At 33.9% G+C, this 41353-nt stretch carries 36 protein-coding genes; 9 read left to right on the top strand and 27 right to left on the bottom strand.

Annotated features, from left to right (window positions below; translation table 11 throughout):
* Window positions 1-105: 105 nt before the first annotated feature.
* From B6A10_RS15165 to clpB, 6 genes are all read right to left on the bottom strand, one after another.
* Window positions 106-378 carry a DUF4242 domain-containing protein gene (locus B6A10_RS15165; RefSeq protein ID WP_188221529.1) on the bottom strand — a complete coding sequence of 91 codons (273 nt, stop codon included), beginning with the start codon at window positions 376-378 and terminating at the stop codon, window positions 106-108.
* 130 nt (window positions 379-508) lie between these two features.
* Entirely contained in the window at window positions 509-1375 is an 867-nt protein-coding gene (locus B6A10_RS15160) for a DUF808 domain-containing protein (protein WP_188221528.1), read from the bottom strand.
* A gap of 80 nt (window positions 1376-1455) precedes the next feature.
* The gene (locus tag B6A10_RS15155) at window positions 1456-2055 is read right to left on the bottom strand and encodes a nitroreductase family protein (protein ID WP_188221527.1); all 600 of its coding nucleotides are present in this window, start codon (window positions 2053-2055) and stop codon (window positions 1456-1458) included.
* Between the two features lie 107 nt (window positions 2056-2162).
* On the bottom strand, window positions 2163-2516 hold the full coding sequence (locus B6A10_RS15150; protein WP_188221526.1) for a bleomycin resistance protein: 354 nt from the start codon (window positions 2514-2516) through the stop codon (window positions 2163-2165).
* 217 nt (window positions 2517-2733) lie between these two features.
* Window positions 2734-4560 (bottom strand): hypothetical protein, encoded by a 1827-nt coding sequence (locus B6A10_RS15145; protein WP_188221525.1) that lies wholly within the window; start codon window positions 4558-4560, stop codon window positions 2734-2736.
* Window positions 4561-5019: 459 nt separating this feature from the next.
* Window positions 5020-7626, bottom strand: a complete 2607-nt coding sequence (gene clpB, locus B6A10_RS15140; RefSeq protein WP_188221524.1) for an ATP-dependent chaperone ClpB — start codon at window positions 7624-7626, stop codon at window positions 5020-5022.
* Window positions 7627-7776: 150 nt separating this feature from the next.
* On the opposite strand from clpB, the gene ytxJ reads away from it, so the two are divergent.
* Window positions 7777-8166, top strand: a complete 390-nt coding sequence (gene ytxJ / locus B6A10_RS15135; protein ID WP_055091206.1) for a bacillithiol system redox-active protein YtxJ — start codon at window positions 7777-7779, stop codon at window positions 8164-8166.
* A gap of 84 nt (window positions 8167-8250) precedes the next feature.
* Here ytxJ and B6A10_RS15130 read toward each other — a convergent pair whose 3' ends face one another.
* The 15 genes from B6A10_RS15130 to B6A10_RS15060 all read right to left on the bottom strand — a co-directional run bounded on the left by B6A10_RS15130 (window position 8251) and on the right by B6A10_RS15060 (window position 25053).
* Complete coding sequence (locus B6A10_RS15130; RefSeq protein ID WP_188221523.1) at window positions 8251-9414, bottom strand: hypothetical protein; 1164 nt, start codon at window positions 9412-9414, stop codon at window positions 8251-8253.
* Window positions 9411-10397 carry a DUF2157 domain-containing protein gene (locus B6A10_RS15125; protein WP_188221522.1) on the bottom strand — a complete coding sequence of 329 codons (987 nt, stop codon included), beginning with the start codon at window positions 10395-10397 and terminating at the stop codon, window positions 9411-9413. The genes B6A10_RS15130 and B6A10_RS15125 overlap by 4 nt, the downstream gene beginning before the upstream one ends.
* A 122-nt stretch (window positions 10398-10519) precedes the next feature.
* Window positions 10520-11800 (bottom strand): argininosuccinate lyase, encoded by a 1281-nt coding sequence (gene argH / locus B6A10_RS15120; RefSeq protein WP_188221521.1) that lies wholly within the window; start codon window positions 11798-11800, stop codon window positions 10520-10522.
* A 142-nt stretch (window positions 11801-11942) separates the two neighbouring features.
* Entirely contained in the window at window positions 11943-13016 is a 1074-nt protein-coding gene (locus B6A10_RS15115; RefSeq protein WP_055091205.1) for a M20 family metallo-hydrolase, read from the bottom strand.
* Window positions 13017-13126: 110 nt separating this feature from the next.
* Entirely contained in the window at window positions 13127-13906 is a 780-nt protein-coding gene (gene argB, locus B6A10_RS15110; protein WP_055090931.1) for an acetylglutamate kinase, read from the bottom strand.
* A 55-nt stretch (window positions 13907-13961) separates the two neighbouring features.
* Window positions 13962-14927 carry an N-acetylornithine carbamoyltransferase gene (locus tag B6A10_RS15105; protein WP_188221520.1) on the bottom strand — a complete coding sequence of 322 codons (966 nt, stop codon included), beginning with the start codon at window positions 14925-14927 and terminating at the stop codon, window positions 13962-13964.
* 71 nt (window positions 14928-14998) lie between these two features.
* Window positions 14999-15760 carry a glutamate 5-kinase gene (gene proB / locus B6A10_RS15100; RefSeq protein ID WP_188221519.1) on the bottom strand — a complete coding sequence of 254 codons (762 nt, stop codon included), beginning with the start codon at window positions 15758-15760 and terminating at the stop codon, window positions 14999-15001.
* Window positions 15761-15938: 178 nt separating this feature from the next.
* Complete coding sequence (locus B6A10_RS15095) at window positions 15939-17135, bottom strand: glutamate-5-semialdehyde dehydrogenase (protein WP_188221518.1); 1197 nt, start codon at window positions 17133-17135, stop codon at window positions 15939-15941.
* A gap of 123 nt (window positions 17136-17258) precedes the next feature.
* Window positions 17259-18395 carry an aspartate aminotransferase family protein gene (locus B6A10_RS15090; RefSeq protein ID WP_188221517.1) on the bottom strand — a complete coding sequence of 379 codons (1137 nt, stop codon included), beginning with the start codon at window positions 18393-18395 and terminating at the stop codon, window positions 17259-17261.
* A gap of 69 nt (window positions 18396-18464) precedes the next feature.
* Window positions 18465-19442 (bottom strand): N-acetyl-gamma-glutamyl-phosphate reductase, encoded by a 978-nt coding sequence (argC, locus tag B6A10_RS15085; protein ID WP_188221516.1) that lies wholly within the window; start codon window positions 19440-19442, stop codon window positions 18465-18467.
* Window positions 19443-19470: 28 nt separating this feature from the next.
* The gene (locus tag B6A10_RS15080) at window positions 19471-19878 is read right to left on the bottom strand and encodes a hypothetical protein (protein ID WP_188221515.1); all 408 of its coding nucleotides are present in this window, start codon (window positions 19876-19878) and stop codon (window positions 19471-19473) included.
* A gap of 77 nt (window positions 19879-19955) precedes the next feature.
* Window positions 19956-21149, bottom strand: coding sequence for an argininosuccinate synthase (locus tag B6A10_RS15075; RefSeq protein ID WP_188221514.1), 1194 nt, complete (start codon window positions 21147-21149; stop codon window positions 19956-19958).
* 84 nt (window positions 21150-21233) lie between these two features.
* On the bottom strand, window positions 21234-21857 hold the full coding sequence (locus B6A10_RS15070; RefSeq protein ID WP_026713799.1) for a GNAT family N-acetyltransferase: 624 nt from the start codon (window positions 21855-21857) through the stop codon (window positions 21234-21236).
* Window positions 21858-22275: 418 nt separating this feature from the next.
* Entirely contained in the window at window positions 22276-23454 is a 1179-nt protein-coding gene (locus B6A10_RS15065) for a hypothetical protein (protein WP_188221513.1), read from the bottom strand.
* A 129-nt stretch (window positions 23455-23583) separates the two neighbouring features.
* Window positions 23584-25053, bottom strand: a complete 1470-nt coding sequence (locus B6A10_RS15060; protein WP_188221512.1) for an MFS transporter — start codon at window positions 25051-25053, stop codon at window positions 23584-23586.
* 292 nt (window positions 25054-25345) lie between these two features.
* Here B6A10_RS15060 and B6A10_RS15055 point away from each other — a divergent pair, with 292 nt between their 5' ends.
* Window positions 25346-27373, top strand: a complete 2028-nt coding sequence (locus tag B6A10_RS15055; protein ID WP_188221511.1) for a beta-N-acetylhexosaminidase — start codon at window positions 25346-25348, stop codon at window positions 27371-27373.
* Between the two features lie 185 nt (window positions 27374-27558).
* Here the strand turns inward: B6A10_RS15055 and B6A10_RS15050 are convergent, their stop codons facing one another.
* Both B6A10_RS15050 and B6A10_RS15045 read right to left on the bottom strand, forming a co-directional pair.
* A complete protein-coding gene (locus B6A10_RS15050) occupies window positions 27559-28029 on the bottom strand; it encodes a hypothetical protein (protein ID WP_188221510.1) in 471 nt (156 codons plus the stop codon).
* Window positions 28030-28216: 187 nt separating this feature from the next.
* Complete coding sequence (locus tag B6A10_RS15045; RefSeq protein WP_188221509.1) at window positions 28217-29803, bottom strand: SIR2 family protein; 1587 nt, start codon at window positions 29801-29803, stop codon at window positions 28217-28219.
* Between the two features lie 243 nt (window positions 29804-30046).
* On the opposite strand from B6A10_RS15045, the gene B6A10_RS15040 reads away from it, so the two are divergent.
* The 7 genes from B6A10_RS15040 (at window position 30047) to B6A10_RS15010 (ending at window position 36072) form a co-directional block, all read left to right on the top strand.
* Complete coding sequence (locus B6A10_RS15040; RefSeq protein ID WP_055090919.1) at window positions 30047-31666, top strand: ABC-F family ATP-binding cassette domain-containing protein; 1620 nt, start codon at window positions 30047-30049, stop codon at window positions 31664-31666.
* Window positions 31667-31795: 129 nt separating this feature from the next.
* Window positions 31796-32335, top strand: coding sequence for a bifunctional pyr operon transcriptional regulator/uracil phosphoribosyltransferase PyrR (gene pyrR, locus B6A10_RS15035; RefSeq protein WP_026713807.1), 540 nt, complete (start codon window positions 31796-31798; stop codon window positions 32333-32335).
* Window positions 32336-32424: 89 nt separating this feature from the next.
* Window positions 32425-33351 (top strand): aspartate carbamoyltransferase catalytic subunit, encoded by a 927-nt coding sequence (locus B6A10_RS15030; RefSeq protein WP_026713808.1) that lies wholly within the window; start codon window positions 32425-32427, stop codon window positions 33349-33351.
* A gap of 51 nt (window positions 33352-33402) precedes the next feature.
* A complete protein-coding gene (locus B6A10_RS15025) occupies window positions 33403-33738 on the top strand; it encodes a hypothetical protein (RefSeq protein WP_055090918.1) in 336 nt (111 codons plus the stop codon).
* A gap of 86 nt (window positions 33739-33824) precedes the next feature.
* Window positions 33825-34730 (top strand): ribonuclease Z, encoded by a 906-nt coding sequence (locus B6A10_RS15020; RefSeq protein WP_188221508.1) that lies wholly within the window; start codon window positions 33825-33827, stop codon window positions 34728-34730.
* Window positions 34731-34761: 31 nt separating this feature from the next.
* Window positions 34762-35406 carry a pyridoxamine 5'-phosphate oxidase gene (pdxH, locus tag B6A10_RS15015; RefSeq protein ID WP_188221507.1) on the top strand — a complete coding sequence of 215 codons (645 nt, stop codon included), beginning with the start codon at window positions 34762-34764 and terminating at the stop codon, window positions 35404-35406.
* Window positions 35407-35565: 159 nt separating this feature from the next.
* Complete coding sequence (locus B6A10_RS15010) at window positions 35566-36072, top strand: CAP domain-containing protein (protein ID WP_026713812.1); 507 nt, start codon at window positions 35566-35568, stop codon at window positions 36070-36072.
* A 240-nt stretch (window positions 36073-36312) separates the two neighbouring features.
* On the opposite strand, the gene B6A10_RS15005 is transcribed toward B6A10_RS15010, so the two are convergent.
* The 4 genes from B6A10_RS15005 to B6A10_RS14990 all read right to left on the bottom strand — a co-directional run.
* Complete coding sequence (locus B6A10_RS15005) at window positions 36313-36693, bottom strand: tetratricopeptide repeat protein (protein ID WP_238929424.1); 381 nt, start codon at window positions 36691-36693, stop codon at window positions 36313-36315.
* Window positions 36694-37002: 309 nt separating this feature from the next.
* Complete coding sequence (locus B6A10_RS15000) at window positions 37003-38943, bottom strand: OmpA family protein (protein WP_188221506.1); 1941 nt, start codon at window positions 38941-38943, stop codon at window positions 37003-37005.
* Window positions 38944-38954: 11 nt separating this feature from the next.
* Window positions 38955-39863 (bottom strand): PorP/SprF family type IX secretion system membrane protein, encoded by a 909-nt coding sequence (locus tag B6A10_RS14995; RefSeq protein ID WP_055090912.1) that lies wholly within the window; start codon window positions 39861-39863, stop codon window positions 38955-38957.
* Window positions 39864-39922: 59 nt separating this feature from the next.
* Window positions 39923-41353: DUF7507 domain-containing protein (locus B6A10_RS14990; protein ID WP_188221505.1), on the bottom strand; the 1431-nt coding region annotated here is incomplete at its 5' end.

The raw sequence follows: 41353 nt of genomic DNA, 5'->3' as shown, positions 1-41353 counted from the left end.
GACAATTTTAGTTTTTTTCAGCAGAAGTAAAAATCAAACCAAATAGACTGAAATGAAAAAACCGCCTCAAATTATGTTTTGAGACGGCTTCTTTTGTTTTTACTTTTATTCTGCGGTGACGGGATCGATGATTGTGGAAACCTTACTGATGGAATTAGCTGGAAATCCGCCTTGTTTGGCGTGTTCAAGAATCATTTCTTCATTTGGTGCGTTGTAAACACAATAGATTTTATTATCTGTTACATAACTGTGAACCCATTGAATTTCAGAACCCATTTTAAGCAATACTTCACAAGAGGTTTGTGAAATTGCTTTGAGCTGTTCAGGAGTTAATTTCCCGGCTTCGGGAATTTCTCTTTCAATAACATACTTTGGCATTGCTTTTAGATTTAGAATTAACGTACTGTTTTTTTTGTGAAAGTACTAAGTTACGAAAAAATAAAAGCTGTTGTGTTGAAACAGGGTGTTAATCTGTTGTTTATTAATGAACTAAAAATGTTTTGTGGAATTATTTTTTTATAATTTTTTTGAAAAAAGTTACAACTCCTAAAGTTATAAAACCAAATAAAAGTCCGATACCAAACTCTTTAATGATAGCCGGTAATTGTGGTGCTAAATGATGTAAATATTCGATGTTGTGAACAAAAATTCCTCCGGCAACCAAAATCAGTGCAATAGTCCCGATGATAGCTAAACTTTTAATAACTTTCGGTAAAGCCTGAACTAGTATTTTTCCAATAGATTTGGTAATGCTGTTTTCTTTGGTACTCATGGCTATTAGTTTGAAACCGGTTTCATCCATACGAACAATCAAAGCCACAATACCATAAACGCCCACCGTAGCCAGTAAAGCAATGATAGAAACCACTACTATTTGTTTCGATAAAGTTTCTTCAATGACCGTTCCTAAAGCAATAATGACAATCTCGACCGATAGAATAAAATCAGTGATAATAGCCGACTTGATTTTGTCTTTTTCAATAGTTAAAATTTCTTCTTCGGTAAAAGTTTTATCAGTGATGGTTATTTTGTCGTGATGATGAGGAAAAAAGAATTCGTATATTTTTTCGGCACCTTCATAAGCCAGATAGAGTCCGCCCAAAACCAAAATGACAATAATTGCCATAGGCGAGAAGGCACTGAGTAAAAAGGCTATGGGAAGTATAATTATTTTGTTAAGCAGTGAGCCTTTAGAAATTGCCCATAAAACGGGTAATTCTCTGGAGGATGCAAATCCGGAGGCTTTTTCGGCATTTACAGCCAAATCGTCGCCTAAAATTCCGGCTGTTTTTTTAGCCGCTACTTTACTCATTACAGCCACATCGTCCAAAAGTGCAGCTATATCATCTAATAATGCAAAAATTCCTGATGCCATTTAATAGTTTGGGGTTTGTTGTTTATTGTTTGTTGAAAATGCTATTTTCATTGTCATTGCTATTGCTATTGCCATTGAAATTAAATGCTGTCAATCACACTTTCTAATGCTCTTCTTGATTTAGGAGTTACTTCGATACGGTTAAAATCATCTTCAGCACCATAACCCACCGCCATAGCAAATAAAGGTTTGTAATCGCTCATTCCTAAGATGTCGCTGTATTTGTCGGATTCGATTCCTTCCATCGCAGTTGAATCTAATCCTAGAGCAATACTTGCAGTCAAACCTACACCCAGCGCAATATAAACTTGTTTGGCGAACCATGTTTTTAAATCGGCTTCCGGAGTACTGGCTTTGATTTTGTTGTACCAGTCTCTGCGGGCTGCCGGTAATTCGGCATCAACAACTTTTTGAAAAGCATCTAAATCATCTGCCACAGAAAAAATTACTAATAAATGCGCCTGATTGATTTTTTCGGTATTGTGCATCGAAACCGAAGCCAGTTTTGCTTTCATTTCCGGATTTTGCACAAAGGTAAATTTCCACGGCTGAATGTTAATGGAAGAAGGTGTAAGGCGCAAAATTTCTTTTAAATCTTCTATCTTATCCTGTGGAATCGCTTTGTCGGATTGGTAATGTTTGGCAGTATATCTTTTTTGAATTAATTCTAAAATGTTCATTGTTCTATTTTTCTAAATTGAGTTCCTGCAAATTTAAGGTATTTATGTGTATTGTAGTAAAAGGTTTTATTGGCACGCAGATTTAGCAGATTATAACAGATGAAATTTTAAGTTATGCTTTCGCCAAAAGTCAATAAATTATTGTCCGAATCGAGTAGAGCAAACTCTTTTTGTCCCCAGGGTTTGTTTTGCAAAGGCGCATTAGGATGAATAAGGACTTTTTTATCCAGTAAAGATTGGTAAAAGTCCTCAATGTCTTGGGTACGAATATAAACCTGCCCGTAATTGTCTTCCGGTTTTAACTCTTTGAATTCAAAAAAATGAATTTCGATGTTGTCTTTTTTAAGCAGTAAATAATCACCAAAATCCCCAATTTCAGTAAAAGCTAATTGGTCAATGTAATAACTTTTGGATGCGGTTTTATCCCGCATGGGTAGTTTAGGAATGATGGATATAAGCATGATTTCGTTTTTACTAAAGGTAATTATTTTAAAAGTTTATTGCTTATCAATTTTAAAAATACAGGCTAAGTAGTAATCAATTGCGTCAATCTTGTCATGCTGACGAAGGAAGCATCTCCGTAAGATTTAGGCTTGTTGCTATTATTTACTCACTGTTGCGGGCACGGAAAGCATTTCCGCGCTATTGGGATCAAAAGGCTTCGCAGAGCTGGGGTATTTATTCTTCAAATTTGTAATAATTGAATAAACCTAATTCCGTTTTTCCCATTGACCAAAGTGTAAAATCCTTTAGGAAATTATATTTTGAAATTATTTTTTCAGCTTCTTTCAATGTTTTTTCATTGCTATTATTTTCTTTAATATTTTGATGTTTCTCTATTTGAAATTGTATTATTTTTAATATATCTTCTTTTCCTTTATTAATTACTTCTGGATTCATACTTAATTTTGCTTGTTCAAAAATGGGCTTAGTTAGTGAAGATGTCATTTTCAAAATTGAATTTGTCATTTTAGTCAAAGGATCATTATCATCGTCATTAATTATTAAATTTTCAAGAGTAGAATTTAAATAATCTAAATATTTATTTGAATTATCAAGAAAGTCAAAAGGATTTAAAAATATTTTAGATTGATTATTTTTAAAAGTTAACATAGTTTCTTTTATGAAAAGACCCTTTTCATTTTCTTCAAAATTATGCTTAAGTCTTTCAATAACATTGTCATCAATCGCAATGATTGGATAAAAAGCTGTTTGTTCAAGTTTGTAAGCTTTTACCAAACCACCTGAAAAAATCATATTATTATCTGCGTAAAAACTACCAATTGAGATACCTCCTCTTACAAAAAATCCTTTTTGCATCATTGAAAGTTGATAAGCTTTTACAATACTTGATAATGAGTGAAATTGAATATGAAAATCATTTCCATATTCAATAAAAGGAAGTGAAATACAGAGGCAGTCGGAAAACATTCTGTATTCTAAAAATTCTTTAACATCGGTTTGTACTTTGGAATCAATCATATTTTCGATTGAAACTTTAATTGCAATTTCTAAAGTATCGTGAAGCTCATTTAAAATATTTGAACTTTCATCGGAATCATATTCTTCTATGATCGAAGTGAATCCAAGTATATCAATAAAAGCTACAATTCTTTGTTCTGTATCTACTAAATTATTTTTGAATAATTTTTTTGGAGTATCAATAATTTTTACTTCCATACGTTGATTTAATGATACTTTAATGAAACACTTCTCAAATATTGAAGCAATTTCATTTTCTATAATTGTAAAATCTAATTCTTTTTGTTTTAATAACAATTTAGTTAGATCTTCAATCTCTGATAAAATTGTATTTATATTATCATTGAAATCATTAGAGTCATCGAATTTTCCACCATCAAATTTGACATCTAAACATCTACGAATTAAAAAATCAATTTCTTTCATAGATTTAATCCAAAAGTTATCTATATTATTATCCTTTTGAAATTCAAAATGGTATTTTTTAATATTTCTTTTAAAAGAATCTATAAAAATTTTAGAGGTATCTTGCTTAAATGTTTCGTCTATGGTAAAACTTTTTTCTAAAGTGTTACAAATTACCTTCGTTGCCCATTGGGAAAAATGAATTTTTATTACTTCTTTAAAAGGTGTTTCAGGTAGATATTGTTGTGGAATGGGATAAATATTTGAAATTAAATCATCTGCATAAATTTCTAATAATTGTTCAATAAAAATTTGAGAAGTATATTTTGACCAAACGTTAATATTTATTGCATCAAAAAAAACTTTTTTCTTTCCATCAATATTTATTGTTTTTGCTATTGATTTAAATTCTCTTCCTATTGTCAAATATTGTGTGTTAAAGCTTTCTTCGCAATAGCGTTTAATTTCACCATGAATATCATCTGTGAAAATTATTCCGTCTATTGTTGAACTTAAAAAAGTTTGCTCTCTTATAATTTCTAAAAGATTTAAAAAATATTCTTGATTATGTTCAATAAAACGTTCTGAATTGAGTGAGTAAAGTTTATATATTATCATACTATAAATGATGATTTGTTGTCTTGAGGGACGATTGTTACTAACTCTTTTATAGGTGCCATAAAAGGTCCAATCTATCCAAAATTGGGCGGTTTTGTGCTATAAATGATGCTGTTGTTTATTTAGCTAATATATTTGTTTTTTTTTACAAATTCATATAAGAGTTTTTTATTTGTAAGATAATTTTTGATACGTTTTTAAGAATAATAAAAGTTCTTTCTAGCCCTGATGGAAGCGGCATCCTCATGTGGTAGCGACAGTGGACAAAATAGATACAGCGTACAGCAGGAGGGAAGTACTTATAGAAAGCTATCGTTATGCTCCTAAATAAAAAAAAACACCAATCGGTTAGGACTGGTGTTTTTAGGAGTTTGTTATTGCGAGCGATAGCGCGGCAATCTCACGATTAAAGGCTAGTAGCTCAAAACTTAGTGAGATTGCTTCGTTCCTCGCAATGACTTACACTTCGGCTTTTTCGCTTTGGTTTCTGAAAACCAATTGGCCGTCAAAAGCGTCTAAAAGTATGATACTGTCGGTTGTGATTTTGCCGGACAGGATTTCCTTAGACAATTGGTTCAAGACTTCTCTTTGAATCACACGTTTTACAGGACGGGCACCAAACTGCGGGTCAAATCCTTTTTCAGAAAGGTACTCGATGGCTTGCGGAGTAGCATCCATAGTAATGCCTTGTTGTGCCAGCATTTTAGTTACCGACTTCAATTGTAAGCCTACAATTTGAGCAATATTCGCATTGGTCAACGGCGTAAACATCACAATTTCATCAATACGGTTGATGAATTCCGGACGAACCGTTTGTTTCAACAAGCCTAGCACTTCTACTTTGGCTGCCTCGGTTGCTGCTTCGATTCCGCTTTTAAGGTTCTCGAATTTCTCCTGAATAATCTGGCTTCCCATATTAGAAGTCATGATGATAATGGAGTTTTTAAAATCGGCCAATCTTCCTTTGTTATCAGTCAAACGTCCTTCATCCAATACCTGTAACAGTATATTAAACGTATCTGGATGGGCTTTTTCAATTTCGTCCAAAAGAATTACCGAATACGGTTTTCTACGAACAGCTTCGGTCAATTGCCCCCCTTCATCATAACCCACATATCCCGGAGGCGCACCTACTAAACGGCTTACGGCATGACGTTCCTGGTATTCACTCATATCGATACGGGTCATGGCATTTTCATCGTCAAATAGATATTCGGCCAGAGCTTTGGCTAATTCGGTTTTACCTACACCGGTTGTACCCAGGAATAAGAAAGTACCAACCGGTTTTTTCATATCCTGCAATCCGGCACGACTACGGCGAACGGCATCACTCACGGCTTCAATAGCTTCTTCCTGACCTACCACACGACGGTGCAATTCTTCTTCCAGATGCAGGAGTTTTTCTCTTTCTCCCTGCAACATTTTCACCACCGGAATTCCGGTCCATTTAGCCACTACTTCAGCAATATCTTCACGATTTACTTCTTCTTTAATCAAGGAATTACCATGTTGGTTTTCCTGTAATTCTTTAAGTAATGCATCCAGTTGTTCCTGCGCTTCTTTGATGCGTCCATAACGGATTTCAGCAACTTTTCCGTAATCACCTTCACGCTCGGCACGTTCGGCTTCGTATTTTAGATTTTCAATTTGGGCTTTCTCTGCCTGAATGTTATCAACGATGTCTTTTTCTGATTTCCATTTGACAAATATTTTATTGCGATCTTCTTTTAAATTGGCCAATTCCAAACCAAGAATTTTGAGTTTGGCTTCGTCTTTTTCGCGTTTGATGGCTTCGATTTCGATTTCCAACTGCATTACTTTTCGATCCAAAACATCTAATTCTTCCGGTTTTGAATTGATTTCCATACGAATTTTGGAAGCTGCCTCGTCCATTAAATCAATGGCTTTATCCGGTAAAAAACGATTGGTAATGTAGCGTTGTGATAATTCAACGGCTGCAATAATTGCCTCATCTTTGATTTGTACCTGATGATGTGTTTCGTATTTTTCTTTGATTCCACGCAAAATCGAAATGGCACTTTCGGTGTCCGGTTCGTCAATCAATACTTTTTGGAAACGTCTTTCTAAGGCTTTGTCTTTTTCAAAGTATTTTTGGTATTCGTCCAAAGTCGTTGCACCGATAGCTCTCAATTCTCCACGTGCCAAAGCCGGTTTTAAAATATTAGCCGCATCCATGGCACCTTCGCCACCTCCGGCACCAACGAGTGTGTGGATTTCGTCAATGAATAAAACAATATCTCCCTCGGCAGAAGTGACTTCTTTTACCACCGATTTCAAACGTTCTTCAAATTCTCCTTTGTATTTGGCTCCGGCAATCAAAGCTCCCATATCGAGTGAGTACACAATTTTTTCCTTTAGATTTTCTGGTACGTCACCATCTACAATACGATGTGCCAAACCTTCGGCAATAGCGGTTTTACCTACACCCGGTTCACCAACCAACATTGGGTTGTTTTTGGTTCGACGAGTCAAAATTTGCAACACACGACGAATTTCTTCATCACGGCCAATAACAGGATCCAGTTTCCCGCTACGCGCCAGTTCGTTTAGGTTTTTAGCGTATTTATTCAGTGAATTATAGGTTTCTTCGGCAGAGGCAGAGGTTACTCTTTCGCCTTTACGCAATTCTTCAATGGCTGCTTTCAATCCTTTTTCAGTAACGCCCTGATCTTTTAAGATTTGAGCAACTTTAGATTTGGAGGCAAAAATAGCCAGAATTAAATGTTCGATGGAAACATATTCATCGTTCATTTTTTGTGCAATAATTTCTGCTTCAGTCAGAGCTTTATTAGCTTCTCTGGAAAGCATTACATCGCCACCGGAAACTTTAGGAAAACTTTGAATCGTGCTGTCTAAGACCTGTAAAAACAACGGTACATTGACGTTGAGTTTTTTCAAAATGAAAGGTGCCACATTTTCATCTACTTCGAAAATAGCTTTGAAAATGTGTTCGTTTTCAATTTGTTGTTGGCCAAAACGTTGTGCCAATTGCTGAGAAAGCTGAATAGCTTCCTGCGATTTGATTGTAAATTTATTAATGTTCATATTTTTTATAGATTTGGATTTAAACTTATTACTTACCTTTGCAAGCGTTGGGACAAATTATATTCCATATCAAATTTAAAGACAAAACGGCGTGAAAACCATGATTTTTATCAGTTTTAAATGTCAAAAAGTCATAAAATAAGTCAAATTATGAGTTTTTTTAAAAATATCTTCGGGAGTGATGAAACTCCAAAACAACAGGAACCTAAAATTAATTGGGAAAAACTAACCGATTTGGATCAGTTAGCTGAAATTATGTTTAATTCGAATGAGAAACCAGCGGTTATTTTTAAACACAGTACCCGATGCAGTATCAGTAGAATGGCTCTGAAGCAATTTGAAAATGAATTTGCTTTACAGGATAAAGTTACACCTTATTTTTTGGATTTATTAAACTATCGCGAAATTTCAAATGAAATTGCCAATCGTTTTCAGGTACAACATCAGTCACCACAAATTTTGGTAATTAAAGACGGAAAATCGGTTTATGATGCTTCACATTCGGATATTGATGCTTCAGTTCTTGAAGAAGTAGTGTAATCCAATTAATAAAAATAAGAAGCCACGAATTCACGAATTATGATATTTTAATTCGTGAATTCGTGGCTTTTCTCTTGACTTAGTTTAAAAATTCCCACTTGAACCACCGCCGCTAAAATCACCGCCTCCAAATTTCATTTTAGATCCATCAACAGCTGTTGGTTTTATACTCATTTGCGTAGCGGTAATTAGTATCTCGGCATTTGCAAGGGTATTTGAATTTAAAAATCGGTCTATTTTAAAAGTAATACCCAATTCCTTTTCTTTAATTCTTTCTATTGTAAAATAACTAAAAAAGAAAACTATAATTCCTCCAATAGTTAGCGCAATTTCTAGGGGGAGCAACGCGTAATAATACCGAATACTATAGATAGAAAATGTTAACGCTAGTACTCCAATCCAAAGCATTATTCGATTTCTTGTTCTAAGTCCGTTCAAAATATAGGCTACAGGTACAAAAAAAGTAAAAATATAAAAGAAAGGAGCAAATGTAATATCTTGACCTTTAGGTGTTTCGGTTCCTAATAATATGATTGATAATTCTCTAACAACTAAGTAATTACCGGCTAAATAAAATAGGATTAGGCAGTAGTTGTTTGCAAGTTTTAAACCTTTATAGTAGTAATTGTTTTTGGTCTTTTCTAGAGTTCCTTTACTTAACCAATACCCAATATTGGCAAATAACATCATAATGAAAGGTAATAAAGATTTTGTAATTTCACCTATTTCAAATGAAGTGTAAGCTATAGTAGCAGTTGCTGCAATGCAAGCAATCAATGCTGACGAAAGATGCAAATAACGTAGGTAAGTAATAATAGCAGCTAAAGTAAGTACCAAAGCAACCAGCAATTCCTCTCCATTAGTAGAACTACCAACGAAAGCACCCAATGAAGTCAGGAAACCAAAAAGAAAAGCATCGTCTAATCCCTGACCAAAATAATTTTCACGACTTAAAAATTCCAATCCAATAATACCAACGAGCGCAATTATTAATAATATTATCGATAAGTGATTTTGAAATAATTGAAATAGAGTTAAAGATAAAGTTCCACATATGGAGGAATACATTAAACAACCTAAAAGAAAAAATCCTAATCTAACTAAGAGGTTTTTGTTGGTTTTTAAGTGACTAAGTTGGCTATGAATATTTTCAAATTGTTCCTTAGAAATGAAGCCAGCATTTTTTAAATCCTTTGCTTCATCAAGTAAAATGGAGTTGTCCAGCAAATTTTTATCGTAGGCTATCATTTGTTATTCTTTTTATTAAAATTCTTAATTTGTTTGGTAAATAATAGGATAGAACCAACAAAGTATACTGGTCCCAACAGGATATAAAACTCAAAATTAATGAAGGAAGAAAGTAAATCTATTATTTTAAATAAAAGGACATTGAATCCTATGTAAGCATAAATATGTAAAAAGAAAAAAAGCGATAATGCCTTACTTTCAATACTTTTGAAATAGAAATAAATGATACTTAAACCTAGAATTAGTTCAAAAACAAACCAATATGTTTCGAATAAATTAGCAATGCAGGCTATCGAAATAAGATGTAAGGCAAATGTTAGAATGATAAAGCTAAAATGTTCTTTTAGCTTCGATTTTTCACTGTATATGGTCCAAAGAATCAACAGAATTCCTAATCCCAAGGCGGAATAAGTCAAATCTGGATTTTCATAAATTTGATTGTCTAAAATCGCTGTTGGATTAATACTTAAACCGATATAAGCGGTTAATCCTGATATAGCAATTGAAAGTGAACTTTTGTTATCAAAATAATAGGCGCAAAAGAAGCTTACCAGCGTAGGGACTAAGGTCGCTAATCCATAATGTGTTCCAAAAGTATTATACTGTAGTTGTAGATATCCAATAAAAATGCAACTGAGTAAATTGGCCGCTAAAACCAAATAATCAAAGACAGGATTAGAAAATGTTGTTTCTGTTTTTTTGAAGCCATCAAAATTTTTGAAGCAAAAATAAAAACTAACGAGAATAAGAATTAATAACAAACTTAAGATAGCGGTATGTCCTATGGTATCAATATTTTGATAAATTAAAATACCCATTCCCGAACTAAACATTACCACAGAAAGATAGAGTAGAATTTTTAACTCGTTGTAAAGTGAAAAAAAGTCCCTATTTCGGTAGTTATTAATTTCTGAAGCTTGCTCTTGTGAGATGAAGTCCTGTTCGACAAGTGTTTGAGTCCTTTTTTGATGCAATTTTTTCATAAAATGTAAATGATTCTATCAAAAATACATTTTAAATTCAAACGATTGTTATAAATAGGTTTTTGTTTACAAGAAAATTATAAAGTATAAAAAAAGGTGCTTATTTAAAGCACCTTTAGCATTTAATATGAAGCATTCATTTTCTCTTTAATCTCATTCAAACAAAGGTTGTTGATACTTCCTTCGTGTGTGTGTTTGGTTGCTTTTGGCGATTGGTAATTTCCGGCTTCAATTTGCAGCGCTACTTCTTTGTAAGCATCTCTAAAAGGAATTCCTGCTGTAACCATTTCGTTCAAAGTATCCACCGTAAAAAGATAATCGTATTTTTTATCCTCTAAAATATTTTCTTTTACCTTGATATCCGGAATAGAAAAAATAGCTATATCCAAACAGGCTTTTAAGTTTTGAATCGCAGGGAAAACTCCTTCTTTTAAAAGTTGTAAATCTCTGTGGTAACCGCTTGGTAAGTTGTTGGTAATTAATGTTAACTCATAAGGTAATGCCTGAATTTTGTTGCATTTTCCACGAATTAATTCAAATACATCCGGATTCTTTTTATGTGGCATGATGCTTGAACCCGTTGTTAAATTGGCAGGTAAACCAATGAAATCAAAATTCTGACTCATGTACAAACAAACATCGTAGGCAAATTTAGCAAGTGTTCCTGCTACACTAGCCATAGCAAAAGCAACTGTTTTCTCTGATTTACCACGACTCATTTGTGCCGCAACCGAATTGTACTTTAACGTACTAAAACCCATTTCCTTTGTGGTAAAAGTTCGGTCAATAGGGAAGGAGCTTCCGTATCCAGCAGCCGAACCCAATGGATTTTGATCGACAACTTTTAAAGCAGCATTCAGCATACTCATATCATCAATTAAACTTTCAGCATAAGCCGAAAACCACATTCCAAAAGAACTTGGCATTGCAATTTGCAAATGCGTATAACCTGGCAATAATACGTTTTGGTACTTTTCAGCAGAAGCCATCAATAAATCAAACAATGATTTTACCTGTTGTTTTAATTGTAAAACTTCTTCTTTTAAGTACAAATTCATATCCACTAAAACCTGATCATTACGGGAACGGGCCGTATGGATTTTTTTTCCGGCATCGCCAACTTTTTGGGTCAATAAATATTCGACTTTTGAATGTACGTCTTCAAATGAATCTTCGATAGTGAAATTTCCAGCTTTAATATCTTCCAGAATTTCTGCTAATGCGCCCAGTAAATCTTCGCATTCCTGAATAGTAATTAAGCCAATTTTGGCAAGCATTTTTGCCTGCGCAATATTTCCGGTTACATCGTGTTTGGCTAAAATTAAATCTAATTCTCTATCGTTTCCAACAGTAAATAAGTCGATTTGTTTATCTGTTGGTATTCCTTTTTCCCAAAGTTTCATAATTCTGTGTTTTTGTTTCGCAAAGATTCTCAGAGTACACCAAGAGATTCGCAAAGTTGTTTTTTAGCCCCGATAGCAGCGAAAATCCTTTTGTTTTTTTCTTTAAAAAATAAAAGATTGAAGCGAATAGCGGGATTAGCTACTAAATATTTTTAAAGAAATCAGAAAGTATTTTGATATACAATTCGATTCCTTCTTCGATTTCGTTTAGATAAATAAATTCGTCAGCCGAGTGCGAACGTAAACTGTCTCCAGGTCCTAATTTTAAGGATTTACAGCTTAAAACGGACTGATCAGAAAGCGTGGGCGAACCATAAGTAGTGCGACCTAATGCAATTCCGGCCTGAACTAATCCGTGCGAAACCGGAATAGAAGAAGCGTTTAAGTGCATCGAACGCGGGTTGACTTCGGCATTTACATTTTCACGAACTGTGGCTAAAATTTCTTTGTTGTTGTAACAATCGTTTACCCGAATATCTACAACCAAATCACATTCAGAAGGCACTACATTGTGCTGTTTTCCGGCATTGATTTGGGTTACGGTCATTTTTACAGGACCTAAAACCTCCGATATTTTTTCGAATTGGTAGTTTTTGAACCATTCGATTGCTGCTAATGTATTATAAATTGGATTATCCGGATTGTTATGTGCTGCGTGGCTGGCAGTTCCTTTTACTTTTACGTCTAAAACCAGCAAACCTTTTTCGGCTACGGCCAATTGCATTAAAGTAGGTTCGCCTACAATAGCGCATTCTAATTCCGGTAAGTGCTTTAAAACGCTGTTTAATCCGTTTTTACCACTGCTTTCTTCTTCGGCCGAAGCTACCATTACGATGTTGTAAGGCAGGTTTTCACTGGCATAAAAATGGGTAAAAGTTGCTAACAGGGAAACTAAACAACCTCCGGCATCATTACTTCCCAAACCGTATAATTTTCCGTCTTCTACAATGGCTTTGAAAGGGTCATTAGTGTAAGCCTGATTAGGTCTTACCGTGTCGTGATGGGAATTTAAAAGTAGGGTTGGTTTGTTTTCGTTAAAATTTTTATTGAATGCCCAAACATTGTTATTCTCTCTCTTGAAAGGTATTCCGTTTTGGTTAAACCAATTTTCTATTAAAAGCGCTGTTTGTTGCTCTTCACTGGAAAAGGAAGGCGTTTCAATTAGGCTTTTTAATAAATTAATTGCTTCTTGAGTAAGTGTTTCGATGTTTTTCATTTTTTGTTTTTTTTCCAATAAGTAGTTGGCTTTTTGGAGTTTTTTTTAGAAGTTTTTCTTCTAATTTTTTTTAAACGGGATCATTTTGATTTGCAATCAAATGATGTGGTTTACAGTTGAATGGTGGTGCAAACGGCGTCTGCATTTTTCAACATTTTATGATGTCCGATTTTAATTTTTTGAACACCTTTTGATAAACTGTTAAAACAGTTATCTAATTTAGGAATCATCCCGGAATGGATAGCACCTTCGTCTTTTAATTTGGCATACAAAGGAGAGTCTATTTGCGCAATTACTGAAGAATCGTCTTCGGCATCGTACAAAACACCCGGTTTTTCGAAGCAATAATTTAGAGTTACTTCAAAAACTTCCGACAAACCGATAGCTAATTCACTGGCAATAGTATCGGCATTGGTGTTTAATAATTGTCCGTTTTTATCGTGTGTGATGGCACAAAATACCGGAGTAATATCCAATTCAATTAGTTTTTGCAATAAAGGCGTATTGATTTTTTTGACATCGCCCACAAATCCATAATCAATAGTAGGGTGATTTCTTTTTTCCGAAAGGATAAGATTTCCATCAGCACCGGTAAAACCTACGGCATTTGTTCCGTTTGCCTGTAATTCGGCCACCACATTTTTATTGATTTGCCCCGCATAAATCATCACTGCAATATCCAGCATAGGTGCATCGGTAATTCTTCTACCGTCAACCATTTTTGGTGTTAAGCCTACGCTTTGTGCCATTTTAGTCGCTGATTTTCCTCCACCGTGAACTAATACTTTGTAGCCCTCTATTTTAGAAAAATCAGAAAGAAACTGAGTCAGTTCTGTTGGATTGTCGATGATGTTTCCACCTATTTTAATTACTGTAAGTTGTTGTTTCATGATATTGGGTTATTGCTTGAAAAAGTATAAAAATAAAGCGTCTTAAAAAAACAATTTATTCCTTTACCTTCTTTTTAGAAATAGATTTCAATATTTTCTTTAATACTAATTGAGCCGAATAGGTTCTGTTATTTGCTTGTTGAATAACAATAGAATTTTCGCTGTCAATAACTTCGTCGGTTACAATTACATTACGTCTTACCGGTAAACAGTGCATGAATTTGGCGTTATTTGTCAACGCCATTTTTTCAGCAGTTACAGTCCAGTTGGTATCCGCATTAGTAATTTGTCCGTATTCGATATAGTTACTCCAGTTTTTGGCATAAATAAAATCGGCGTTTTCAAAAGCTTTATCCTGATCGTATTCAATTTTTGAATCTTTAGTGATTTCAGGATTCAATTCGTAACCTTCCGGATGTGTGATTACAAAATCAGCGTTCTGTTTTTGCATCATTTCTACAAAAGAATTCGCAACCGCCTGTGGTAACGCCTTAGGGTGCGGAGCCCAGGTTAGAACCACTTTTGGTCTATGTGGGGTTTTGAATTCTTCCATGGTGATGGCATCTGCCAAAGACTGTAGTGGGTGTCCCGTACAGCCTTCCATATTTACAACCGGTACTGTGGCATATTTTAAAAAGCCTGCCAAAACCATTTCGGCATTGTCCTTTTCTTTATCAATTAATCCGGCAAAAGCTCTGATAGCAATAATATCACAATATTGAGAGACAACTTCGGCAGCTTCTTTAATGTGTTCCGAAGCGCCCTGACTCATAATCGCACCGTCTTCAAATTCTAATGTCCATCCTTCGCTGGTAAAGTTCATTACCATCACATTCATCCCTAAATTTAAGGCTGCTTTTTGTGTACTCAAACGGGTTCTTAAACTTGGATTGAAAAACAACATCCCTAAGGTTTTGTCTTTTCCTAATTTCTTGTTCTTAAGTGGGTTCTTCTTGATTTTAAGAGCGTCTTGAACCCATTCTGACAAATTATCTATGTCCTGAATTGAAATATAGTTCATTTTTTTTACTGTTTAATCGGTTATTTGTTTATTATGTTTAACCGTATAACCGACTAAACATATAAACTTAATTATACAATTTTTGTAAATGCTATTTTATTTGCCAAAGCATTTAAGATGAAATTGTCATTTAAGCCATTTACGACCCAGGTTTCTATTTGGGCTTCCTTGGCGATGGCTGCTGCTTCAATTTTAGATTGCATACCTCCTGTACCGTGAGAAGATTTTGTATCACCAATTTCTTTTTCTAAATCTTTCAGGTTTTCTACCGATAAAATAGTTTTAGGAACACCATTGCTCATTGATTCTTTGGTGTAAAAACCATCGGTATTTGTGGCAATAATCAGAATATCAACTTTTAATAAAACCGCGGTTAAAGCCGCTAATTTATCGTTGTCACCAAACTTAATTTCATCAGTAGCTACGGTATCATTTTCGTTGATGATAGGAATGTAGTTGTTTTTAACTAATACATTAATCGTATTTACGATATTTTTCTTAGTTTGTTCTTTTTCAAAATCTGAATAAGAAAGCAAACATTGTGAAGTATGTAAACCTAAATCTTTGAAATTTTCATTGTAAATCCGCATCAGATGTGGCTGACCAATAGAAGCCAAAGCCTGTTTTACAAAAACATCTTTGTCGTTATTGTCTAGTTTTACAAATTGTTTGGCCGCAGCAATAGCTCCAGAACTTACAATGATAAATTCATATTCATCGTTCAAAGCAGCGATTTGCATACCAATATCCTCAATCTTTCCTCTCGAAATATGATTGGTTTCCCTGGTTAGAGTATTACTGCCTAATTTTAATAAAATTCTTTTTTTTGCCATTGTTTTAACCGCAAAGGGCTTTTTTTAACCACAAAGTACACAAAGCTAATCGCAAAGTGCACAAAGTTTTTTATTTCTTTTACTTTATAAAACAAGGTTCACAAAGTAGTATTTAATCTTTTTTATTCTCGACTGCGCTCGAACTGACAACTCACAACTGACAACCGAACACTGCAAACTAACGAACTTGTCCTTCTCCGTAAATATACCATTTGTTAGTTACCAAATGCTGTAACCCAATTGGCCCGCGTTGGTGTAATTTATCGGTACTTATGGCTAATTCACCGCCTAAACCAAATTGTCCACCGTCAGTGAATCGGGTAGAGGCATTGTGATAAACCGAAGAAGCATCAATGTTTTCCATAAATTCCTGCGCAATGGTTTTGTCTTCTGTAATAATCGAAGCCGAATGTCCTCCGCAATATTTATTAATCATTTCAATCGCTTCCTGATTCGAATTTACTGTTCCGATGACAATTTTGTAATCTAAAAATTCTTCGTACCAAATCAAATCATTTTCAATGGTCGGAATTTGAGTAGCGTTTGCAATAGCTTCGTCGCCTAAAACCGTAACGTTATAACTTTTTAATTTAGTTACTAATTCATTAGCAAAGCTTTGCCAATTTGGTAAATTTACATCAATCAATACTTTATCTAAAGCATTACAAACTGATATATTTGAGGTTTTTCCGTTGATGATAATATTCATCGCTTTGTCTAAATCAGCGTCGGCATTGATGTATAAAAAGTTATTTCCGCGACCGCTTACAATCACCGGACAACTCGCGTGTTTTTTAGTGAATTCGATGAGTTTCTCACCTCCGCGTGGCACGATTAAATCCACTCTTTGCGTTGGTTTTTCTAAGAAAGCCTGAGTTTGCACTCTGTCATAATTCAAATATTCTACCCAGTCCGTAGAAACTCCGTTTTCTGCCAAAGCCTGATGCCAAAGGCTTACAATCTTTTGGTTAGAAAGCAAGGATTCTTTACCACCTTTCAATAAAATTTTGTTTCCAGACTTAAAAGCAATTCCTCCCGCCTCAACGGTTACGTCCGGGCGGGATTCATAAATAATCAAAATCGTTCCAAAAGCAGCCGTTTTATTGCTGATTCTCATGCCGTTGTCATGAGTGAATTCATAACGAATTTGCCCCACAGGATCTTCCTGAGACGCTAATTGTTGTACCGAAAGTATCATTCCGTCCACTTTAGCATCGTCAACGAGTAAACGTTTTTCCATAGCCAAATCTTCGCCGTTATAATTGGCTAAATCCTGCTGATTGATGGCTTTCAAAGCTTCTCTTTCCTGTTCTAAAAGTTCCGCCATTCGGGTCAATACAGCGTTTCTTTTGTCTATGGATAATAATGTATTCATTGATTTTTTTATTTAATCATTACAAAAGCTGTTTAAATTTGCGGAATCTGGGTGAAAAAAATTAGCACGCAGATTTTACAGATTTTAGCAGATTCTAAAAATTATAATATATTAATCGAAATATTATTTCAATTCAGCTAAGGATTCCTGTAATGCTTTGATAAATGTGTCAATCGCATCAGTTGTAATCGTTAGCGGCGGAAGGATTCTCAATAAGTTTTTATTGTTAGCACCTCCTGTGAAAATATATTTTTCGATAATCATTTTCTTTCTCAAAGCACTCACGTCAAAGTCAAATTCAACTCCTAACATTAGTCCTTTTCCTTTTACCTGTTTGATTTCAGGAATTACTTTAATCGCTTCAAAGAAATATTCAGAAACTTTATTGGTGTTTTCAATTAGTTTTTTATCAGCCATCACGTCTAAAACCGCAATTCCGGCAGCACAAGCTAAGTGGCTTCCGCCAAAAGTAGTTCCTAATAAACCATAACTAGCCTGGAATTTAGGAGAAATCAAAACGCCTCCAATAGGGAAACCGTTTCCCATACCTTTAGCAGTTGTTACAATATCCGGATTGATTCCGTGGTGTTGAAAAGCAAAGAATTTTCCGCTTCTTCCGTAACCGGATTGTACTTCGTCTAAAATTAAAACAACGTCGTTTGCTTTACAAGCTTTTTCAAGCGCTTGGAAAAATTCGGTTGTTCCCTGATCTAAACCACCCACACCTTGAATTGGTTCGATGATAACCGCACAAACATCTCCTTTTTGTAATTCTGCTTCAACCAATTCGATTTGGTTTAAAGGAAGGAAAGTAACTACTTGTTGTGCATTTAATGGAGCAACAATTTTTTTATTGTCGGTAACCGCTACAGCCGCTGATGTTCTTCCGTGAAAAGAATTATCAAAAGCAATTACTCTTGATTTATTCGTATGAAAAGAGGCTAGTTTTAAAGCATTCTCGTTGGCTTCAGCGCCAGAACTACACAAGAATAAACTAAAATCAGTTAAGCCGGAAGCTTTTCCTAATTTTTCAGCTAATTCTACTTGTAACGGATTTTGGATAGCATTCGAGTAAAAACTCAAATTATCCAATTGCTCTTTTACTTTAGCCACATAATCCGGTTGGGTGTGACCAATAGAAATTACTCCGTGACCAGAGTATAAATCTAAATATTCAGTTCCTTTTTCGTCGTAAATAGTGCAATCTACTGCTTTTACAGGCGTGATAGGATATAATGGGTAAACGTCAAATAAGTTCATTTTTTTACAGTTTAAATGTTTAATCGTTTATTCGGTTAATCGATTTAACGATTGACCGATTAAACTTTTTTAGAATCCACAAGGTTTTAGGTGTAATCCAGTTGTTTCTTCCAGTCCAAACATCAAGTTCATGTTTTGAACGGCCTGACCGGAGGCACCTTTTAATAAATTATCAATAATTGATGTTATTAACACCCGGTTTCCTTTTTTCATTAAACTGATGATACATTTGTTGGTTTGAACCACCTGTTTCACGTTGATGTTTGTGGTTGTAACCGTTACAAATGGCTGATCTTTATAAAAAGCCTCGTATTTAGCCACTAAATCTTCTAAACTCTCTTCTGATTTGGTATATAATGTAGCAAAAATTCCTCTTGGAAAATCCCCTCTGTTAGGAATAAAAATCAATTCATCAGAATAAGAAGCTTGTAACTGATTGATGCTTTGGTTGATTTCGCCTAAATGTTGGTGTTCAAAAGCTTTATAGTGCGAAAAATTGTTGTTTCTCCAACTAAAATGAGAAGTAGCCGACAAGCCTACACCTGCACCAGTACTTCCTGTTGTAGCATTGATGTGAACATCTTCGGTTAATTTTCCATCTGCTGCCAAGGGTAATAAAGCCAATTGAATAGCTGTTGCAAAACAACCCGGATTAGCGATATAATTTGCTGATTGAATATCGGTTTTGTTTAGTTCAGGCAAGCCATAAACAAATGATTTTCCGTCGAATTCTTTATCTTTTGTCAAACGGAAATCATTTCCTAAGTCGATAATTTTCGCTGTATCAGAAAATTTATTATTCTCTAAAAAAGCAATTGATTTTCCGTGTCCTAAACACAAGAAAACAACATCTACATTAGGATTAACAACATCGGTAAAATTCATTTCAATATCACCCATTAAATCCTGATGCGCAATAGAAAGTGATTTTCCGGCATTAGTAGTACTGTAAACAAAATCTAGTTCGGCATTTGGGTGAAACATCAGGATTCTGATTAATTCTCCTGCTGTATATCCCGATCCGCCTATTATTCCAACTTTAATCATAGTTTATTTATTTTTTCTAATGTTTTGGCTATTCATTTACAATAGTAAACTTAGTTGATACAAATTTCACATAAAAAGACTGGATTTGTTCCGGACTCAGAGATTGGGTATCATGTGGCGATTCTACATTATAAACTTCTGTATAACTAGAATTTGCCTCAATATTGATATATGGATCCTGAGGTAGTCTTTTTATTGGTGTTAGTACTAATCCATTGTAATTCAAAGTAACAGTTGTGTAACCTTGAATAGCAAAATCATTAGGATTTGTGTATTTTATTTCATAATGTAATCGAGACGAACTATTACCTGTATCAGGGATAAATTCAAAAAATAAAACTTCACTTGAAATTTCTTTTGTTGTTGTTTCTGCATCATTCGCACATCCCATAAATAATAGGAAAATAGGGAAAAATAATAACAATTTGTTTTTCATAGTCCAAGTTTGTTTTGAATTCAATGATAGATTCGATTCACCTTTTTTACAAATTCCTTTCCATTTAGAAAAGAAGTTTATTCATAAGACTCTTTATTTACTGAAGAGAAAATATTTTGAGCATTACCTAAAATTTTGATGAATCCTTTAGCATCTTCTGATGTCCAGGCATTGTTCATTTCACCATACTGACCGAAACCAGTGTTCATTAAATCGTTTTCTGATTCAATTCCGTCTAATGAAAAGTGGTAAGGTTTCAAAGAAACAAATACTTTTCCGTTCACTGTTTTTTGAGTGTCTTCAAGGAAAGTCTCAATGTTACGCATTACCGGATCTAAGAACTGTCCTTCGTGGAATAACATTCCGTACCAGTTTCCTAGTTGTTCTTTCCAGTATTGTTGCCATTTACCAAGAGTGTGTTTCTCTAATAAATGGTGTGCTTTGATGATAATTAATGGAGCAGCAGCTTCAAAACCAACTCTTCCTTTGATTCCGATAATCGTATCACCTACGTGAATATCTCTACCGATTGCATACGCATTCGCTAATTTTTCTAAGGCAACGATATTGTTAGATGGTTTGTCAGCAACGCCGTTGATAGCAATCAATTCTCCTTTTTTGAATTCCAAAGTCACTTTTTCTTCACCTTCTTTTTGTAATTGAGAAGGGTAAGCCTCGCCAGGTAGCGGATCTTTAGAAGTTAAAGTTTCTTTACCTCCAACAGAAGTTCCCCAAAGACCTTTGTTGATAGAATATTGTGCTTTTTCCCAAGAATAGTGCACTCCGTTTTTTATTAAGTAATCTACTTCTTCCTGTCTTGATAATTTCAAATCACGGATAGGAGTGATAATTTCGATTTCCGGAGCGATAGTTTGGAAAATTAAGTCAAAACGAATTTGGTCGTTTCCGGCGCCGGTACTTCCGTGAGCAATAGCACTTGCACCAACCGATTTAGCATATTTGATAGCCTCGATAGCCTGAAAAACACGCTCAGCACTTACTGATAGTGGGTAGGTGTTGTTTTTTAAAACATTACCATAAATCAAATATTTAATTGCTTTATCGTAATATTTGTCAAGAATGGTCAAATTAGCATGTTGAGCACTTCCTAATTCGTAGGCTCTTTTTTCAATTGCTGCTAATTCTTCTTCATCAAAACCTCCTGTATTAATTAATACGGTGTGAACTTCATATCCTTTTTCATTTTTTAAATATTTAAGGCAATATGAGGTATCTAAACCTCCACTATAAGCTAATACAACTTTTTTCATTTTTCTGGATCTATGGGCTATCTGCTGTTCGGTTTAAAGGAACTTAACTTCAAGCTGATTATGTATAATTTATTTTTGTTCGTTTTATTTGTTTTCTAAAAAAAGAGCCTGTTTGATTTTTTTTAATCGGTTCCAAATTCTCACATTAAAAGGATGTTTTGGCGGATCTTTTGGTTTTTCGGCCGGATCGTAAAGCATTCCGGTACACAAACACATTTTGTAATCTTTACTTTTTAAGATTTCAAAGTTAGTACAGGTTTTACAACCGGACCAAAATGTAGGATCGCTGGTTAATTCAGAAAAAGGTACCGGTTTATAACCCAACTCCGAATTGATTTTCATTACCGCTAATCCTGTGGTAATTCCAAAAACTTTAGCTCCCGGATATTTTTGTAAGGAATAATCAAATACAAAGCTTTTGATTTTTTTAGCTAAACCAAGATTTCTAAAATCAGGATGTACAATCAAACCTGAGTGTGCAACAAATTTTCCATGTTGCCAACTTTCGATATAGCAGAAACCTGCAAAATCCCCATTTTTATCCAAAGCGATAACAGCATCTCTGTTAGTCATTTTTTTCTGGATATATTCAGGAGTTCTTTTTGCTATTCCGGTTCCTCTCAATAAGGCAGAAGTTTCTATCGTATCACAAATAATTTGTGCATACTTAAAATGTTCTTCCTGAGCTATAACAATAGAGATATTCATTTCAAAAGATGAATTTTGGGTTAAAAAATGTGAAATAATGATAATTTAATACTAAACCTTTTTTGAAATTGACTGCAAAATTAACATAATAAAACCAACAAGAAAAAATGTGGGAATATAAAATGTGTGATTTTTTGTTTTCGGGATAAGTTAATCCAACGGATAACGGTTCTAATTTCAATTTGGTACTGATAAAAAATGAATAATTAAACGAATGATTTTTAGATACTAGAATAGTATCCGTACTTCGGGCGAAGTAATCGGTCCGTTTAACCGTGACAAAAAGGTAATATGTGCACTCTTGTAATTCATTGATGCAAAAGTACACATATTTTTTTAACTGAGTAAGCTTTTATGATTTATTTTAACTTTTGTGAGTTTTGGTTAAAATATTGATTGTTAGGTTTTTGATTTGAAATTAAAATCTGTTTTTTGTTAAAATTCCTTTTAATTTCGCTTTTAAATCTTCTCCGGTGTCAAAAACCATCTGTTCGTTGCTTGGAAACGGAATTAATTTTCGGCTAAAATAAGGGTAATAAGCTTCTTCCGTAGCTCTTTTATCGCCTTTGTACGTGGCATAATCATTTTTAAAAACCGATTCACTTGCGATGGGAAAAGATTTTAAAAGCTGTTTGTTTTTAAAATCAAGATAATCCACGTTAGCAGCGACTTGACAGGCTTTATATTGGTTAAATTCCCGAATTCTGATTACAATTGTTTTTAAATTATCTACTTTGATTACTTTTCCTAGACTGTCTTTAACCGGTTTGCCGTTTTTGTCCAAAAGGTCTTTCAGTCCGTCTTTGATTTGTTTTTCTTTTACAAATTCTTTCTCTTTAATTTGTTCCGGACTAATCACAATATCTCTAAAATTGACGATAATTTGGTAATCGTATTTAATTTGTTTTTGCAAAGTACTGTGATATACTGTCCATTTGTCGTTCATTCCGTAGGTGTTAAAATCGAGTAAATCGTTTTGTAAATCCATCGGAATAAGCATGTTGGTTTGATTGCGTAAAACAACATTTACATAGTATTTTCCCTTGTTTAGTGCTTCTTCCTGTAGTTGTAAAGTGTTTTGATAGTTGGGATTAATTTGGTTCAGATATTCCAAATCGTCATAAGCTTTTCTGAAATCTAATTTATTGGTTGATTTTAAAAGTGCTTTGCTGTTTTCGTATAAATATTCCGAAAGAGCATTTTTGCTGTCAACGATTTGTTTGTTGTAATTATCAAAAGAAAATTTGGCATTTTTGCCTTCTTTTAATAATCGTAAAGGGAGTAAAGGTTTGATTTTTTCCTGACGATTATTTAGCTGAATATAAGTATTGTATATTCTTTCAAGATTAACCGGATTTTTGTCCTGTTCCAATAAATTCAGCTGGTTTAAGTCTCTTTCTTTAGCTTTGTAAAAGGCTTCTTCCAGTAAATAAACATATTCCTGATTGCCTTTTTTGTCTTTATTGCTGCGCAAATTATTGATGGCGTTATCTATGGCTTCGTCATAATTTCCGGAAGTGAGTAAGTTACGGGTTTGCTTGACGCCGCAGGAGAGGATAAAGAAAAAGAGAGCGAGTAGGGGTAGTTGTTTTTTCATTTTTAATAATTTGGAACAAATATATTTTTAAAAATTAATTTATTGAAACGATTGCGGTTAAATTCGATAGTGATTAAAATAAACAAAGCCGTCAAAAATGACGGCTTTGTTGGTTGAAACATGTTTGTGTTAGTGAGAGCCACCTTCGGTTTCAATATGTGTTATTCCTTGTTTTCTTAGGATTTTTGGGCAATAAAAACCGTAAAAAGCGAGATAGGCAAAACCTAAAAGAGGAATAATGTATGAGAAATGTGTCCAGGAAATTCCAAAAATACCTTCCGGACTAGTGAGATCAAAATCACAAATTCGTCCCTGGATTAACGGAATTACCCCGCCGCCTAAAATCATCATAATTAAGAAAGAAGAAGCTTTTCCGGTGTTTTTTCCCAGTCCGGCAATAGCCAAATCAAAAATGGATGGCCACATGATTGACAGAAATAATCCGCCGGAAATGAAAAAGAATTTGGCAATTTCCCTATCCGGATAAACTAATCCGATAAACATCATTGCTAAACCTGAAAACCCAAAGAGCATCAGTGTTTTTCCTGCATTTTTTCCGCCAATAAAACTCATCAGAATAAAAAATAAAATCCAGATTGGGTAAATATAAAAGGCAGAAACTTCGTGTTCGGCAAAAATATTGGTAAAAATAATTACGCCAAAAGCAATCGCAGGAACTATAAATTTAAGCAACATATTGGTGGTTTTGGAAGTGTCGAATACGTTTACACCTCCGTTCCAGCGACCAATCATCAAACTTCCCCAGTACAAAGCAATAAAAGGAGGGATGGCTTCTTCCAAAATATTTCCAAATTCGTTTGTTTTCAATAAAGCAGGCAGGTTACTGATGATGGTAACTTCAGTTCCTACATAAATAAAAATCGCCAGCATCCCTAAATACAACTGCGGATAATCTAAGATGCTGAAGTTTTTGTGTCCGTGTTCAATTTTAGCTTCTTCCTGTTTTACAGGATCTTCAATTTTGGAGAAAAGCATAAAAAGTGCTACAGCAATAAAAGCGCAGCCTAAAATGATAAACGGAAATTTAATGTCTTCCAATGAAAGGGCTGTTTTTTTGTTATTTCCCATTCCGAATAATGCGATTCCCAATAAAATAGCTCCAATGGTAGTTCCGAATGAATTGACACCACCAGCCAGAGTTAATCTGTGTGCTCCTGTGGCGGGACTTCCCATTTTAATCGCTAACGGATTGGCTACGATTTGCTGGATAGAAAAACCCAGGCCAACCGTAAATAGGGCGGTCAGGAAAAATGTAAAACTTTCCATTGTGGCAGCAGGAACAAATAAAAAGGAACCAAACGCTGAGAGTGTTAATCCGGCAGCTAATGTTTTTTTGTATCCAAATTTTTGTAAAACATCGGATTTTAATGAGATTAAAAAGAAGATAATCGAACCCACAAAATAGGCGGCATAAAATGCCCAGGCGACTAATTGCGATTGCACCTGTGATAAGGTAAATACCTTTTTGAAAACCGGGATTAAAATGTCATTGGCTGAACCAACAAATCCCCAGAAGAAAAACACGGATACCAGCGAAATAAACTGTCCCCATTTCGTATTTGAATTTTCGGAATTCATAAATTTTAAGATGTTTTTTTTAGTTAAATGCTATTTATTGTATGAAGTTTTTAGGTAAATGTATTTTTAATTTTTTTTATTTCAAAAACTTGGATTTCCTTTTTACTCCTGAAAATCCGCTTTTTCGACGAAACGTTATAATTGTACATACTTTCGACAGATTTGTACATGTTTTTGGTTTTGTGAAAGTAAGTTTTTACTTTCTTTAAAAATTCAATGGAGAGATTTTGAATTTTGATCTTAAGAAGTCATAAGATTTGATTAAATTACGATTGTCAAAATTTAGAATATTATGAGATATCTGCCCGCGTTTTTATTATTTGTTTTTGTTTCCAATGCCCAAATAAAAAAAGACCAATTAAATCTGATGCCGTGGCCTCAAAAAATAGAAATTTCAAATGCTGTTTTTCTACTCAATAAGGACTTTAAAGTCAATATTACAGGAAATCCTAATCCTAGAGTTTTTAAAGCTGCTACTCAGTTTTTAAGGCGTTTAGACCAGCGTACCGGCTTGTTTTTCAATCAGGGATTTATCACTAAAACCAATGAATTTCCTGAAGCTAACTTGCAAATCAATTGTTTGCGTGAAGGTAAAGTAGGCATAACGGAGGATGAAAGTTACCAACTAGCAGTTAATACGAATAAAATTACTATAAATGCAACTACCGATTTAGGAGCTATGCACGCCATAGAAACTTTATGTCAATTGCTTCATAATAATGGAACTCAGTTTTATTTTCCCTCGGTTGAAATTAATGATAATTCCAGGTTTGCATGGCGTGGTTTAATGATTGATGAAGCCAGACATTTTCAGCCGGTAGATGTTATTAAACGAAATTTGGACGGAATGGCCGCGATGAAAATGAATGTTTTTCATTGGCATTTAGTTGATGATCAGGGATGGCGCATTGAAATTAAAAAACATCCTAAATTAACCGAATTGGCTTCTAATGGTTCTTTTTACACTCAGGAAGAAATCAAAGACGTGGTACAATATGCCAATGAGAAAGGAATTATGGTTGTTCCGGAAATTGACGTTCCGGGACATGCTTCGGCAATACTAACGGCTTACCCGGAAATTGGCAGTAAAACAGACAATCAAACCGCTTATTCTGTTTCGGTAAAATCAGGAATTCATAATCCGACGCTAGATCCAGTTAATCCTAAAACCTATCAATTGTTAAGCGAAATTTTTGATGAAGTTTGTCCGTTGTTTCCAAGTCCTTATTTTCACATTGGTGGCGACGAAAATAATGGCAAAGAATGGGATTCTAATCCGAAAATTCAGGAATTTAAAAAGAAAAATCATTTGAAAACCAATCATGATTTGCAAACGTATTTCAATATGAAATTAGTTCCCATGTTAAAAAAACATGGAAAGCAAGTAATGGGATGGGAGGAAATTATGACCCAAGACATGTCTAAAGAAGCGATTATTCATGCCTGGCGGGGCGTAAACGAAGGGATGAAGCCGGGTGAGGCTGTTGTTAAGGCTGTGAAAAACGGTTATCAAACAGTTTTGTCTAATGGTTATTATATCGATTTAATGCTTTCGGTAGATTCTCATTATTTGAATGATCCGATGCCGAAAAATGTTGATTTTACCGCAGCAGAAAAAGCAAGAGTTCTGGGGGGCGAAGCAACCATGTGGAGTGAACTAGTAACGCCACTGACGATAGATTCCAGAATTTGGCCCCGAACAGCTGCCATTGCCGAAAGATTATGGTCGAATGATACAGTGACAAATTTGGAAAGTATGCACAAAAGGCTGAAAAAAATTTCGTTTCGACTGGAAGAAATTGGTTTAACACACATTCGAAATAAAGAAGTGATTTTGAGAAATATTGCTAATTATCAGGGTACTAAAGCGCTGAATGATTTTACCAAAATTTGCGAACCTTATAAAGTGTACAAACGCAACGGTGGCGGAAAAAAATATTTTATGTTTTCGCCTTTAACCTTATTTGCCGATGCCTGTAATGCTGATGCTCCTGATGCTTATGAGTTTAATAAAGCAGTTAATCGATATCTGATTGATAAAGATGAGCTGTCGCAAAGTGAGATTATTTATTATTTGAAGCAGTGGATTAATATGAATGATGAGTTGATTGTTTTTAGCAAAAATGCGCCTTTAATTCAACCAGTTTTACCAATGGCGCAGCAGTTAAGCACCATTGCTGTTGAATTAGTGGCCAACTTAGAAAACAAAAAAGCACTCAATAAAACGCTAATTCAGGAAAATCTAAAATTGCTGAATGAACGTAATTCTGCCGATGTGGAACTGGCCATTTATGAGAGTTTGAAGAAGTTGGCAGAATAATTTTTTTCACATTTGACTACTTTATGAAAGTTGTCAAATGTGAAAAAAACTCGTTTATCTGATAGTTTAGATAAACGAGTTTTTTTTGAATAACTTGTTATTGATTTTGATTGTGTTCGAACGCGAAAGGATTCGCGCACGAGCTGGGGGAATTTCTTTAATCTATTCTTCTAAAGAAGTTGAAATCAATTATAGATTAACAATAAATAAAAAAATATTATGGCTAAAAATGCATTTGATAAAATGATATTTTGAAAGCCATTTTCAGATAAAGTAGAACTAAATTTTAGTAAAAATAAACTAATTATTGATGTTATTAGTAAACCTATTGCAATATAAAAACAAGCTCCATTTAACCCTGACATCAATTCTTCAGAATATTCTTTATTTATAGTTTTTACATTACTAATGTTTTGAAAAATATAGCTTATACTTAAAGTGATTCCGTTTTCTTTAATAAAAGTTTTGTTTACAGCAAATTCGTAGCCTTTTTGAGTGTAATATTTATATCCAAGTAATTCTTTAGAAGTATGAGTGCTAAATTTCCCTCGATGAGACACAATAATTTCACTATATTCTGTGATTTTATCGTTTATTTGTTTCTGAGGTAGTATAAATAAATCTACAGCAAATAAAATAGATACAATTGGAATCAAAATCAATATTTTGAATGTTATATTCGAATATTTTTCTTTCACAGATTATTTTTGAGCTAATATGTTTTATTGAGATTTTTTAAAACTTAGTTAAGTGCTGCAATCTTGTCATGCTGACGAAGGAAGCATCTCATTAAGTAATGCGATAAAGTTGCTCATTGTTACGGACACGGATTGTAGATATGTGCTATCGGAGTTTGTTGCAGTTACTTTGAAATAATAAATAATCATACAAGCAAATTAATTTTCGAAAATGCGTTCCTAGTTTGCTATCATTAATCAATCGGATATTATCTTCTAGATATCTTTTCATATCATCAAGATTTATCTTTTTGACAGCTAATAAGGGGGTATATATTAAAATATGTAAATCATTTCCTGTTTCCACCAATTGCTTGAAAGTTGTAAAAGTTCTATTGATTTCAGCTTTTTTCTTAACATAGCTTCCTGTTGGATAAAAGGTTTCTAATTTTACATCATTTACTTTTTTTATAAATTCAGGTGAAAACTGTGATATATCAATATTCTCGTCAAGTTTTCCATTTTCATTTAAAAGTCCTGCAGAATCTAAATGTTTAAAATATGGAATATATTTTCCAAGTAAAAATGGTAAACATAGAGTGGAGATTTTTTGAGAATCCCAATTTCTAGAAACTACTACATCGGCGAGTACATCTTTTAATTCGATACCTTTAATTCCAACTTCCGCAAAACGCTCTTTCAATCCAACACCGTAAACAAATTCAGCTTCATGAATATTTTCAATGTCATCTAGATTGTCCGTTACGTATATTTTAGATTTTGAAGAATTTGATTTTACAAAGTCATAAACCATACCCTTCATTTGTCTAAGAATTTTCGTAGGAAGTTTTCGTTTGTTGTTAGCAAGTATTGTGTAGACTTCAATGAAATCATTCAGTGTAATTAATTTAAGTGGGATTACGGTGTCAGAAATTAAAATTGTACTATCAATTATCGTTGTCTTTGTCGCTGTTGGACTCCATTGACAAAAAATCAATCTGTCTTTTAGTTTTTCTATTTTATCTTTTGTCAAACATTTAATTATTGATTTTAAGATTGACTGTATGTTCTTGTCATCAAGACTATAACCAATAAATATAATTGGATTCTCTATAAAAATTGTAAGTAGTTTTGCAGCCAAATATTCATTTCTTTCTTCAAAATTTTGATAATCTTCTTCAGTGAGCACTAGGGAATTGGCATTAGATGAGCAACCGTGAATTTTGTAAATTTCGCCAATCGAATACAGTTCAGAAAATATAAGTTCTTCTTGACCAATGAATTTATTAAAATCTGGAAATGTTTGCTCTAATAATTGATCCCAATTCGTTGTTATGATTCCATCAATATTAATTTTCTTAAGTAACTTGATCTCCTTTTCTACAAGATCGTTAGTGAGCAATGCAGTTTTATTGTTTATTTTTTTTGCAACTTCATATTTTAGCGGAGAATATTTAGTTTCCGCCACTGCTTCGAAATCTTTTCGGCTAGATTTGAACTCTGGGCTGCTCCACCATATCTCATTGAATTCGTTACCAATTAATGACGCAATTTTTGGAAGTTGTGAATCTGCATTTGATTTGTAAAAATTATAAGGCTTTGGTAACTTCAATTCTTCACAAACTTCCATTAATAAAAGTTCCCAGGTTGGAAGTCCTAAATAACGTCTTGAAAATCCGGAACCAATGAATAAAAATGGTGATGTTGAGAATTTAGTAATATGTTCTTTGAATTGATTTATAAATATTCCCATTGTATTATGTTTACTTCTAAGTTCGTCTTGGTAATTACAACTAAACTTGTTTATATACTTAGTTTTTTACTCACTTATTGGGGTAATCCATTCCTTTTGTGTGTATCGACTAAATAATAAGTTAATTTTTTTTCAAATATATTAAAATATTCCTACAAATAAATATAAAATCTAACTTTGCAAACCATTCCGATAAATAGCTATTTTTTTGTACTTTTGCAGCAAATTTTATAAAAGCTATTCATGTTAACAGTAAATAATTTATCAGTTCAGTTTGGTAAGCGCATTTTGTTTGACGAAGTAAATACTACCTTCACACACGGTAATATTTATGGAGTTATTGGGGCTAACGGTGCCGGAAAATCTACTTTTCTTAAAATAATTTCAGGCGAACTGGATCCAACTTCAGGTCACGTTCAGTTAGAACCGGGCAAGCGTATGTCGGTTTTAAACCAAAACCACAATATGTTTGATGAGCATACTGTACTGGAAACGGTAATTATGGGAAATAAAGTCCTGTATGCTGTTAAGAAAGAAATGGACGAATTGTATTTGGATTACAATGATGCCAATGCGGACAGAATTGGAGAATTGCAGGTGCAATTTGAAGAAATGAACGGTTGGAATGCCGATTCGGATGCCGCTGCGATGTTGTCTAACTTAGGAATTGGTGAAGAATTTCATTATACTTTGATGTCGGATATGGAAGGAAAGATGAAAGTACGTGTGCTTTTGGCACAAGCACTTTTCGGAAATCCTGATGTGTTGATTATGGATGAGCCTACGAATGACCTGGATTTTGAAACAATCGCCTGGTTAGAGAATTTCTTAGCTAATTATGAAAATACAGTAATTGTAGTATCTCACGACCGTCACTTTTTGGATGCGGTTTGTACACATATCTCGGATATCGATTTTGGAAAAATCAACCATTATTCCGGAAACTATACGTTTTGGTACGAATCCAGTCAGTTAGCCGCTAAACAAAGAGCGCAACAAAATAAGAAAGCAGAGGAGAAGAAACAGGAATTGGAGGAGTTTATTCGTCGTTTTTCTGCGAATGTGGCGAAGTCTAAACAGGCTACTTCCCGTAAAAAGATGATTTCGAAGTTGAATATTGCCGAAATCAAACCATCCAGCCGTCGTTATCCTGCGATTATTTTTGATCAGGAGCGTGAAGCCGGAGATCAGATTTTGAATGTGCAAAATTTAAGCGCTTCGATAGACGGTGAACTTTTATTCAAAGATGTCGATTTGAATATGGCAAAAGGAGATAAAATTGTGTTGTTCTCTAAAGATTCCCGCGCTACAACGGCTTTTTATGAAATTTTGAACGCTAATCAAAAAGCGGATTCCGGAACTTACGATTGGGGAATTACTACTAATCAGGCTTATTTGCCTGCTGAAAACCATGAATTCTTTAAAAATCAATTGACTTTAGTGGATTGGTTACGTCAATATGCCAAAACTGAAGAAGAGCGTGATGAAGTTTTCATTAGAGGATTCCTTGGAAAAATGATCTTCTCCGGAGAAGAGGCTTTAAAAACCAGTAATGTGTTATCAGGAGGGGAAAAAGTGCGTTGTATGATTTCGAGAATGATGATGGAGCGTGCCAATGTTTTGATGTTAGACGAACCAACAAACCACTTGGATTTGGAGTCGATTACGGCTTTCAATAATTCCTTGAAAAACTTCAAAGGTTCGGTAATTTTTACGACTCATGACCACGAGTTTGCACAAACGGTAGGTAACAGGGTAGTGGAGCTGACTCCAAACGGAGTGATTGACCGTTACATGACTTTTGACGAATATTTGGATGACGAGAAAATTCAGGAACAAAGAAAGAAAATGTACAATCTGTAATTGATTGACAAACAATAATACAAGCCGTCTTAAAGTAATTTGAGACGGTTTTTTTGTGCTTTTTAAACAGAATTAAAAAACGGCTTAAAAAAAATGCTATTTTTGCATGACCCAACCTAATTCTTTACTATGACTCAAAAAGTTTTGCTCAATTCCAAGGAAGTCAATATCATTCTTCATCGTTTGGCTTGTCAGCTCATTGAAAAACACCTTGATTTTAAAGATACTGTTTTGATTGGTATTCAGCCAAGAGGAACTTTTTTAGCAGAACGTTTGAAAGAAGTTTTAGAAAAAGAATATCAAACTCCCGAGATTAAATTAGGCTATTTGGATATTACTTTCTTCAGAGATGATTTCAGAAGAACCGAGAAACCTTTAGAAGCTAATAAAACCAATATCAATTTTATTTTAGAGAATAAAAAAGTAATTTTTATTGATGATGTGTTATATACCGGAAGAAGCATTCGTGCGGCTTTAACGGCGGTACAGTCTTTTGGTCGCCCCTCAGAAATAGAATTACTGGTATTAATCGACAGACGTTTTAGTCGTAATTTGCCTATCCAGCCGGATTATCGCGGAAGACAGGTGGATGCTATTAATGATGAAAAGGTAAGGGTGAGTTGGAAGGAGAATGATGGTGAAGATGCGGTATATTTAGTTACCAATTAATAGATTAATCGTTAAGTCGTTTAATTGTTTAATCGTAAAAAGGAAAGATAAATGATTAAACAAGTAAACAAATAAACAGAAAATAAAGAATGAAAGAATTAAGCGTAAATCATTTATTAGGTATCAAATACATTAACAAAAATGATATAGACCTTATTTTTGAAACTGCAGATCATTTTAAAGAAGTCATTAATCGTCCGATTAAGAAGGTGCCTTCGTTACGCGATATTACTATTGCTAACATATTTTTTGAAAACAGTACCCGAACCAAACTTTCTTTTGAATTAGCTCAAAAACGACTTTCAGCCGATGTCATCAGTTTTTCGGCAGCTCAATCTTCGGTTAAAAAAGGGGAAACGCTAATTGATACTGTAAATAATATTCTTTCGATGAAAGTGGATATGGTGGTGATGCGCCATTCTAATCCGGGTGCGGCTCATTTCCTGTCACAAAATGTAAAAGCAAGTATTGTAAACGCTGGTGACGGTGCGCATGAACATCCTACACAAGCCTTATTAGATAGTTATTCTATAAGAGAAAAGTTAGGCGATGTTGCCGGGAAAAAAGTGGTTATTGTGGGTGATATTCTGCATTCCAGAGTAGCGCTGTCTAATATTTATGCTTTGCAAATGCAGGGCGCCGAAGTAAAAGTTTGCGGTCCAAAAACTTTGATTCCAAAACATATTGAATCTTTAGGAGTAAAAGTAGAGCCTAATTTGAGAAAAGCTTTAGAATGGTGTGATGTGGCCAATATGTTGCGTGTGCAAAACGAAAGAATGGATGTGAATTATTTCCCTTCTACAAGAGAATATGCACAACAATATGGTGTGGATAAAGCCTTGTTAGAATCCTTAAATAAAGAAATTGTCATCATGCACCCGGGACCTATTAACCGCGGTGTTGAAATTACTTCTGAAGTGGCTGATTCCGGACAATCGGTTATTTTGAATCAGGTGGAAAACGGAGTAGCCATTAGGATGGCGGTGATTTATCTTTTGGCATCAAAAATTCAGTAAGTAAAAAAATCTTAGTAACTTTAGATTCTTGTAATCTTAAAATTAGGCATCATGAAAGTAGATCAAAAAGAACATACTATTACAATTAAAGATACTCAGGGTGATTTTACTTCCTTTTTAAATAAGGTTACCGATCAATATAAAAGTTTTGAAAATCATAACATTATTATTGACTTGTTAGGTTACAGGGATGAACTGGAAGTAGATGATTTAAAATTGTTTTTGCCTTTGTCTAAACAACATAAAAAAGCCAAAAAATCATTTGTGGTAGTGGTTTCTGATTTTGATTACAATGCATTGCCTGAAAAATTTACTGTTGTTCCCTCTTTGTTAGAAGCGCATGACATCATTGAGATGGAAGAAATTGAAAGAGATTTAGGCTTTTAAATAGTTTAATTGTTTATTCGTTTAGGGTTTAATCGAATGATGTTCCAGGTAACGATTAAGCAAATAACCCGTTAACTCAATAAACTTTGAAATTAACTATTCTGGGCTGTTATGCCGCAACTCCCCGTACACTTACCAATCCTACTTCGCAGGTATTAGAAATTAAAAACCGTCTTTTCCTTATTGATTGTGGTGAAGGTACTCAGGTACAACTTCGCAAAAACAAAATCAAATTTTCTAAAATAAACCAGATTTTCATTTCTCATTTACATGGAGATCATTTTTTTGGTTTAATAGGTTTGATTTCTACTTTTTCATTGTTAAATCGGAATAATGATTTACATATTTATGGTCCAAAAGGAATCAAAGAAATCATCAAACTCCAATTGCGTTTGTCTAATTCCTGGCCTAATTTCGGATTGCATTTTCATGAATTAGAAAATAAAGAATCAGAAGTTATTTATGAAGATGATAAGGTATTGGTAAAAACAATTCCTTTAAAACACCGCGTTTATACCAATGGTTTTTTGTTTCAGGAAAAAGTAGAAGAACGAAAATTAAATATTGCCGCCGTACAGGAATATGAAATTGAACGCTGTTATTATCAAAATATCAAAAACGGAAAAGATATTTATTTAGAAGACGGAACGCTTATTCCAAACGAAGAATTGACTTTTGATCCTGAAAAGCCAAAGAGTTATGCTTTTTGTTCGGATACGAGTTATAACGAAACAATGCTTCCTATAATTGAGAATGCTGATGTTTTGTATCACGAAGCAACGTTTTTGCAATCGGAAGAAAATTTAGCGTCCAAAACCATGCATTCCACTGCCATTGAAGCCGCTACAATTGCTCAAAAAGCTCAAGTGAAACAGCTTATTTTAGGGCATTATTCCACGCGTTATGATTCGATTGATTTGTTTAAGCAAGAAGCAGAAACCGTTTTTTCGAATGTTTTGTTAGCCGATGACGAACTAACATTTGATTTATAAATTAGCATTAAATAGTATAAAATAAAGTATTATGGAAGATTTAAGTAATTACAGAAGATCTTATGAAAAAAGTGAATTATTAGAATCGAATATTCCGGAAGACCCGATTAATCTTTTTCATCGTTGGTTTCATGAAGTGGAAGACTTAGGAGGCGATAATGAAGTAAACGCGATGACTGTTTCTACTTTTGGACTGGACGGATTTCCAAAGGCGAGGGTAGTGCTTCTGAAAAAATACACCGAAGAAGGTTTTGTTTTTTATACCAATTACAATTCGGAAAAAGGAAAGGCAATCGAACAAAATCCAAATGTTTGTTTGTCTTTTTTTTGGCACACTGCCGAGCGTCAGGTAATCATAAAAGGAATAACCGAAAAGACTTCAGATATGGTTTCGGATAATTATTTTGATTCCCGACCGGATGGGAGTAAACTGGGGGCAATTGTTTCTAATCAGAGTGAGGTGATTCCTTCCCGTGAATTTTTAGAGCATAATTTAAAGGAATTAGAAGCGGCTTATGATAAAAAAGAAATTCTAAGACCAAAACATTGGGGAGGCTATTTAGTTCGTCCTGTGGTAGTTGAATTTTGGCAGGGAAGAGCTAATCGTTTGCATGATCGAATTCGATATTCTGTTCAAAATGATTATTCCTGGAAAATCGAAAGATTAGCACCGTAATGTAGGAAAAATAATTGCATTAATTAAAAAAAGTGTATTTCATCGATTTTTTTTGTAGTTTAACGATAAAATGTTGTATGTTTGAGTAAGAAATAAAACAAAAACTAACTTATTTAAAGTGTTTGCCCCACATCTACTTTAAACTTAAACTACTAGCTTATGAAAGTAAATTTACTCAAGTTAATGTTACTATTGACAGTGATATTTACAATGAATTCTTGTTCTTCAGATACAACAGAAGAAACTGCTGATTCAACAAGTTCTGTAATTGTTGAAAATTACACTTACGCTGATAATGAGTTAGAAACGTTGAAATTGATTAATGATTACAGAATTAGTATTGGTTTGAATCCTTTAGAAAAAATCAATCACATTTCTTATAAATCTGAAGAGCACGATTATTATATGATAGATCAAAAAGCCCCAAGCCATGATGGTTTTGTTGATCGTGCTAATAACATTATGAAAGTATTAGGTGCTAAAACGGTAGGAGAAAATATCGCTTATAACTTTAGCAGTCCTCAATCTGCTGTAAACGCTTGGTTAAATAGTCCTGCTCATAAAGCAAATATTGAAGGTAATTATACTCATTTTGGTATTTCTATTAGAAAAGATGCAGCAACAGGAAAACTGTATTATACTAATATTTTTGCAAAAATTGATTAGTTTTTTTGGTTTGAAAATGCAAAAGAAAGATAAGCCCCAAATCTATCCTTCTTAAGTATTAAAAAAGAAAGTCTGTAATTTCCCCAAGTTACAGACTTTTTTATTCTTTTAGTTGAAAGAAATGTAATGGTGACTAACTTAATTTAAAAAGGCTATTTCAAAAGTAGAAATAGCCTTTTTAAGTTTGGTTAATTTATTTTGGTTTGTGTTTTTTAAAAGAGAAGTAGTTTTTAGTTAAAACTATTTGTTTCTGGTTGGACTTGTCTTTTGACTTAATTTTTCCAAAATGGAATTTGCTTTTTCATTTTCTCCAATCGCATAAAGAGAGTTCGCATATTGGTTGTAGTATAAAGCATCTAAATCGGCTGTCATTGCAAATAATTCTCCATACCATCGGGCGGCTTTTTCCATGTTTCTGTCGGCATAAAAGGCATTTCCCAGTTTTTGGAATAAATCAATCGATTTGTATCCTTTTTCGGCAACACGTTCGTAGGTCTTGGTCACATTTACATAAGCATAACTATCACTTATTTTGTCAGTGATGTAAACTTTTGGATTTTGAGCATTTGCTTTATTGAATAAAGCTGCTAACATGAAAAAGAAGATTGGGGCTACTTTCATATTACATTTTTATAAAATTTAACCATACTATTTTATTTAGATGTAATTTTTTTTGTTTTAAAATTTCCGTATTGATAATAATTATCGATAAACGGTCGCTAAATTTAATAGAAAAAAGTATATGTTACACAAAATCAATGTCTTTTTTTGATTTTTAGGCTCAATTGTACTTCCAAAAGGAGTTTTTGTAGTTTTATATTTACTAATGGAATTGTTGTTTTTCCAACTTTATAAGTTGGTACTTGTTTAAATTTTGGAGATAAAAAAACCTCGGAAACATTTTCCGAGGTTAGGTAATAAAGTATTCTGTTAAAGCGCTGTAATTATAAATTCACTTCTTCTGTTCATTTGGTGTTCTTCTTCAGTACATTTAACGCCATCTGAACATCTGTTTACTAATTGGGTTTCGCCATAACCTTTTCCGGTTAAACGATCCGGACTTACGCCGTTTTTAATTAACCAGGCAATTGTAGATTTAGCTCTTCTATCGGATAAAGCTTCATTGTATTTAAAAGAAGCACGGCTATCAGTATGAGAGCGAATATCCAATTTCATGTTAGGATATTGGTTTAAAACATCTAATATTTTTTCTAAATCCAAAGCTGCTTCAGTTCGAATATTAGATTTATCTAAGTCAAAATAAATGTTTCTAATACCAAAACATTTTCCTAAATCATCCCCTATAGTTACTTTACATTGGTCTTTTTCTAAAGCAATAGGTAAATATGTTTTTCCATTTTCATAAGGAATGCTTACTTGTTTTTCATTAGTGTTGTAATCTTCTTTTTCAGCTCTTACGGTGTACATATTACTACATTCAACCATAAAACTGTAAGTACCTTTGTCGTCAGCATTAACTGTTTTTAAAACTTTCATCCTTTTGTCAAATAAAGTAACTTTGGCATTAGGAAGGGGGATTTTAGATTCTGAGTCGGTGATTTCTCCGTACAATTCTTGCTCGCAAATGAGTTTTCTGGTTTCTAAAAATTGATAAATGTCATCATAACCTTGTCCTCCGTCTCTGTTTGATGACAAAAATCCTTTTCTGGATTTAGTATCTATGATATAAGCAAAATCATCTTTAGGAGAATTGGCATCCATTCCGATATTTTGTACTCTGTTTAATGAACCATCATCATTAATTTTAGACATAAAAATATCTAAGCCACCTACACCCGGATGCCCGTCAGAGGCAAAGTAAAGTTCGTTTTCCTGACTTACGAATGGAAAAGTTTCACGACCTTCTGTATTGATTGTTGGGCCAAGATTTACCGGTGTTCCAAAAGAGCCGTCTTCGTTAATTTGTACTTTAAAAATATCGGATAGTCCTAATGTGCCAGGCATATCAGAAGCAAAATACAAGGTTTTTTCGTCCGGACTTAAGGTTGGATGTGCGGTACTAAAACTATCACTTGTAAAAGAAAGTGGTTGAATGTTAGTCCAATTTTCTCCTTCTAATGTTGCTTTGTAAAGTTTTACTAAGGTAATTCCGTTTTCATTTTTACCTTTTTTCCCTTTTAGGTAATTGTTTCTGGTAAAGTAAACCGTTTTGCCGTCTTTGGTAAAAACAGGAGTAGCTTCATTGAATTTAGATTTTAAATCTCTGTTGAATTTTACAGGATTTGAAGGACTCATATCTTCACCTAAATCAGCACTGTATAAATTGGTAAAGTGTTGATCGGTCCAGGTGTGTTTTCTTTGTCCCAAGCTTCCGGTATCTCTGGCAGAGGTAAAAACAATTTTGTTGTTATAAAAGCTGGAACCATAATCAGAATATTGTGAATTTATGGCCGCATTTTCTATTTTGTACCTCCCTGAATTGGCTTTAATTTCATCCAAATAATTGGTGTTGGCTTTGAAAAGTTTTGCTCTGCTGTCATTAGCAGAAATCTTTTCAAATTCTTTTAATATTTGATCCGCTTTATCGTTATCACCAATAGCGCGAAGCGATTGTGCATAACGATAGTAATAAGGAGCTTCAATGGTAGTATCCGGCATGGCAAAAAGTTCGGCATACCATTTTACAGCTTTTTCTAACTCGCCATTGAAATAATAAGCATTTCCTATTTTTTCAAACATAGGAGCTGATTTATATCCTTTTTCGGCGACTTTTTCGTAGGTTTTAATGGCATCTATGTAGGCATAGTTGTCATACTTTTTATCGGCGTTAGCCAACTTGGTTTTTTGGGAATAAATGTTAAATGAAAAAACACTTACCGCAGCTATGCAAAGGAGTATATTTTTTTTCATGATAGTAGTATTTAGAAGAATCTTGGAGTTGTAATTTTATTATTTTTCTTGAATATTTCATATCTCAAGAAAACCTCATGAGAACCAGAATTGTAATTATCCAATTTCGTAGTTTCTAAATCATATCCATATCCAATGTATAAGGCGTCAGATACCTGAAAACCTACCATTGCACTTACCGAAGCGCTCCATCTGTAAGCAATACCGGCAGTTAATTTGTCAAAAAACATAAAGTTACCAGAAACATCCACTTGTAAAGGAGCTCCCTGAACCATTTTGGTTAGCAAAGCTGGCTTGAATTTAAGATTGTAATTCAAATCCATCACATAACCGGCAATTAAATAATAACTTATTTTTTCTTTATAAACTTTTACATCGTTATCATCGTATCGGTTAGACTGAATGAAATTAGGAATAGAAAGACCTACATAAGCTTTGTCCGAATGTAGATAAATACCTGCTCCAATATTTGGCGAAATTTCATTATTATAACCATAAAGTTTAGGGTCTTGTTGATCAGGATTTAGTCTGCTTGGATCTAAATCAAACATGTTCAGAGATGCTTTAACACCAAATGAAAGTTTCATGGTTTCTGATGTAGGAATGGTGTAGGACAAATCTGTTGAAAAAGTGTTTTCGTGTGTTGGTCCTATTTTATCATTAACTAATGAAACACCTAAACCTAACCTGCTGTTATTGAAAGGTGTGTTAATGGAAACAGTATTAGTAGTTGGAGCTCCGTCTAATCCTACCCATTGCGTACGATGCAAGGCAAAGATACTCATTGCACCTCTGGAACCGGCATAAGCGGGATTTACATTTATAGTGTTGTACATGTATTGAGTAAATTGCGAATCCTGTTGTGCGTAATTTACCAATGTTACAAACATCAAACCGATTAGTAGTATTTTTGTTTTCATCTGACTTGGTTTTTATAACCAGAGGTTTAAATAAACCTCTGGTAATTAGATTTGAGTTCTTATCTAGTTAGGTATAAATATCCTTGTTGTTTTTTAGCTGTAATTTCACCTTGTAATCCTACAGAGGTATAGTTTAGAATATAGAAATAAGTACCGTCCGGTAATCCTGCAGATTTATCTACAGTAACCCTTCCTTCAGAAAAACCTTTGAAGGCTTTATCTTCGTTATTGTATCCTTTAGTTTCGTAAACTAATATTCCCCATCTGTTGTAAATTTCAACTGAGTTTTCAGGATAACAAAGTGTGTCATCAATGTTGTCGATTTTGAATACTTCATTAATATTATCATTATTTGGTGTAAATGCATTGTGAACAAGGATAGTTCCACAGCCTAATACTCCTGCTTTTTCAACAATTACACTATCTTCACCTTCAACAGGAGTGTTGCCTAGTGTAACACCATTTGCGGTAGCGATATTAGTAATGCTATCTACTTGCAAATCAGCCAGGGTTATTGTATGACTTTGAGTAAATTCTTTGGATTCTCCTGGGTTTAAAACAAAAGGTTCATTAGTTGTATCTAAACCGGTTAGAGGATCTTTTACTAGAACATTGTAAATACTAACATTACCTGTGTTGGTTACCGTTATGGTGTAGTTAATAACATCTCCAACAAAAGTATAAACATCGCTGGTTGTATCACGTGTATTAACTACTGCTGTTTTGTCAACAGTTAATTCTGGAGTCTGAGGTAAAACCGTAATAGTACAGTCAGTACATTCAGGATCTTTAGGACAAATTGTACAAGGAGTAGGATCTGAAGAAGTATCGTTAACATTAATGTTTTCAGAATCTTTAGCATTAGCTAATGCTAAATTGTAAAACACCCCTCTATTGATATCATCCTGAGTGATTGCATGAGTAGCAGTAAATGTAGTGCTGTCAGATGCACCAGCTTCAAGTGTAGCTATTGGTCCTCCTGTAACAGTTGCTTTATTGTCAGTAATACTAACATTTGTTAAAGTAACATTTCCTGTGTTTTTTACAACAAAATTATAAACAATATTGTCTCCTATATTTGTTTTTCCATCATTATTACTATCTACATAAACTGCATCTTTAAGAAGTTCAATTCCTGATTCAGTTATATAATAAGTGTATGTAACGCTACAGCTATTTTTATCACTTATTGTTACATTATATTGGCCTTTAGGTAAACCAGAAATATCCTCTGTAATTGCTCCATTAGACCAAGTGAAAGAATATGGTGCAGTACCACCTTGTACAGTGAGATTTATAGAACCATTACTGCATCCTACACAGTTGTTGTTGTTAACAATTGTTGCTGTTGCGCTTAAAGCGGATGTTGGTTGAGAAATAACTACAGTAGTCGTAGCCGTACAAGTTTGTTCTGCGTTACCACCAGCTGCCGTAGCCGTTAGGGTATAAGTTCCCGCTTTCAAACCGGTATTAGAAACTACTTGATTATT

The sequence above is a fragment of the Flavobacterium pokkalii genome, assembly GCF_014596575.1.
GTDB classification, from domain to species: Bacteria; Bacteroidota; Bacteroidia; order Flavobacteriales; family Flavobacteriaceae; genus Flavobacterium; species Flavobacterium pokkalii.
Note: the sequence above shows the minus strand (reverse complement) of the source record. Positions and strands in the feature narration are given on the sequence as shown.

Excerpts from the sequence above, each read along its gene's own strand:
- B6A10_RS15160 (WP_188221528.1), bottom strand. The coding sequence starts at position 1,375 with ATGGCATCAGGAATTTTTGCATTATTAGATGATATAGCTGCACTTTTG.
- proB (WP_188221519.1), bottom strand. The coding sequence starts at position 15,760 with ATGGCAAAAAAAAGAATTTTATTAAAATTAGGCAGTAATACTCTAACC.
- B6A10_RS14995 (WP_055090912.1), bottom strand. The coding sequence starts at position 39,863 with ATGAAAACAAAAATACTACTAATCGGTTTGATGTTTGTAACATTGGTA.
- argC (WP_188221516.1), bottom strand. The coding sequence starts at position 19,442 with ATGATTAAAGTTGGAATAATAGGCGGATCGGGATATACAGCAGGAGAA.
- B6A10_RS15145 (WP_188221525.1), bottom strand. The coding sequence starts at position 4,560 with ATGATAATATATAAACTTTACTCACTCAATTCAGAACGTTTTATTGAA.
- B6A10_RS15030 (WP_026713808.1), top strand. The coding sequence starts at position 32,425 with ATGAAAGAATTAAGCGTAAATCATTTATTAGGTATCAAATACATTAAC.
- B6A10_RS15105 (WP_188221520.1), bottom strand. The coding sequence starts at position 14,927 with ATGAACTATATTTCAATTCAGGACATAGATAATTTGTCAGAATGGGTT.
- B6A10_RS15060 (WP_188221512.1), bottom strand. The coding sequence starts at position 25,053 with ATGAATTCCGAAAATTCAAATACGAAATGGGGACAGTTTATTTCGCTG.
- B6A10_RS15075 (WP_188221514.1), bottom strand. The coding sequence starts at position 21,149 with ATGAAAAAAGTTGTATTAGCTTATAGTGGAGGTTTAGATACCTCATAT.
- clpB (WP_188221524.1), bottom strand. The coding sequence starts at position 7,626 with ATGAACATTAATAAATTTACAATCAAATCGCAGGAAGCTATTCAGCTT.
- B6A10_RS15155 (WP_188221527.1), bottom strand. The coding sequence starts at position 2,055 with ATGAACATTTTAGAATTAATTCAAAAAAGATATACTGCCAAACATTAC.
- B6A10_RS15025 (WP_055090918.1), top strand. The coding sequence starts at position 33,403 with ATGAAAGTAGATCAAAAAGAACATACTATTACAATTAAAGATACTCAG.
- argH (WP_188221521.1), bottom strand. The coding sequence starts at position 11,800 with ATGAAACTTTGGGAAAAAGGAATACCAACAGATAAACAAATCGACTTA.
- B6A10_RS15165 (WP_188221529.1), bottom strand. The coding sequence starts at position 378 with ATGCCAAAGTATGTTATTGAAAGAGAAATTCCCGAAGCCGGGAAATTA.
- B6A10_RS15010 (WP_026713812.1), top strand. The coding sequence starts at position 35,566 with ATGAAAGTAAATTTACTCAAGTTAATGTTACTATTGACAGTGATATTT.
- B6A10_RS15055 (WP_188221511.1), top strand. The coding sequence starts at position 25,346 with ATGAGATATCTGCCCGCGTTTTTATTATTTGTTTTTGTTTCCAATGCC.
- B6A10_RS15005 (WP_238929424.1), bottom strand. The coding sequence starts at position 36,693 with ATGAAAGTAGCCCCAATCTTCTTTTTCATGTTAGCAGCTTTATTCAAT.
- B6A10_RS15090 (WP_188221517.1), bottom strand. The coding sequence starts at position 18,395 with ATGAACTTATTTGACGTTTACCCATTATATCCTATCACGCCTGTAAAA.
- B6A10_RS15070 (WP_026713799.1), bottom strand. The coding sequence starts at position 21,857 with ATGAATATCTCTATTGTTATAGCTCAGGAAGAACATTTTAAGTATGCA.
- B6A10_RS15000 (WP_188221506.1), bottom strand. The coding sequence starts at position 38,943 with ATGAAAAAAAATATACTCCTTTGCATAGCTGCGGTAAGTGTTTTTTCA.
- pdxH (WP_188221507.1), top strand. The coding sequence starts at position 34,762 with ATGGAAGATTTAAGTAATTACAGAAGATCTTATGAAAAAAGTGAATTA.
- ytxJ (WP_055091206.1), top strand. The coding sequence starts at position 7,777 with ATGAGTTTTTTTAAAAATATCTTCGGGAGTGATGAAACTCCAAAACAA.
- argB (WP_055090931.1), bottom strand. The coding sequence starts at position 13,906 with ATGAAACAACAACTTACAGTAATTAAAATAGGTGGAAACATCATCGAC.
- B6A10_RS15125 (WP_188221522.1), bottom strand. The coding sequence starts at position 10,397 with ATGAAAAAATTGCATCAAAAAAGGACTCAAACACTTGTCGAACAGGAC.
- B6A10_RS15045 (WP_188221509.1), bottom strand. The coding sequence starts at position 29,803 with ATGGGAATATTTATAAATCAATTCAAAGAACATATTACTAAATTCTCA.
- B6A10_RS15080 (WP_188221515.1), bottom strand. The coding sequence starts at position 19,878 with ATGAAAAACAAATTGTTATTATTTTTCCCTATTTTCCTATTATTTATG.
- B6A10_RS15130 (WP_188221523.1), bottom strand. The coding sequence starts at position 9,414 with ATGATAGCCTACGATAAAAATTTGCTGGACAACTCCATTTTACTTGAT.
- B6A10_RS15150 (WP_188221526.1), bottom strand. The coding sequence starts at position 2,516 with ATGCTTATATCCATCATTCCTAAACTACCCATGCGGGATAAAACCGCA.
- B6A10_RS15115 (WP_055091205.1), bottom strand. The coding sequence starts at position 13,016 with ATGAAAAACATCGAAACACTTACTCAAGAAGCAATTAATTTATTAAAA.
- B6A10_RS15065 (WP_188221513.1), bottom strand. The coding sequence starts at position 23,454 with ATGAAAAAACAACTACCCCTACTCGCTCTCTTTTTCTTTATCCTCTCC.
- B6A10_RS15095 (WP_188221518.1), bottom strand. The coding sequence starts at position 17,135 with ATGAATACATTATTATCCATAGACAAAAGAAACGCTGTATTGACCCGA.
- pyrR (WP_026713807.1), top strand. The coding sequence starts at position 31,796 with ATGACTCAAAAAGTTTTGCTCAATTCCAAGGAAGTCAATATCATTCTT.
- B6A10_RS15040 (WP_055090919.1), top strand. The coding sequence starts at position 30,047 with ATGTTAACAGTAAATAATTTATCAGTTCAGTTTGGTAAGCGCATTTTG.